This is a genomic window from Pseudomonas kitaguniensis, assembly GCF_049199985.1.
GTDB classification, from domain to species: Bacteria; Pseudomonadota; Gammaproteobacteria; order Pseudomonadales; family Pseudomonadaceae; genus Aquipseudomonas; species Aquipseudomonas kitaguniensis.
This window is the reverse complement of sequence record NZ_JBLZPT010000013.1, coordinates 80,353-137,644: the sequence shown is the minus strand read 5'-3', so window position 1 is coordinate 137,644 and position 57,292 is coordinate 80,353. Positions and strand designations below refer to the sequence as shown.

At 60.4% G+C, this 57,292-nt stretch carries 49 protein-coding genes and 2 pseudogenes (2 of these 51 running past the window's edge); 23 read left to right on the top strand and 28 right to left on the bottom strand.

Going from position 1 to position 57,292, the window contains the following annotated elements:
• The 7 genes from dtd to ACOZK9_RS17335 form a co-directional block, all read left to right on the top strand.
• Positions 1 to 62: the 3' portion of a D-aminoacyl-tRNA deacylase gene (dtd, locus tag ACOZK9_RS17365; protein ID WP_152745935.1), read on the top strand. It extends 376 nt beyond the left edge of the window; 62 of the gene's 438 nt are visible here — the last part of the coding sequence; the start codon falls outside the window, past its left edge; it ends in the stop codon at positions 60 to 62.
• A gap of 266 nt (positions 63 to 328) precedes the next feature.
• Positions 329 to 2,104 (top strand): glucan biosynthesis protein G, encoded by a 1,776-nt coding sequence (locus tag ACOZK9_RS17360; protein ID WP_058411861.1) that lies wholly within the window; start codon positions 329 to 331, stop codon positions 2,102 to 2,104.
• Positions 2,097 to 4,667, top strand: coding sequence for a glucans biosynthesis glucosyltransferase MdoH (gene mdoH, locus ACOZK9_RS17355; RefSeq protein ID WP_421556256.1), 2,571 nt, complete (start codon positions 2,097 to 2,099; stop codon positions 4,665 to 4,667). The genes ACOZK9_RS17360 and mdoH overlap by 8 nt, the downstream gene beginning before the upstream one ends.
• A gap of 188 nt (positions 4,668 to 4,855) precedes the next feature.
• Complete coding sequence (locus ACOZK9_RS17350; protein WP_152748921.1) at positions 4,856 to 5,665, top strand: transporter substrate-binding domain-containing protein; 810 nt, start codon at positions 4,856 to 4,858, stop codon at positions 5,663 to 5,665.
• A gap of 211 nt (positions 5,666 to 5,876) precedes the next feature.
• Positions 5,877 to 6,674, top strand: coding sequence for a transporter substrate-binding domain-containing protein (locus ACOZK9_RS17345; protein ID WP_058411860.1), 798 nt, complete (start codon positions 5,877 to 5,879; stop codon positions 6,672 to 6,674).
• 47 nt (positions 6,675 to 6,721) lie between these two features.
• Complete coding sequence (locus ACOZK9_RS17340; protein ID WP_152748922.1) at positions 6,722 to 7,681, top strand: amino acid ABC transporter permease; 960 nt, start codon at positions 6,722 to 6,724, stop codon at positions 7,679 to 7,681.
• On the top strand, positions 7,674 to 8,408 hold the full coding sequence (locus tag ACOZK9_RS17335) for an amino acid ABC transporter ATP-binding protein (protein ID WP_122252028.1): 735 nt from the start codon (positions 7,674 to 7,676) through the stop codon (positions 8,406 to 8,408). Before ACOZK9_RS17340 ends, ACOZK9_RS17335 begins: the two co-directional genes overlap by 8 nt.
• 45 nt (positions 8,409 to 8,453) lie before the next feature.
• Here the strand turns inward: ACOZK9_RS17335 and ACOZK9_RS17330 are convergent, their stop codons facing one another.
• From ACOZK9_RS17330 to ubiE, 12 genes and pseudogenes are all read right to left on the bottom strand, one after another.
• Positions 8,454 to 10,358, bottom strand: coding sequence for a methyl-accepting chemotaxis protein (locus tag ACOZK9_RS17330; RefSeq protein ID WP_421556255.1), 1,905 nt, complete (start codon positions 10,356 to 10,358; stop codon positions 8,454 to 8,456).
• A gap of 136 nt (positions 10,359 to 10,494) precedes the next feature.
• On the bottom strand, positions 10,495 to 11,208 hold the full coding sequence (locus ACOZK9_RS17325; protein WP_371918684.1) for a methyl-accepting chemotaxis protein: 714 nt from the start codon (positions 11,206 to 11,208) through the stop codon (positions 10,495 to 10,497).
• A gap of 144 nt (positions 11,209 to 11,352) precedes the next feature.
• Positions 11,353 to 12,321 (bottom strand): annotated as a pseudogene (locus ACOZK9_RS17320) (methyl-accepting chemotaxis protein); the annotation flags it as partial.
• Positions 12,322 to 13,094: 773 nt separating this feature from the next.
• Positions 13,095 to 13,802, bottom strand: a complete 708-nt coding sequence (locus tag ACOZK9_RS17315) for a 16S rRNA (uracil(1498)-N(3))-methyltransferase (protein ID WP_058411842.1) — start codon at positions 13,800 to 13,802, stop codon at positions 13,095 to 13,097.
• The gene (gene tatC, locus ACOZK9_RS17310; RefSeq protein ID WP_058411841.1) at positions 13,799 to 14,605 is read right to left on the bottom strand and encodes a twin-arginine translocase subunit TatC; all 807 of its coding nucleotides are present in this window, start codon (positions 14,603 to 14,605) and stop codon (positions 13,799 to 13,801) included. Before tatC ends, ACOZK9_RS17315 begins: the two co-directional genes overlap by 4 nt.
• Positions 14,602 to 15,033, bottom strand: a complete 432-nt coding sequence (gene tatB, locus ACOZK9_RS17305) for a Sec-independent protein translocase protein TatB (protein ID WP_058411840.1) — start codon at positions 15,031 to 15,033, stop codon at positions 14,602 to 14,604. Before tatB ends, tatC begins: the two co-directional genes overlap by 4 nt.
• A 10-nt stretch (positions 15,034 to 15,043) precedes the next feature.
• Positions 15,044 to 15,334, bottom strand: a complete 291-nt coding sequence (locus ACOZK9_RS17300) for a twin-arginine translocase TatA/TatE family subunit (RefSeq protein WP_058411839.1) — start codon at positions 15,332 to 15,334, stop codon at positions 15,044 to 15,046.
• A gap of 25 nt (positions 15,335 to 15,359) precedes the next feature.
• A complete protein-coding gene (locus tag ACOZK9_RS17295; protein WP_003209299.1) occupies positions 15,360 to 15,692 on the bottom strand; it encodes a phosphoribosyl-ATP diphosphatase in 333 nt (110 codons plus the stop codon).
• 2 nt (positions 15,693 to 15,694) lie between these two features.
• Positions 15,695 to 16,087, bottom strand: coding sequence for a phosphoribosyl-AMP cyclohydrolase (hisI, locus tag ACOZK9_RS17290; protein WP_012721796.1), 393 nt, complete (start codon positions 16,085 to 16,087; stop codon positions 15,695 to 15,697).
• Between the two features lie 41 nt (positions 16,088 to 16,128).
• The gene (ubiB, locus tag ACOZK9_RS17285) at positions 16,129 to 17,733 is read right to left on the bottom strand and encodes a ubiquinone biosynthesis regulatory protein kinase UbiB (RefSeq protein WP_058411838.1); all 1,605 of its coding nucleotides are present in this window, start codon (positions 17,731 to 17,733) and stop codon (positions 16,129 to 16,131) included.
• Positions 17,730 to 18,353 carry a ubiquinone biosynthesis accessory factor UbiJ gene (locus ACOZK9_RS17280; protein WP_058411837.1) on the bottom strand — a complete coding sequence of 208 codons (624 nt, stop codon included), beginning with the start codon at positions 18,351 to 18,353 and terminating at the stop codon, positions 17,730 to 17,732. Before ACOZK9_RS17280 ends, ubiB begins: the two co-directional genes overlap by 4 nt.
• Positions 18,353 to 19,123, bottom strand: a complete 771-nt coding sequence (gene ubiE, locus ACOZK9_RS17275; RefSeq protein WP_058411836.1) for a bifunctional demethylmenaquinone methyltransferase/2-methoxy-6-polyprenyl-1,4-benzoquinol methylase UbiE — start codon at positions 19,121 to 19,123, stop codon at positions 18,353 to 18,355. Before ubiE ends, ACOZK9_RS17280 begins: the two co-directional genes overlap by 1 nt.
• 144 nt (positions 19,124 to 19,267) lie before the next feature.
• Here ubiE and ACOZK9_RS17270 point away from each other — a divergent pair, with 144 nt between their 5' ends.
• From ACOZK9_RS17270 to ACOZK9_RS17260, 3 genes are all read left to right on the top strand, one after another.
• Entirely contained in the window at positions 19,268 to 19,543 is a 276-nt protein-coding gene (locus ACOZK9_RS17270; protein WP_058411835.1) for a polyhydroxyalkanoic acid system family protein, read from the top strand.
• 105 nt (positions 19,544 to 19,648) lie between these two features.
• Positions 19,649 to 20,071 (top strand): phasin family protein, encoded by a 423-nt coding sequence (locus ACOZK9_RS17265; protein ID WP_421556263.1) that lies wholly within the window; start codon positions 19,649 to 19,651, stop codon positions 20,069 to 20,071.
• 12 nt (positions 20,072 to 20,083) lie between these two features.
• The gene (locus ACOZK9_RS17260; protein WP_421556254.1) at positions 20,084 to 20,968 is read left to right on the top strand and encodes a phasin family protein; all 885 of its coding nucleotides are present in this window, start codon (positions 20,084 to 20,086) and stop codon (positions 20,966 to 20,968) included.
• Between the two features lie 189 nt (positions 20,969 to 21,157).
• On the opposite strand, the gene ACOZK9_RS17255 is transcribed toward ACOZK9_RS17260, so the two are convergent.
• The 6 genes from ACOZK9_RS17255 to ACOZK9_RS17230 form a co-directional block, all read right to left on the bottom strand.
• Positions 21,158 to 21,535 carry a gamma-butyrobetaine hydroxylase family protein gene (locus ACOZK9_RS17255; RefSeq protein WP_152748928.1) on the bottom strand — a complete coding sequence of 126 codons (378 nt, stop codon included), beginning with the start codon at positions 21,533 to 21,535 and terminating at the stop codon, positions 21,158 to 21,160.
• Between the two features lie 148 nt (positions 21,536 to 21,683).
• On the bottom strand, positions 21,684 to 23,021 hold the full coding sequence (gene hslU / locus ACOZK9_RS17250) for an ATP-dependent protease ATPase subunit HslU (protein WP_058411832.1): 1,338 nt from the start codon (positions 23,019 to 23,021) through the stop codon (positions 21,684 to 21,686).
• Between the two features lie 38 nt (positions 23,022 to 23,059).
• Positions 23,060 to 23,590, bottom strand: a complete 531-nt coding sequence (gene hslV / locus ACOZK9_RS17245) for an ATP-dependent protease subunit HslV (RefSeq protein WP_017738857.1) — start codon at positions 23,588 to 23,590, stop codon at positions 23,060 to 23,062.
• A gap of 246 nt (positions 23,591 to 23,836) precedes the next feature.
• On the bottom strand, positions 23,837 to 24,538 hold the full coding sequence (locus tag ACOZK9_RS17240; RefSeq protein ID WP_058411831.1) for an SPOR domain-containing protein: 702 nt from the start codon (positions 24,536 to 24,538) through the stop codon (positions 23,837 to 23,839).
• Position 24,539: 1 nt separating this feature from the next.
• Positions 24,540 to 26,276, bottom strand: a complete 1,737-nt coding sequence (gene argS / locus ACOZK9_RS17235; RefSeq protein ID WP_421556253.1) for an arginine--tRNA ligase — start codon at positions 26,274 to 26,276, stop codon at positions 24,540 to 24,542.
• A 110-nt stretch (positions 26,277 to 26,386) separates the two neighbouring features.
• Complete coding sequence (locus ACOZK9_RS17230) at positions 26,387 to 28,606, bottom strand: primosomal protein N' (RefSeq protein WP_058411829.1); 2,220 nt, start codon at positions 28,604 to 28,606, stop codon at positions 26,387 to 26,389.
• Positions 28,607 to 29,000: 394 nt separating this feature from the next.
• Between ACOZK9_RS17230 and rpmE the strand changes: the two genes are divergently transcribed.
• Together rpmE and ACOZK9_RS17220 are read left to right on the top strand one after the other, a co-directional pair.
• Positions 29,001 to 29,237 carry a 50S ribosomal protein L31 gene (gene rpmE, locus ACOZK9_RS17225; protein WP_003237330.1) on the top strand — a complete coding sequence of 79 codons (237 nt, stop codon included), beginning with the start codon at positions 29,001 to 29,003 and terminating at the stop codon, positions 29,235 to 29,237.
• Positions 29,238 to 29,540: 303 nt separating this feature from the next.
• The gene (locus ACOZK9_RS17220; RefSeq protein ID WP_099240886.1) at positions 29,541 to 30,809 is read left to right on the top strand and encodes a malic enzyme-like NAD(P)-binding protein; all 1,269 of its coding nucleotides are present in this window, start codon (positions 29,541 to 29,543) and stop codon (positions 30,807 to 30,809) included.
• A 179-nt stretch (positions 30,810 to 30,988) separates the two neighbouring features.
• On the opposite strand, the gene ACOZK9_RS17215 is transcribed toward ACOZK9_RS17220, so the two are convergent.
• Positions 30,989 to 33,451, bottom strand: coding sequence for a penicillin-binding protein 1A (locus ACOZK9_RS17215; protein ID WP_421556262.1), 2,463 nt, complete (start codon positions 33,449 to 33,451; stop codon positions 30,989 to 30,991).
• A 220-nt stretch (positions 33,452 to 33,671) separates the two neighbouring features.
• On the opposite strand from ACOZK9_RS17215, the gene pilM reads away from it, so the two are divergent.
• From pilM to hemE, 10 genes and pseudogenes are all read left to right on the top strand, one after another.
• Entirely contained in the window at positions 33,672 to 34,328 is a 657-nt protein-coding gene (pilM, locus tag ACOZK9_RS17210) for a type IV pilus biogenesis protein PilM (RefSeq protein ID WP_172979671.1), read from the top strand.
• A complete protein-coding gene (locus tag ACOZK9_RS17205) occupies positions 34,325 to 34,876 on the top strand; it encodes a PilN domain-containing protein (protein ID WP_058411826.1) in 552 nt (183 codons plus the stop codon). Before pilM ends, ACOZK9_RS17205 begins: the two co-directional genes overlap by 4 nt.
• Complete coding sequence (locus tag ACOZK9_RS17200) at positions 34,873 to 35,844, top strand: pilus assembly protein PilP (protein ID WP_122251957.1); 972 nt, start codon at positions 34,873 to 34,875, stop codon at positions 35,842 to 35,844. The genes ACOZK9_RS17205 and ACOZK9_RS17200 overlap by 4 nt, the downstream gene beginning before the upstream one ends.
• Positions 35,845 to 35,991: 147 nt before the next feature.
• A pseudogene (locus ACOZK9_RS17195) lies at positions 35,992 to 37,239 on the top strand (type IV pilus secretin PilQ); the annotation flags it as partial.
• 4 nt (positions 37,240 to 37,243) lie between these two features.
• The gene (gene aroK / locus ACOZK9_RS17190) at positions 37,244 to 37,762 is read left to right on the top strand and encodes a shikimate kinase AroK (protein WP_058411823.1); all 519 of its coding nucleotides are present in this window, start codon (positions 37,244 to 37,246) and stop codon (positions 37,760 to 37,762) included.
• Between the two features lie 122 nt (positions 37,763 to 37,884).
• Positions 37,885 to 38,985, top strand: a complete 1,101-nt coding sequence (gene aroB / locus ACOZK9_RS17185) for a 3-dehydroquinate synthase (protein WP_421556252.1) — start codon at positions 37,885 to 37,887, stop codon at positions 38,983 to 38,985.
• Positions 38,986 to 38,995: 10 nt separating this feature from the next.
• Positions 38,996 to 40,570 carry an SPOR domain-containing protein gene (locus ACOZK9_RS17180; RefSeq protein WP_058411821.1) on the top strand — a complete coding sequence of 525 codons (1,575 nt, stop codon included), beginning with the start codon at positions 38,996 to 38,998 and terminating at the stop codon, positions 40,568 to 40,570.
• A 351-nt stretch (positions 40,571 to 40,921) separates the two neighbouring features.
• Positions 40,922 to 45,367, top strand: a complete 4,446-nt coding sequence (gene gltB / locus ACOZK9_RS17175) for a glutamate synthase large subunit (protein WP_058411820.1) — start codon at positions 40,922 to 40,924, stop codon at positions 45,365 to 45,367.
• 123 nt (positions 45,368 to 45,490) lie between these two features.
• Positions 45,491 to 46,909, top strand: a complete 1,419-nt coding sequence (locus ACOZK9_RS17170; protein WP_058411819.1) for an FAD-dependent oxidoreductase — start codon at positions 45,491 to 45,493, stop codon at positions 46,907 to 46,909.
• A gap of 187 nt (positions 46,910 to 47,096) precedes the next feature.
• Positions 47,097 to 48,164 carry a uroporphyrinogen decarboxylase gene (hemE, locus tag ACOZK9_RS17165; RefSeq protein ID WP_421556251.1) on the top strand — a complete coding sequence of 356 codons (1,068 nt, stop codon included), beginning with the start codon at positions 47,097 to 47,099 and terminating at the stop codon, positions 48,162 to 48,164.
• A 56-nt stretch (positions 48,165 to 48,220) separates the two neighbouring features.
• Here the strand turns inward: hemE and ACOZK9_RS17160 are convergent, their stop codons facing one another.
• From ACOZK9_RS17160 to ACOZK9_RS17150, 3 genes are all read right to left on the bottom strand, one after another.
• Positions 48,221 to 48,859 carry a retron system putative HNH endonuclease gene (locus tag ACOZK9_RS17160; protein ID WP_122251955.1) on the bottom strand — a complete coding sequence of 213 codons (639 nt, stop codon included), beginning with the start codon at positions 48,857 to 48,859 and terminating at the stop codon, positions 48,221 to 48,223.
• Complete coding sequence (locus ACOZK9_RS17155; protein WP_421556250.1) at positions 48,856 to 50,127, bottom strand: AAA family ATPase; 1,272 nt, start codon at positions 50,125 to 50,127, stop codon at positions 48,856 to 48,858. Before ACOZK9_RS17155 ends, ACOZK9_RS17160 begins: the two co-directional genes overlap by 4 nt.
• 76 nt (positions 50,128 to 50,203) lie before the next feature.
• Positions 50,204 to 51,433 (bottom strand): MFS transporter, encoded by a 1,230-nt coding sequence (locus ACOZK9_RS17150; RefSeq protein WP_152749156.1) that lies wholly within the window; start codon positions 51,431 to 51,433, stop codon positions 50,204 to 50,206.
• Positions 51,434 to 51,604: 171 nt separating this feature from the next.
• Here ACOZK9_RS17150 and ACOZK9_RS17145 point away from each other — a divergent pair, with 171 nt between their 5' ends.
• Positions 51,605 to 52,498 (top strand): LysR family transcriptional regulator, encoded by an 894-nt coding sequence (locus tag ACOZK9_RS17145; RefSeq protein WP_421556249.1) that lies wholly within the window; start codon positions 51,605 to 51,607, stop codon positions 52,496 to 52,498.
• A 242-nt stretch (positions 52,499 to 52,740) separates the two neighbouring features.
• On the opposite strand, the gene ACOZK9_RS17140 is transcribed toward ACOZK9_RS17145, so the two are convergent.
• The 6 genes in view from ACOZK9_RS17140 to ACOZK9_RS17115 are tightly spaced (each overlapping or abutting the next) and all read right to left on the bottom strand, a layout consistent with a single transcriptional unit that may run on beyond the window.
• Positions 52,741 to 53,967, bottom strand: coding sequence for a beta-ketoacyl-ACP synthase (locus ACOZK9_RS17140; protein ID WP_058411813.1), 1,227 nt, complete (start codon positions 53,965 to 53,967; stop codon positions 52,741 to 52,743).
• Entirely contained in the window at positions 53,967 to 54,695 is a 729-nt protein-coding gene (gene fabG, locus ACOZK9_RS17135; protein WP_058411812.1) for a 3-oxoacyl-ACP reductase FabG, read from the bottom strand. Before fabG ends, ACOZK9_RS17140 begins: the two co-directional genes overlap by 1 nt.
• A complete protein-coding gene (locus ACOZK9_RS17130; protein WP_421556248.1) occupies positions 54,692 to 55,153 on the bottom strand; it encodes a hotdog family protein in 462 nt (153 codons plus the stop codon). Before ACOZK9_RS17130 ends, fabG begins: the two co-directional genes overlap by 4 nt.
• Positions 55,150 to 56,316, bottom strand: coding sequence for a beta-ketoacyl-[acyl-carrier-protein] synthase family protein (locus tag ACOZK9_RS17125; protein WP_122251951.1), 1,167 nt, complete (start codon positions 56,314 to 56,316; stop codon positions 55,150 to 55,152). Before ACOZK9_RS17125 ends, ACOZK9_RS17130 begins: the two co-directional genes overlap by 4 nt.
• On the bottom strand, positions 56,313 to 56,795 hold the full coding sequence (locus ACOZK9_RS17120) for a hypothetical protein (protein WP_421556247.1): 483 nt from the start codon (positions 56,793 to 56,795) through the stop codon (positions 56,313 to 56,315). The genes ACOZK9_RS17125 and ACOZK9_RS17120 overlap by 4 nt, the downstream gene beginning before the upstream one ends.
• Positions 56,792 to 57,292 carry the 3' portion of a class I SAM-dependent methyltransferase gene (locus tag ACOZK9_RS17115; protein ID WP_058411808.1) on the bottom strand. Its footprint extends 234 nt past the window's final position, so 501 of the gene's 735 nt are visible here — the last part of the coding sequence; its start codon lies beyond the right edge, outside the window; the stop codon is at positions 56,792 to 56,794. The genes ACOZK9_RS17120 and ACOZK9_RS17115 overlap by 4 nt, the downstream gene beginning before the upstream one ends.

Below are 57,292 nucleotides of genomic sequence, written 5' to 3'. Positions count from 1 at the left end.
GCGCGGATATGCAGGTGCATTTGGTCAATGATGGCCCTGTGACATTCCTCATACAGACATGAATGGTTTAAAAACGACTTTAATGCCTAAAAACGTACGGTTTCGCTACAAATACTTCGTTGTCCCTGATGCGTTGTACCGCGGGCTACTAGATAATCGCGCGCTACGGGGATCAGCGTTGTTTGGTCCATTTTTGACTTAGGTAGAGACTTGTCCGACGTTCATTGGGGAATCATTTTCACCCAAGGGAGTCGGAACAATGCTCGCCAACCTGGCATATAGATAGCTGGCCGTTGGTTTTTTGATTCGTTTTCGGCGAGGGTTGCTCGTGATTGTTAGTCCCTGTAATGCACCAAAATTGTCTGCCAAACGGTTACGAAACGCACTGGTAACGGGCTCTGCCCTGTTTTGCCTGTTCGGCGCGGGTCAACTGTGGGCATTCAGTCTGGATGATGTGTCGGCCAAAGCTAAAGAGCTGGCCGGGCAAAAATACGAAGCACCGCGCAGCAATCTGCCGAACGAATTTCGCGAAATGAAATTCGCCGATTATCAGAAAATTCGCTTCCGTAACGAAAAAGCCGAGTGGGCCGATCAGAACACGCCGTTCAAGCTGTCCTTCTATCACCAGGGTATGCACTTTGATACGCCGGTGAAAATCAACGAAGTGACTGCCGACAGCGTGCATGAGATCAAGTACGACCCGACGCGTTTCGATTTCGGCGACGTGAAGTTTGATCCAAAAGCCACCGAACAACTGGGTTATGCCGGTTTCCGTGTGCTGTACCCGATCAACAAAGACGACAAACAAGACGAAATCATGACCATGCTCGGCGCCAGCTACTTCCGCGTCGTTGGTAAAGGCCAGGCTTATGGCCTGTCCGCGCGTGGCATGGCGATCGACACTGCGTTGCCGTCCGGTGAAGAATTCCCGCGTTTCACCGAGTTCTGGATCGAACGTCCAAAACCGGGTGAAAAGCAGCTGGTGATTTTTGCCCTGCTGGACTCGCCACGCGCTACCGGCGCGTATCGCCTGACGCTGCGCCCTGGCACCGACACCATTGTCGACGTCAAGTCGCAGATGTTCCTGCGCGACAAGGTCACCAAACTCGGCGTTGCCCCGTTGACCAGCATGTTCCTGTTCGGCGCGAACCAGCCGTCGAAAGTGCTCAACTACCGTCGTGAGCTGCACGATTCCAGCGGCCTGTCGATTCATGCCGGTAACGGCGAGTGGATCTGGCGCCCGCTGAACAATCCAAAACACTTGTCGGTCAGCAACTTCAGCGTCGAGAACCCGCGCGGGTTCGGCCTGCTGCAACGTGGCCGTGACTTCAGCCACTACGAAGACCTCGACGACAACTACGACAAGCGCCCAAGCGCCTGGATCGAGCCTGAGGGTGACTGGGGCAAGGGTTCCGTCGACCTGGTAGAGATTCCGACCGCCGATGAAACCAACGACAACATCGTTGCGTTCTGGAGCCCGGCCGAATTGCCAAAAGTCGGCGAGCCGCTGGACATCAGCTACCGCCTGCACTGGACCATGGACGAAAAAGCCCTGCACCCGGCTGACAGCGCGTGGGTCAAGCAGACCCTGCGTTCCACCGGTGATGTGAAGCAATCCAACCTGATCCGTCAGCCGGACGGCAGCGTGGCGTACCTGGTGGACTTTGAAGGCCCGTCCCTCAAGAACCTGCCGGCAGACGCCCCGGTGCGCGCCCAAGTAAGTGTTGGCGACAACGCCGAAGTGGTTGAAAACAGCGTGCGTTACAACGAGCACACCAAAGGCTGGCGCTTGACCCTGCGCATGAAAATCAAGGACGCAGGCAAGCCGACCGAAATGCGCGCGGCGCTGGTCGAGGACATCCCGGAGCCAGAACCTGAGGCTGTTTCGACCCAAGTGCTCAAGGCCGACAAGGTCTTGGCCAAGCAGCACGAGAAGCAGGCCAAGAAAGACGCGAAGGACGCAAAAGACGCGAAAGACAAGGAAGATAAGGACGCCAAGCAGCCAGAAGCTGCCCCGGCCACGCCACTCTCTAACCCGGAGCCGGCCAAGACAGAACACGTCCTGACCGAAACCTGGAGCTATCAGTTGCCTGCCGATGAGTAATTCTCAAGCCACGCCAGAGACTCTGTCCGAGTACCTGGCGCACCTCCCGATGACTGCAGAGCAGCGCGCCGAACTGGCGGGCTGCAACTCTTTCAGTGAGCTGCACGAACGTTTGTCGTCAAAAACCTTCGACGCCCCGACCGACGCTGCCCAAGCGTCGGTCGGCCGTCGGCTGACCCTCAACACCGCCGAAGAGCTGCAAGAAGCCGAAATGCTCGGGCTCGATGCCAGTGGCCGGGTTTGCCTGAAGGCTACGCCGCCGATCCGTCGGACTAAAGTGGTGCCAGAGCCTTGGCGCACCAACATTCTGGTGCGCGGTTGGCGCCGGATGACCGGTCGCACCAACCCGCCGGCTCCGCCGAAGGATGAACGTGTATTGCCGGCCGCGCGCTGGCGTACCGTGGGGTCGATTCGTCGTTACATCCTGTTGGTGCTGATGCTCGGCCAAACCATCGTCGCCGGCTGGTACATGAAAGGCATCATGCCGTACCAGGGCTGGTCGCTGGTCGACTTCGACGAGATCCGCAACCAGACGCTGCTGCAAACCGCCACTCAAGTGCTGCCGTACGCGTTGCAAACCAGCATCCTGATCATGTTCGGGATCTTGTTCTGCTGGGTGTCGGCCGGTTTCTGGACTGCGCTGATGGGCTTCCTGGAGCTGCTCACAGGGCACGATAAATACCGTATTTCCGGTAAAAGTGCCGGTGATGAGCCGATCCCGAAAGAAGCGCGCACTGCACTGGTAATGCCGATCTGCAACGAAGACGTACCGCGGGTATTTGCCGGTTTGCGCGCCACGTTCGAGTCGGTGGCCGCCACAGGCGACCTCGACCGTTTCGATTTCTTCGTACTCAGCGACAGCAACGACGCCGATATCTGCATCGCCGAACAGCAAGCCTGGCTCGACGTGTGCCGCGAAGCCGGTGGTTTCGGCAAGATTTTCTATCGTCGCCGTCGTCGTCGCGTCAAACGTAAAAGCGGCAACCTCGACGACTTCTGCCGTCGTTGGGGCGGTGAATACAAGTACATGGTCGTGCTCGACGCCGACAGCGTAATGAGCGGCGAATGCTTGACCAGCCTGGTGCGCTTGATGGAAGCCACCCCGGATGCGGGGATTATCCAGACCGCGCCACGGGCGTCGGGCATGGACACCTTGTATGCGCGCATGCAGCAGTTTGCCACCCGCGTTTACGGCCCGCTGTTCACCGCTGGCCTGCACTTCTGGCAGTTGGGTGAATCCCACTACTGGGGCCACAACGCGATCATCCGCATGAAGCCGTTTATCGAGCACTGCGCCCTGGCGCCGTTGCCGGGCAAGGGCGCGTTTGCCGGTTCGATTCTGTCCCACGACTTCGTTGAAGCCGCGCTGATGCGCCGTGCCGGCTGGGGCGTGTGGATTGCCTACGACCTGCCGGGCAGCTACGAAGAACTGCCGCCGAACCTGTTGGACGAACTCAAGCGTGACCGTCGCTGGTGCCACGGCAACCTGATGAACTTCCGCCTGTTCCTGGTCAAGGGCATGCACCCGGTGCACCGTGCGGTGTTCCTGACCGGCGTGATGTCCTACCTGTCGGCGCCGTTGTGGTTCCTGTTCCTGGTGTTGTCCACGGCCTTGCTGGCGGTGAACACGTTGATGGAACCGCAGTACTTCATGGCCCCACGCCAGTTGTACCCGCTGTGGCCACAATGGCACCCGGACAAGGCGGTGGCGTTGTTCTCCACTACCATCGTGCTGCTGTTCCTGCCCAAATTGCTGAGCATCATCCTGATCTGGGCCAAGGGCGCGAAAGAGTTCGGTGGCAAGTTCAAGGTAACGCTGTCGATGCTGCTGGAGATGCTCTTCTCCATGCTGCTGGCACCGGTGCGGATGATCTTCCACACGCGTTTCGTACTGGCCGCGTTCCTCGGCTGGGCCGCGACCTGGAACTCGCCGCAGCGTGACGACGACTCCACGCCATGGGGCGAAGCGATCAAGCGCCACGGCACGCAGACCTTGCTCGGCTTCTTCTGGGCGCTGCTGGTGGTGTGGTTGAACCCGAGCTTCCTGTGGTGGCTGGTGCCGATCGTCGGTTCGTTGATGCTGTCGATCCCGGTGTCGGTAATTTCCAGCCGGGTTAACCTCGGTCTCAAGTCCCGCGACGAGAGCCTGTTCCTGATTCCTGAGGAATACAATCCGCCGCAAGCCTTGCTCTCGACAGAGAAATACACCCACGAGAACCGCTGGCATGCCTTGCATGACGGGTTTGTGCGTTCGGTGGTCGACCCGCAGCAGAACGCGTTGGCTTGCGCCCTGGCGACCTCGCGTCACCGGGAAGCGGAGCCCATCGAGTTCCTGCGCATCGAGCGTGTTCGTCATGCGTTGAAAGTCGGCCCAGCCGGCCTCAACAACGGCGAGCGCGTGGCGTTGCTCAGCGACCCGGTGGCACTCGCCCGTCTGCACGAACAGGTGTGGAGCGAGGGTCATGCTGAGTGGCTCGACGCTTGGCGCGCATCGGTCAAGGCCGATCCGCACGCGCCTTTGCTGCCGCTGCAACCGCTGTCATCGCAGGCCCAACCGGCCTGATTCAGACGCCCCCGAGGGTTCACCTCGGGGGTGTTTCAAGCGCTGGTCCTACAGCGTTTTGCGCCTCTTCCCTTGATTACCAAGTCCTTGTTATTTCGACACAAAAGACCTTTGTTCGAAGCGTATTGCCGTGCCTGCGACTGGGTTAGCATCGCCCCCCGAAAACTGATTTGCCACGGGGGTTATTCATGATCAAAAGGTATTGTTCGGTATGGCTTATCGGCCTTGTAGCATTGGGTTATGCAGGTTGGCTGAGTGCTGGCGCGCTGGATGACGCCGTTCGACGAGGTGTGCTGAAAGTCGGCACCACGCCCACCTATGTGCCCTTTGAGATGACCGACAAGCAGGGGCGCATCGTCGGCTTCGAGATCGATTTGCTGCAGGCGATGAGCCGTGCATTGGGGGTCAAGCTTGAACTGGTCGCGGTGCCCTACAGCGAATTGCTGCCGGGGTTGATGGAGAAAAAATTCGACCTGATCGGCAGCGGCATGACGGTCACGCAGGCGCGCAATCTGCAACTGAACTTCAGCGATTCCTTTATCGTGGTCGGCCAAACCGTGCTGCTGCATCCCAGCCTTGCCGGCAAAATTTCCAGTATCGAAGACCTCGACGATGCGAGCTACCGGATCGCGGCCGCCGAAGGCACCACCGGGGAAGCCGCAGCCAAACGTTTTCTCGGGGCGGCTCAGTTGAGCAGTTTCGCCACCGCAGATGAGGCCGTGCGGCAGGTGGCGGAAGGCAAGGCGGATGCATTTGTTAACGATGCGCCGTACAACCTGATCGCCATGACCCGGCCGGAAAACCGCGCGCTGTTGTCACTTGAGCAGCCGTTTACCTTTGAGCCGCTGGCGTTCGGCCTGAAAAAAGGCGATTACGACAGCCTTAACTGGATCAATCATTTCCTCAACCAGGTGGCACAGGACGGGACCTACGATCGCCTGCACGACAAATGGTTTAACGACACCGCCTGGATGGCGGAGATCGACTGGTCGTCATAACTACTTACACATCAATCAATTACCGATTCCTTGCGCTGATGCGTCTGCCGCCTGCGCTGTTCTGCACCCTTGTGGGGCTTTTCCGACACGCGCCGTTAACATTTACCCGTGAAACCTTTGTGACGGGCATCGAGTGGGTTAGCATCGCACCCCGAATTGGTGCAGCCCTTTTGCGCGCCGACCTTACAAGAATCGTTCAGGGGACTTGATGATGAAAAAGTATCTTTCGACGCTGATGCTCGGCCTTGCCGCGCTGGTTGCCGCGACGGCGGCCCACGCTGGCGCCATCGATGACGCGGTCAAGCGTGGCACCTTGAAAGTCGGCATGGACCCCACCTACATGCCGTTCGAAATGACCGACAAGCGCGGTGAAATCATCGGGTTCGAAGTCGACATCCTCAAGGCCATGGCCAAGTCGATGGGCGTCAAGCTGGAGCTGGTGTCCACCGGTTATGACGGCATCATCCCGGCCTTCCTGACCGGCAAGTTCGACATGATCGGCAGTGGCATGACCCTGACCCAGGAACGCAACCTGCGCCTGAACTTCAGCGAACCGTTCATCGTGGTTGGCCAGACCCTGCTGATTCGCAAAGACCTTGAAGGCACCATCAAGTCCTACAAAGACCTCAATGACGAGAAATATCGCCTGACCTCCAAGCTCGGCACCACCGGTGAAATGGTCGCCAAAAAGCTGATCTCCAAAGCCAAGTACCACGGCTATGACAACGAGCAGGAAGGCGTGCTCGACGTGGTCAACGGCAAGGCCGATGCCTTTGTGTACGACGCGCCGTACAACGTGGTTGCCGAGAAAAAAGTCGGCCTTGGCAAGCTGGTGTTTCTGGACGAACCCTTCACGTTTGAGCCGTTGGCGTTCGGCTTGAAGAAAGGCGATTACGACAGCCTCAACTACATCAACAACTTCCTGCACCAGATTCGCAACGACGGCACCTACGATCGCATCCATGACAAGTGGTTCAAGAGCGCCGAGTGGCTCAAGGACATGGAATAAGCTCAAGCTACTGCGAGTGAGCGCCCGCCCTTTTTGGATGTTGAGTAATGAAACAGAAAAAAGCCCAGTGGCCCTGGCACCTGCTGACCGTGGTTGTGTTGGTTGGCCTGGCGGGTGCGTTGTACTACGCCACCTCGCTGATGTCCTACGAATGGCGCTGGAACCGCGTGCCGCAATACTTCGCCTACCAGGCTGAAGAGTCCCAGCGCGCCGCCGACATTTCCACCGTGATTGAGTTGGTGCGCAAAGGCGACGTCGCCGAAGTCACCCTGCGCAACGACGCCGGCACAGAGCAAACGCTGAGCGTTGCCAGCAATAGCCTGCAAGTGGCGCGTGGCGATGACGTGGCCGAAGGCGATGTGGTGGGGGTTACCCGGCATTGGGCGCTGGGCCCGCTGATGTGGGGTTTGTGGACCACGTTATGGCTGTCGGTGGTCTCCGGCGTGCTGGGCTTGGCGATTGGCTTGGCGACGGGGTTGTGCCGTTTGTCGAGCAACCCGACCTTGCGCGATCTGTCGACGATCTACGTCGAGCTGGTGCGCGGTACGCCGCTATTGGTGCAGATATTCATTTTTTACTTCTTCATCGGCACGGTCCTTAACCTGTCGCGGGAGTTCGCCGGGATCGCCGCCTTGTCGCTGTTCACCGGTGCCTACGTGGCGGAAATCGTGCGCGCGGGTGTGCAGTCCATCACCCGTGGCCAGAACGAGGCCGCACGCTCGCTGGGCCTGAGTGCCGGCCAGTCGATGCGTCACGTGGTGTTGCCACAAGCGTTCAAACGCGTGCTGCCGCCGCTGGCCGGGCAATTTATCAGCCTGGTCAAAGACACGTCCCTCGTGTCGGTCATCGCGATTACCGAACTGCTCAAAAGTGGCCGCGAAGTGATCACCACCTCGTTTTCGCCGTTTGAAATCCTGTTTTGTGTGGCAGGCCTTTACCTGCTGATCAACCTGCCGCTGTCAAAAATGGCCAGCCGGCTTGAGCGGAGGCTTGCGCAAAGTGATTGAAGTTCGCGACCTGGTAAAAGTCTTCGACACGCGTGGCCACGTGGTGCGCGCGGTAGACCACGTCAGCACACACGTGGCCAAGGGTGAAGTGCTGGTGGTGATCGGCCCATCGGGGTCGGGTAAATCCACCTTTCTGCGCTGCCTTAACGGTTTGGAAGAATTCGACGCAGGCTCGGTCAGCATCGACGGCCTGCAGTTGGCCGACCCGAAAACCGACGTGAACGCCTACCGCCGTGAAGTCGGCATGGTGTTCCAGCACTTCAACTTGTTCCCGCACATGACCGTGCTGGAAAACCTCTGCCTGGCGCAAAAAGTCGTGCGCAAGCGCGGCAAAAAAGAGCGGGAAGCCAAGGCGCTGGCGTTGTTGGAAAAGGTCGGTATTGCACAAAAGGCCAACGAGTTTCCCTCGCGGCTGTCCGGTGGTCAGCAACAACGCGTGGCGATCGCCCGCGCGTTGGCCATGGAACCCAAGGTGATGCTGTTTGACGAGCCCACCTCGGCCCTCGACCCGGAAATGGTCGGCGAAGTACTCGACGTGATGAAGACCCTGGCCCTGGAAGGCATGACCATGGTCTGCGTCACCCACGAAATGGGTTTCGCCCGCGAAGTGGCGGACCGCGTGCTGTTCTTTGATCATGGCAAGTTGCTCGAAGACGCCTCCCCGGCGGAGTTTTTCGACGCCCCCAAAGACCCGAGAGCCCAAGCCTTCCTGCGCCAGGTGCTGTAAACCCTGTGGCGAGCAAGCCCGCTCGCCACAGAAGTTTGCTCGCCGCTAGAGCCTGAACTTGCCAACCAGTGCCTGCAAGTCACCGCTCAGGCGCGTCAATTGCACGCTGGCCGCCGCCGTTTCCTCACTGGCGGCAGCGGTTTGCTCCGACACATCCCGTACCTTCAACACGCTGCGATTGATCTCTTCGGCCACCGCGCTTTGCTGCTCGGCGGCGGCGGCAATCTGCGGGTTCATTTCCTGGATGATCGACACGGTACGGGTAATCGCTGCCAATGCATCACCTGCATTGCGGCTCAAGTCGACACTGCCGTCGGTCAAGGTGCGGCTACCGTCCATGATGTCAGCCACTTGCTGGGTGCCGGCGTGCAAACCGACGATCAGCCCTTCGATTTCTTCGGCCGCTTCCTGCGTGCGCCGCGCGAGGTTGCGTACTTCATCGGCGACCACCGCAAAACCTTCACCTGCCGCGCCAGCCCGCGCCGCCTCGATGGCCGCGTTCAGGGCTAGCAGGTTGGTCTGCTGGGACACGGATTTGATGACGTCCAGCACGCCGCTGATCTTTTGGCTCTGATGCTGCAGCGCGATCATCGCTTGGCTGGAACGCGTCATTTCATGGGCCAGGTGGCCTATCTGCTCAATGGCTTGCGCGACCACCTTGTCGCCGACGCTCGCTTGTTGATCCGCCTCATTCGCCGCGACCGATGCCTGTTCGGCGTGCCGGGCGACTTCCTGGGCGGTGGCGAGCATTTGATTCATGGCCGTAGCAACCTGGTCGGTTTCGTCTTTCTGGTTATTGATGCCAGCGCGGGTCTGCTCGGTGACCGCCGACAATTGCCCGGCCGCGCTGCTGATCTGCCGAGCGCTGTCGCCGATACCACTGATCAAACTGCGCAGGTTGCGGGTCATTTGCCCGATGCTGTGTTGCAACTGGCCGAGTTCATCACGGCGATCCACCTGAGTGTCATGGCTCAAGTCGCCGTCGGCGATACGGTGGGCGACGGTCAGCACTTCTCGCAGCGGCAGGGCAATTTGCCGTGCGATCCACCACGCGGCCAGCACGCCCAGCAACAAGGCGGCCGCTGTCACGCTGATCAACAATGTGCGGGTGTTTTCAGCCTCGCTGTCACGTTTGGCGTTCTGCCCCTGGCTGAGCAAGTGGCTTTGCTCGCGCAATCCATTGAGCTGTTGTTCAAAGCGGTTTTGCACGGTTTCGGTATTGAGCTGGGCCTCCTTGAGCTTGATCAATTGCTCGCGATAATTAGCCAGGTCGGTTTTCAGCTTTGTCGCGTCCACCGGTAGAGTGGCGACCGTGTTTTGAGCCACCTGCATAACGTTGAGCGCTTTGTCGACGGCCTCGACATAAACCGGCAGCGATTCTGCGGCCCATGCCGGGCTCTGGGCGCGATCCTCGGCCAGTTCCATGGCTTGGCGCAGGTTCTCGATTGCGTCCAGTGCCGCCTCGTCTTGTTGGTCGGGTAAGTCGCTGGCGAACTCTGCAAGGGTATCGCTGGCTTGCAGCGCGGCGCGCTTGAGCGTGGGGCGAATGCTCTCGCGTTGCTCGACCAGTGGCGGCAGCAGTACCAGCGCCGCCTTGAAACCCTCCACCAGAAGCGTCGATTCTTGAAGTTTCTGCAGGTCGGACGGGTCTTTCAATCGGTCTGAAAGCTCAGCCAAATGCTCGTCAATCTTTTTGATTTGCGCAGACATAGTGCTCAGGCTGTCGGCGCCCGTGAGGGTACGGTACACGAGGCGCTCGGCGCGCATGGCCTCGGCGTCGACGGCCAGTTGCGCCAGAGTCGTCAGGCTGCTGGAGCGATACAGCGCGGCGTTTAACGCGTGCCAGCCTGTCACTGCGATCATGAAGCTCAAGATCAGCACTTGGGCGAAACCCACGGCGAGTTTGAGGTGGACGCTGGCGTTGGCCAGAAAACCGGTCAGCCGAAACATGGTGAACCTCCAAATCAGAGAGAGCGCTGCTGATGAAACGCTAATTCGATTTGGGGCAATGGCGGGCTGATAACTGCGTAGGAAATTTCACAAGTTGCGCGGTGCGGCGGCCTGGATTGGCCGCCGCAAGGGCTAATCAGATACGAAAGCGGCCTACAAGCGTTTGCAAGTAAATGCCCAGGCGCGCCAATTCTGCGCTGGACGCGGCGGTTTCTTCACTGGCCGAAGAGGTCTGTTCAGACACATCACGCACGTTCAACACGCTGCGGTTGATCTCCTCGGCCACGGCGGTTTGTTCCTCGGCGGCGGTGGCGATCTGCGAGTTCATCGCCTGGATGGCCGATACCGTGCGGGTGATGTTAGTCAGCGCCTGACCCGCGCGACGGGTTAATTCGACGCTGCTTTCAGTGAGGCCACGGCTGTTGTCCATGATCGTCGCCACCTTGTGGGTGCCGCTTTGCAGGCCGACGATCAACTCTTCGATCTCTTCGGTGGACTTCTGGGTGCGCTGGGCGAGGCTGCGCACCTCGTCAGCCACCACCGCAAAACCACGTCCGGCTTCACCGGCACGCGCCGCTTCAATCGCTGCGTTAAGCGCCAGCAAGTTGGTTTGCTGGGCGACCGACTTGATCACGTCGAGCACGCTGCCGATCTTGTCGCTTTCGCGCTGCAAGTGGCCCATGGCTTCGGTCGAGTTGCCGACTTCGGTGGCCAGGCGTTCGATCTGGGCGATGGCTTCACCCACCACCTTGTCGCCTTCGCGGGCTTGCTGGTCTGCGGCCACGGCGGCTTCGGACGCTTCCTCGGCGTTGCGCGCCACCTCCTGCACGGTCGCGGTCATTTCATTCATCGCGGTAGCGACCTGGTCGGTCTCGATCTTCTGGCTGTTGACCCCGGCGCTGGTCTGTTCGGTTACCGCTGACAGCTGTTCGGCGGCGCTGGCGATTTGGGTAACGCCATCGCTGATGCCGCCGATCAACTCGCGCAGGCCCACCGTCATGCTTTGCATGGCGCGTTGCAACTGGCCCAGTTCATCCTGGCGTGTGGAGGTCAGGTTGTGGCTCAAATCGCCGGAGGCCACACGTTCGGCCACCAGCAGGGTTTGGTTCAGCGGCAGGGTGATCTGACGGGTGATGGCCATGGCGGCCACCAAGCCGAAGATCAGCGCCAGTGCGCTTGCCAATAGCAGCAGTTGCTTGGCGTGCGCGACATCGACATCGCGTACGAGCGTTTGCGAAAGGGTAAGTTTTTTGCTGCGATCAATCAGGATGTCGCCTTGCTCAGCCATCTTTTTCGTCGCCGCGAGGCTGGCGACCTGGGAGTCGCCGAATTGGCTGACGGCCGCACGGTAGGCTTGTAGAGAAACGCTGGCCTGTTGCAAGTTGGTCGCGTATTGCTCGGGCACTTGACCGTCAAGCGCGATGATTTTTTTCAGGGCATTATCGATGGCATCCAGCGCCGGCTGTTGCGCTTCAGGCTTGCCGCTGTAGGTGTAACCGCGCACTTGAAACCGCGCTTGCTGGATCAGCTTGCTCAGGTCGACCACGTTGTTGAACTGGGTGACGCTGTCACCTTGCAGCAAGGCCTTTTCGACTTCGCCGACCTTGAGCACTGCATTGTCGGCGGTATCGCCCAGCTTGCTGCGGGCGTTTTCACGGTTGGCGCCAGCCTGGACCATCTCGCTGAACGCGGCTTTGTATTGTTCAATCGCGACCAGTTGTTGGTCGACCAGCAAGTTGTCGACTGGTTGATCGATCAGGTCGTCGGCGGTTTTGAGGCTGCTTTCAAGCTTGCTCACCAATTCGTTGACGGCCGCGGGGCCTTGTTCGCCGCGGCGCATTTCGTAGTCCAGGCGAGCCAGGCGCAGGTCTTTGGTCAGTTCAGTCAGGCTTGAGATATAGCCCAGTTTGTCACCGCGACTTGTCACATTGCCTAACCCGGCCCAGCCGGTGAAAGTGATCATTAGCGTGAGGATCAGAACCAGGCCAAAGCCTACGCCCAGCTTGGTTTTGACGCTGACATTCCCCAGCTTTTCGGCTAACCGACGATACATGCTGCAACCTCCCTGAAACAACGCTTGGACTTATTTCAGGGTTATCGGCCTGGATACACAATTCTGTAGCTGTGCTGTATCCCCGCCATCGGGAGCAAGCCCCCTCCCACAATGGGTTTGTGTGTTAATCAGGCCCTCTGTTTCCAGCCCCAAACCCATCACCGGCATTTTGGAGAGTGGGCTGGCTGGACCTGGTCAAAACTGTGGGAGGCAGCTGTGTGTTAATCAGGCCATCTGTTTCCAGCCCCTAAACCCATCACCGGCATTTTGGAGAGTGGGCTGGCTGGACCTGGTCAAAACTGTGGGAGGCAGCTGTGTGTTAATCAGGCCATCTGTTTCCAGCCCCAAACCCACCACCGGCATTTTGGAGAGTGGGCTGGCTGAACCTGATCAAAACTGTGGGAGGCAGCTGTGTGTTAATCAGGCCATCTGTTTCCAGCCCCCAAACCCATCACCGGCATTTTGGAGAGTGGGCTGGCTGAACCTGGTCAGAACTGTGGGAGGCAGCTGTGTGTTAATCAGGCCATCTGTTTCCAGCCCCAAACCCATCACCGGCATTTTGGAGAGTGGGCTGGCTGAACTCGGTCAAAACTGTGGGAGGGGGCTTGCTCCCGATGGCGGCGGGTCAGTCAGCACATCTGGCACCGGCAGACCGCAATCGGGAGCAAGCCCCTTCCCACAGGTTAGAACAGGCGGGCGAGCAGGGCGGTTACGGCGGTTTCGACGCGCAGGATGCGCGCGCCCAATTGCACGGGCTGCATGCCGGCCTTTGCCAGCAACTCTACTTCGTAGGGAATCCAGCCACCTTCCGGGCCGATGGCCAGGGTGACCGGTTCATTCAGCCCACGCGGGCAAGCCGGGTAATCACCGGGGTGGCCGATCAGGCCGAGGGTGCCTTCGGTCATTGCCGGCAGGCGATCTTCAACAAACGGCTTGAAGCGTTTTTCGATGACGATTTCCGGCAGCAGCGTGTCTCGCGACTGCTCCAAACCCAAAATCAGTTGCTCGCGGATCGCCTCGGGCTCCAGAAACGGCGTTTGCCAAAAGCTCTTTTCCACGCGGTAGCTGTTGACCAGCACCACCTTCGGTACGCCCATCGCCGCCACGGTTTGCAGCACGCGGCGCAGCATCTTCGGGCGCGGCAGGGCCAGCAGCAGGGTCAGCGGGAGCTTGGCCGGCGGCGGCTGGTCGAGGCGCACTTGCAGCTCGGCCTCAGATGCTTCCAGGCGCAGCAGTTGCGCAGTGCCCATTAACCCGCCAATGCGGCCGACGCGCAGGCTGTCGCCGACCGCCGCACGGTGGACGTCCTGCATATGCACCAGTCGCCGATCACGCAGGATCACCCGGTCGGCCGCGATAAAGTCGGCCTCCTCAAGCAGCAGCAGGTTCACGGCTGGGTCGCTGGCGGCTGGTCGTCCGGGCCTGGGTCGGCATCGGCGGGTTGGTCATCGGGGTGATCGCCACGCTTGCTGATCAAACCGCTGAACAGAATGCCGATCTCGAACAGCATCCACATCGGCACGGCCAGCAGGGTCTGCGAGAAGATGTCCGGCGGCGTAAGGATCATGCCGACCACGAAGCAGCCGATGATCACGTAAGGGCGGATTTTTCTCAGGTACTTGACGTCGACCACGCCGATCCACACTAACAGCACCACGGCAACCGGGATTTCGAAGGCCACGCCAAAGGCGAAGAACAACGTCATCACGAAGTCGAGGTAGCTGGTGATGTCGGTCATCATTTCTACGCCGGCCGGGGTGGCGGCGGCGAAAAATTTGAAGATCAGCGGGAACACCAGGAAGTACGCGAAGGCCATGCCGGTGTAGAACAGCAAGATGCTCGACACCAGCAACGGCACGGCGATGCGTTTTTCATGCTTGTACAAACCCGGTGCGATAAAACCCCAGATCTGGTGCAGGATCACCGGGATCGCCAGGAACAGCGAGACCATCATCGTCAACTTCAGCGGCGTCAGGAACGGCGACGACACGTCGGTGGCAATCATCGTCGCACCGGCCGGCAGGTACTGGCGCAGCGGCGTGGAGACGAAGGTGTAGATCTGCTGGGTAAAGGCAAACAACCCGGCAAATATGATGAAGATCGCTGCGATACAGCGCAGCAGGCGAGTGCGCAGCTCGGTGAGGTGCGAGACCAGTGGCATGTGCTGGTCGTTTTCCGGTTTATCAGCGCTCATGGGGCTCGCGGCGGCAGTGTAGGGTCATGGGGAGCGGGCGGCGCGATAGGCGCCGGCGCTGGCTCTGTCGGGGCGGGTGCGGGCGGTGCCGGCGGCTGTTCCGCCACCGGTAAAACCTCGGCCACGGGAGGCGGCGCGATGCTGTGCTCGGCGACTGGCGCGGCGGATTTGCCCGGCTCATTCACCGGAGACAGCATTTTGCGCGCTTCCTGCTCCAACGAAAGGATATGTTCGTTGTGCAACTGGCGGCGAATATCGTCGGCGCCGATTTCCCGTTCAACTTCATCTTTGATGGCGTTGAAACTGCGTTTCAGGCGCCCGATCCACAAGCCGGCGGTGCGCGCGGCACCGGGCAGGCGTTCCGGCCCCAGCACCAGCAGGGCGACGAGGCCGACAAGCAGCAGTTCAGAGAAGCTGATACCAAACATTAGTCAGTGCTCACGAGTCTTTGCGGGTCGGCTCTTGGACTTTTTCAGCCTGTACGTCAAAGGTGCGACGCTCGGGGATCGGCTGGGTGGCCTGCGGGTGCACGGGCTGCACCGGCGGCGCTGGGTTAACCACGGGGTTAACCACCGGGTCGGCGGGTTTTTCGTCATCGTTCATGGCTTTACGAAAGCCCTTGATCGACTCGCCCACGTCGGTGCCCAGGTTCTTGAGTTTTTTGGTGCCGAACACCAGAACAACCACCACCAGAATGACGATCCAGTGTTTCCAGTCAAAAATGCCCATGCTGCAATTCCTCTGTGAAAGTTATTCAGGCGGACGGGCGCGAGGCCTTTTCGGCATGCCCGGACAAGCCGAAGCGACGGTCCAGTTCATCCAGCACTGCCTGCGGATGCTGCCCCAGTTGGGCGAGCATGACCAGACTGTGGAACCATAAATCGGCGGTTTCGTAGATGACATCGCTGCAGTCGCCGCTGATCTGAGCGTCTTTGGCGGCGATGATTGTCTCGACAGATTCTTCGCCGAGTTTTTCCAGAATTTTGTTCAGGCCCTTGTGGTACAGGCTGGCAACATAAGAGCTGTCGGCGTCCGCACCTTTGCGGTCTTCCAGCACCTGGGCCACACGGTTCAGGGTATCGCTCATGTTCAGTGTCCTGCCGAATAAATGGCGTGCGGGTCTTTGAGCACCGGCTCGACTACTTTCCACTCGCCGTTCTCGAACACGCGGTAGAAGCAGCTGTGACGCCCTGTGTGACAGGCGATGTCGCCGATTTGTTCGACCTTGAGAATCACCACATCGGCGTCGCAGTCGATGCGCATCTCGTGCAGGGTTTGCACGTGCCCGGACTCTTCGCCCTTGCGCCACAGTTTGCCACGCGAGCGTGACCAGTAAATGGCGCGCTGCTCAGTGGCGGTGAGGCTCAGGGCCTCGCGGTTCATCCAGGCCATCATCAGCACGCGCCCGGTCTTGTAGTCCTGGGCAATGGCCGGCACCAGGCCGTCACTGTCCCACTTGATCTCGTCCAGCCAGTCTTTCATGTTCGGCTCCGGCAATTTGCGACAGTGTATAACCGGATCGGCTATCGACGCACGATCAGATAAACACCCACGGCGACCATGATCCCGGCCGGCCAGTGGCCCAATTGATTCAGCGGCCCGCCGATGGCCAGCATCACGCCGCCGACCAGGTGCGCGGCGCCGAGCAGGCGCAGGAACCAATCGTCCTTGCGCTTTTGCCAGGGCGGCGCGGGGTCTTTGGCGTGCGGCTGGGACATGCGCTCCAGCAGGTCGCGGGTCATGTTGGCCAGGTGCGGCAGTTGTTCGACCTGGCTTTGCAGGTTGCCCAGCAGGGTTTTCGGGCTGACGCGTTCGCGCATCCAGCGTTCGAGGAACGGCTGGGCGGTCTTCCACAGGTCGAGGTCCGGGTACAACTGGCGGCCCAGGCCTTCGATGTTGAGCAGGGTTTTTTGCAACAGTACCAACTGCGGTTGCACTTCCATATTGAAGCGCCGCGCGGTCTGGAACAGGCGCATCAGCACCTGACCGAAGGAAATATCTTTTAACGGTTTTTCAAAGATCGGCTCGCACACCGTGCGGATCGCCGCTTCGAACTCGTTGAGTTTGGTTTCAGCCGGCACCCAACCCGAATCAATGTGCAGTTGCGCGACGCGGCGGTAGTCGCGCTTGAAGAAGGCAAACAGGTTGCGCGCCAGGTAGTCCTGGTCTTCCGGGGTCAGGCTGCCGACGATGCCGCAGTCGATCGCGATGTACTGCGGGCTCCACGGGTTAACGGTGCTGACAAAAATGTTGCCGGGGTGCATGTCGGCGTGGAAGAAGCTGTCGCGGAACACTTGGGTGAAGAAAATCTCGACGCCGCGTTCGGCAAGCATTTTCATGTCGGTGCGCTGGTCGGCCAGGGTCGCGAGGTCGGTAACCTGAACGCCGTAGATACGCTCCATCACCAGCACTTTGGGGCGGCACCAGTCCCAATACACTTGCGGCACGTACAGCAACTGCGAGCCTTCGAAATTGCGCTTGAGCTGGCTGGCGTTGGCTGCTTCGCGCAGCAGGTCGAGTTCGTCGTAGATGGTTTTTTCGTAGTCGGCGACCACGTCCACCGGGTGCAGCAAGCGTGCGTCAGCGGAGAAGCGCTCGGCGGCGCGGGCAAGAATAAACAGCCACGCCAGGTCCTGGCCGATAATCGGCTTGAGGCCGGGGCGAATCACCTTCACCACCACTTCTTCGCCAGTCTTGAGCTGCGCTGCATGCACTTGCGCCACCGAGGCCGAGGCCAGCGGGGCAACATCGAAACGGCTGAACACTTCGCTGATTTTTTTGCCCAACTGCTCTTCGATCAGCTTCATCGACTGTTGAGAATCAAACGGCGGCACGCGGTCCTGCAACAGCATCAGCTCGTCGGCGATGTCTTCGGGCAGCAAGTCGCGGCGGGTCGAGAGGATCTGCCCGAACTTGATAAAAATCGGCCCAAGGTCCTGCAAGGCCAGGCGCACGCGTGCACCACGGCTCAACGTCAGCGCTTTGCGCGGCAACCAGCGCCACGGCAGCACATAGCGCACCGCCAGCAGGAACCACGGCAAGGGCAGGGCGAACAGCAGGTCATCAAGGCGGTAGCGGATTACGACGCGCTGGATACGAAACAAACGGCGGACGGCGAGCAGCTTCATGCGTTATCGCTTGGATCAAGGGAACGGCTCAAGCGCTCGAAGCGGGCCTCGAGGCGTTCCAGGTCGATTTTGGCCTTGTCGAGTTCACGAAAGCGCGCTTGCGCTTCGCGTTCTCCGACCAGGGTGCGCGATTCTTCGCTCAGGTATTCGGCGAGGTTCTGGTTGAGGCTGGCGAACCCTTGCTGGTACCAGCGCGCGCGGCTGCGCAGGTGGCCGCTGATCAACTGGGTGGCCACCGGGCCGAGCCAGCGCGACAGCTCGTATTCCCAATCCAGTTCCAGGTCTTGCAGCACGGCGGCCAATTCCATCAGCACCGCGCTGTCGCCTTCCAGCGCCACTTCGGGGCTGTGCAGGATGGCGGTTTTGTTGCGGCTCAGCGCCAGGTGCAACAGGCTTGAAGCCGGCGCGCGCAGGGTGCAGTCGGCCTCGGCGGCCCACTGGGTTGCGAGCAGCAGGCCTTCATCGCTGGGCAGAATAAACAGCTGCAAGGCGGGGCTTGTGCAGTCGACGGCAATGATCTTGCCATTCAAGTGCGCCAGCCGCGCCAGGGCGGTGCTGTCCAGGCGCAGCACACGGTTGAGGCCGTGTTCTACGCTGGCGAGGAGGCCTGCGAACAGCATCAGGGTTTGATGCCGCGGTGCAGGGCGACAATGCCCGAAGTCATGTTGTGGTAGGTCACGCGGTCAAAACCGGCCTCCACCATCATCGACTTCAAGGTTTCCTGGTTGGGGTGCATGCGGATCGATTCAGCGAGGTAGCGGTAGCTCTCGGCGTCATTGGTGATCAGCTTGCCCATCAACGGCATGAAGGCGAACGAGTAAGTGTCGTAGACCTTGGACATCAGCGCGTTGGTCGGCTTGGAAAACTCCAGCACCAACAGGCGGCCACCCGGCTTGAGCACGCGCAGCATCGAGCGAATAGCGTCCTCTTTGTGGGTGACGTTGCGCAGGCCAAAGGCGATGGTCACGCAGTCGAAGTGGTTGTCCGGGAACGGCAGCTTTTCAGCGTCGGCCTGGACGAATTCGATGTTGCCGGCCACGCCTTTATCCAGCAGGCGGTCGCGGCCGACCTTGAGCATCGAGCCGTTGATGTCGGCCAGCACGACCTGGCCGGTTGGGCCGACGAGTTTGGAAAACTTGGCGGCCAGATCGCCCGTACCGCCAGCAATATCCAGCACGCGGTTGCCGGTGCGTACGCCCGACAGTTCGATGGTAAAACGCTTCCACAGGCGGTGCATGCCGCCCGACAGCACGTCGTTCATCAGGTCGTACTTGGCGGCTACAGAATGAAACACCTCAGCGACTTTTTCCGCTTTCTGGCTTTCCGGAACGTTCTTGAAGCCGAAGTGAGTGGTGGGTTCGGCATCGCTGCCTTTGCGCTGATCAGTCATATCGCTGTCACCAAAAGAGAATGCGCCACATGATAATCCCCAAGGCCTGCTTTGTCTTGGCAAGGCTGAAGGTAAGATAGACGGCCACCGAGGTTTTTTGCCGCATGGCAGGTGTTCCAGTCGCTATAAAGAGGAGTCATTGTAATGGCGCGTATTACCGTTGAACGTGCGCATACCTTGGGTAAAGCAGGCGCACGCGCAAAGGCCGAGAAGTTGGCGAGCAAACTCAAGGAACGCTATGGCCTTGAGCCGTCGTGGTCGGGCGATACCTTGAACCTTAAGCGCTCGGGGGTTAAGGGCACGGTATTAGTCGCCGAAGATTCACTGCGCATTGAGGTTGAATTGGGCCTGTTGATGTCGGCCATGAGTGGCACCCTCAAGTCCGAAATCGAGAAAGCCCTGGATAAGACACTGGCCTGACCGGGGTGTGCTTAGGGTGCCGATTCTAATTGTTCAGCATGGGTTGTGCCCAAACTCTCAAGTTCGGCGGCCCGTTGCTCCAGCCCATTTTGAGTGAAGTGCACCCTGGCCAAGGTTATTCTGAAGAAAAAATCGACGTTCAATCCACCCCCCCTGAGTGACGTTAAAAACTATGCCCGCAAGATCTGGCTGGCCGGGTTTGGCGCCTGTGCCAAGGTCGGCAGCGAAGGCGGCGAGTACTTCAAAGAGCGCGTTAGTGCGGGTCAACATGTTGAAAGTAAAGACAAAAAAGTTGCGGTTGAACAACTTGATGCCGCCAACAGTCAGATTGATCAAGTAAAGAGTAATGTCTCAAGCATCAACGGCGTGGTTGAAGTTCAACTGGATAAAGTTGAGTGCGCCTTTGACACGCGTGTTGCCAGTGCCTTGAATCGGCTTGGCATTGCGTCTAAACATGATGTTGGGACACTCTCTGCTAAGCTCGAAGAGCTGACGGCATTGCTGAAACGTGTCGCGCGTAAACACTAAGGAGACATCCGGATGGCTGTTAAAAAGACTACTCAGAAAGAAAGCAGCTCGTGGGTCGGGGAAGTTGAAAAATATTCCCGCAAGATCTGGCTTGCTGGTTTAGGCGTGTACTCGAAGGTTAGCAGTGACGGCGGTAAATACTTCGAGACGTTGGTCAAGGACGGCGAGAAGGCCGAGAAGTTGACCAAGAGTACAGTGGGTAAAAAAGTTGACGCGGCCAAGGCAACTGCCGGTTCCGCCAAGTCCAGCCTTTCTGACACGTGGGGCAAGTTGGAAGAAACGTTCGACAAGCGCTTCAATAGTGCCATTTCGCGACTCGGCGTACCGAGCAAGGCTGAACTGAAGACGCTGCACAGCAAGGTCGATACCCTGACCAAGCAAATCGAAAAACTCACTGGCGCCAAAGCGGCCCCGGTTAAAACTGCTGCGGCTAAACCTGCTGCCAAGCCGGCGGCTAAAACCGCAGCGGCAAAACCCGCTGCGAAAACGTCGGCCAAGCCTTTGGTTAAAGCGGCTGCAAAACCTTCCGTCAAAGCTGCGGCAAAACCTGCGGCAACACCGGCCGCCAAAACTGCAGCGGCAAAACCTGCCGCCAAGCCAGTGGCCGCTAAAGCGGCTGCCAAGCCAGCGGCTAAACCTGCGGCCAAGGCGGCTGCGAAACCCGCCGCTAAAACCGCAGCGGCCAAGCCTGCTGCAGCAAAACCTGCAGCATCCAAGCCAGCGGCAAAACCTGCCGCCGCGAAGAAGCCGGCAGCGGCCAAAAAGCCTGCTGCAGCGGCCAAGCCTGCAACCCCTGCTCCGGCTGCTTCAACAGCCAACTCGGCGTCCGCGCCGACACACGCTGGTGCTACCCCGACTGCATCGCCGGTAACCCCGACGCCATCCAGTCAGTCCTGATTTTTTTCAGGCTACAAAAAATGCCCGGCCTGCAAAGGTCGGGCATTTTTTTGCATTCAGAATGCGTTCAAATGTGGGAGCGGGCTTGCTCGCGAAATTTTTTCGCAAGTGGGCCAATCATTGACCACGCGATAGGGCATTCAAGCAGACGAGATTAGAAAATGCCCTTTAAACAGGAACACGCCTGCGCTAAAGCATCAGCCGCACGACCGACTGACTCGGGTCGCGGGTTTTGCCGGCCGCTTTGAGTTCAGCCAGGTAATCGGCCCACAGCGCTTCCTGGCGCACAGCCAGTTGGTAAAGGTAGTCCCAAGTGAACAAGCCGCTGTCATGCCCGTCGTCAAAGGTCAATTTCAGTGCGTACTGACCAGCCGGTTCTATCTTGATCAACCGTACGTTGAGCTTGCCGAATTGCAGGATGGGCTTGCCGTGGCCCTGCACCTCGGCGGACGGCGAATGCACGCGCAGCAGCTCGGCGGGTAATTGGTAGGCCTCATCGGGGCTGTAGGTGAGCCCGAGGGTGTTGGAGGTTTTGTGCAGGTTTACAGCAGTGGGAAATTTCGACATTGCAGATGATCCTGAAGGAACCGGCTCAAAACTGTGGGAGCGGGCTTGCTCGCGAATACGGTGTGTCAGTCAGCACCTCTGATACTGATACAGCGCATTCGCGAGCAAGCCCGCTCCCACAGTAAAGCAAAGCGGTCCTGAGTGAGGCTTACAGGATATAACGCGACAGGTCTTCGTTCTGCGCCAATTCGCCCAAGTGGCTGTTGACGTAGTCGGCGTCGATCTTGATCGCTTCGCCATTCTGCGAACCGGCCATGTCGCCGGCGCTGAACGACACTTCCTCAAGCAGGCGCTCAAGCAAGGTGTGCAGGCGGCGCGCACCGATGTTCTCGGTTTTCTCGTTAACCTGCCAGGCGATCTCGGCCAGACGCTTGATGCCTTCCGGCAGGAACTCGATGGCCAGGCCTTCGGTTTTCAGCAGCTCACGATACTGCTCGGTGAGCGAGGCGTGCGGTTCGCTGAGGATGCGCTCGAAGTCGCCCGGGGTCAGTGCCTTGAGTTCCACGCGAATCGGCAGGCGGCCTTGCAGCTCCGGCACCAAATCGCTTGGCTTGCTCAGGTGGAACGCGCCAGAGGCGATAAACAGGATGTGGTCGGTCTTGACCATGCCCAGCTTGGTGTTCACCGTGCAGCCTTCGATCAGCGGCAGCAGGTCGCGCTGTACGCCCTCGCGCGACACGTCGACACCGCCGGAATTACCGCGCTTGGCCACCTTGTCGATCTCATCGATAAACACGATGCCGTGTTGCTCGACCGCTTCCAGCGCCTTGGCTTTGAGCTCTTCGTCATTGACCAGGCGCCCGGCTTCTTCGTCACGCACCAGTTTCAGCGCGTCCTTGACCTTGAGCTTGCGGCTTTTTTTCTTGCCCTTGCCCATGTTGGCGAACAGGTTCTGCAACTGGCTGGTCATTTCTTCCATGCCGGGCGGCGCGGAGATGTCGACGCCGGACACTTCGGCGACTTCGATCTCGATTTCCTTGTCGTCCAGCTGGCCTTCGCGCAGGCGCTTGCGGAACAGCTGACGCGTGTTGGAATCGGAGGCCGGTGCGGCGTCTTCGTTAAACCCCATGCGCGCCGGTGGCAGCAGGGCGTCAAGAATGCGCTCTTCGGCGGCGTCTTCGGCGCGGTGGCTGACCTTGGTCATTTCCTGTTCGCGCAGCAGCTTCAGCGCGGCGTCGGCCAGGTCGCGAATGATCGACTCGACGTCGCGGCCCACATAGCCCACTTCGGTGAACTTGGTGGCTTCAACCTTGATGAACGGGGCGTTGGCCAGCTTGGCCAGGCGCCGCGCAATCTCGGTTTTACCGACGCCGGTAGGGCCGATCATCAGGATGTTTTTCGGGGTTACTTCAACGCGCAGTTCTTCCGGCAGTTGCATCCGGCGCCAGCGGTTACGCAGCGCAATGGCAACGGCGCGCTTGGCATCGTCCTGGCCGATGATATGGCGATTAAGTTCATGGACGATTTCGCGGGGAGTCATGGACATAGTGTTTGGCGGCCCTCAAGCGCAAATAAGCCTACGGCTTACTCGGCGAGGTCCTGCTCCTCAATGGTCAGATTGTGGTTGGTGAACACGCAAATGTCGCCAGCAATGCCCAAGGCAGTCTCGACGATTTCGCGGGCCGACAGGTCGGTTTTCTTCAACAGTGCGCTGGCCGCAGCTTGCGCGTAACCACCGCCGGAGCCCATGGCGATCAGGCCGTTTTCCGGCTCAACCACGTCACCGTTGCCGGTGATGATCAAGGACGCGTCTTTGTTGGCGACCGCGAGCATGGCTTCGAGGCGGCTGAGTGAGCGGTCGGTGCGCCATTCTTTGGCGAGTTCGACGGCAGCGCGAACCAGGTGGCCCTGGTGTTTTTCCAGCTGACCTTCGAAGCGCTCGAACAGGGTGAATGCGTCGGCAGTGGCGCCGGCAAAGCCCGCAAGCACCTGGCCGTGGTACAGGCGACGCACTTTTTTGGCGTTGCCTTTCATCACGGTGTTGCCAAGGGAAACCTGGCCGTCGCCGCCCATGACGACTTTGCCGTGGCGACGTACTGAAACGATGGTGGTCAAGGGGAGAGTCTCCACGCAGCGGGGCGAAAATGCCCTGATGGAAACTGATATGGGGGTACTGAGGGGGATTTCAACCGTAGGACGGGAGCGGGTTTACACAGCTGCCACACTTTTCAGAACAGCCCAAAACCAACTGTGGGAGGGGGCTTGCTCCCGATGGCGGTGTGTCAGTTACTGAAAATAGTGACTGATTTACGGCTATCGGGAGCAAGCCCCCTCCCACATGTTTACCTGTTTTAGCCTGAATCAGCGGCTCTGGCGTTGTTGTAACAACAGGTTACTAAACCCTGCGCCCGCCAGTTGTTTCTGCGCCACCGTCAACTGCTCACGGTTGCTGAACGGTCCTACCAACACGCGATACCAGGTCGCTTCCTTGACCGTGCCGGACTCCACCGTCACCGCCTGGCCCAACAGAATGATCTGCGCCCGCACGCGATCCGCATCCGCCTGTTTCGGGAACGAACCCGCCTGCAGGAAGAACTTGGTCACCGGCGCCGCCTTGGTGGCCGCAACCGGCGGCGCTGGCGGCGGGGTGATCCCGGCCAACGCAGCTTGCGCCCGCGCAGTGTCGATTTTCGCCGCTTCGGCTGGCGTTACCGGGGTGGTCGGCACTTGCGGCGTCGGCAGGGTTTTCTCCGGCACCGCGTCCGGCGGCACGATCACTTCCGATTCCGGCAGCAGCGTGTAGAAGTCGTATTTCGGCTTCACCGGAGCGGTCGGGCTAGGCGCCGTCTTGTTGGCTTCGGCCATTTTGCTGGCCTTCTGCTGCTCTTGCTTGACGCGTTTGACGTCATCGCCCTTGCCCGGCTCCAGCTTCATCAGAATGACTACAAACGCACCGACCGCCAGGCCGATGGCCATCCACAGCCAGCCTGGAATAGGCTTCTTTGCCGGTGCCTGGTAGCGGCTCGCGCCGCGCTTGGGTGCAGGTTTTTTCTTGGCAGCCAACTTACATACGCTCCAGAGTTTCCAGGCCTAACAGTTCCAGGCCTTGCTTGAGGGTCCGTCCAGCCAGTGCGGCGAGGCGCAGGCGACTGTGCTTCTGAGCTTCGTCGTCGGCGGTGAGGATCGGGCAGTTCTCGTAGAAGCTCGAGAACAAACCCGCTACTTCGTACAAATAGGTGCAGAGAATATGCGGCGTGCCTTTGTCGCTGACGCTGTTCAGCACTTCGCCGAACTGCGCGAGTTTGGCCGCCAGTTCCTGTTCATGTGGCGCTTCAAGGTTGATTTGACCCTGGACTTCGCTGAAGTCCTTGCCCAGCTTGCGGAACACACCGGCCACGCGGGTGTAAGCGTAAAGCAGGTACGGCGCGGTGTTGCCTTCAAAATTGAGCATCAATTCGAAGTTGAAGCTGTAGTCGCTGGTGCGGTGCTTGGACAGGTCGGCGTATTTCACCGCGCCAATCCCCACTGCGCGGGCGATGTTGCGCAGGTCGGCTTCGGCCAGTTCCGGGTTCTTTTCCTTGACCAGGTTGTAGGCACGCTCCTGGGCTTCGTTCAGCAGGTCTATCAGCTTTACGGTGCCGCCGTCGCGGGTTTTGAACGGGCGGCCGTCGGCGCCGTTCATGGTGCCGAAACCCATGTGTTCCATGTGCATCGGGTGGGTGACGAAACCCGCGCGACGTGCCACTTCGAACACTTGCTGGAAGTGCAGGGCCTGGCGCTGGTCGACAAAATACAGCGCGCGATCCGCCTTGAGCACGCCACTGCGGTAGCGCACGGCCGCCAGGTCGGTGGTGGCGTAGAGGTAACCGCCATCGGCCTTGACGATGATCACCGGCAGCGGCTCGCCGTCGGCATTCTTGAATTCTTCGAGGAACACGCACTGCGCGCCGTTGCTCTCGACCAACAGGCCTTTGGCCTTGAGGTCGTTGACCACGTTGATCAGGTCGTCGTTGTAGGCGCTTTCGCCCATCACGTCGGCCATGCTCAATTTAACGTTGAGCAGTTGGTAGATTTCCTGGCAGTGCGACAGCGAGATCTCGCGGAAGCGGCCCCACAGCGCCAGGCATTCGGCGTCACCGGCTTGCAGCTTGACCACCAGGCCACGGGCGCGTTCGGCGAACTCTGCGGAGTCGTCGAAGCGCTTCTTCGCGGCGCGGTAGAAGTTTTCGAGGTCGGCCAGCTCGTTGCTGGTGATCGGGTTTTCCTGCAGGTAAGCCATCAACATGCCGAACTGGGTGCCCCAGTCGCCCACATGGTTTTGACGGATCACGGTATCGCCAAGGAACTCCAGCACCCGCGCCACGCCGTCGCCAATAATGGTCGAGCGCAGGTGGCCCACGTGCATCTCTTTGGCCAGGTTGGGTGCCGACAGGTCAACGACCACGCGCTGCAACGGGCCGGCCTTGCGCACGCCGATGTTGGCGTCGGCCAGGGCCGCGTCCAGGCGCGACGCCAGGGCTTGGGTGTTCTGGAAGAAGTTGATGAAGCCAGGGCCGGCGATGTCGGCCTTGGTGACGCTCTCGTCAGCAGGCAGCGCGGCGATGATTTTCTCGGCCAGGTCGCGTGGCTTCAGGCCTGCCGGCTTGGCCAACATCATCGCGATGTTGCTGGCAAAGTCGCCGTGGGTCTTGTCGCGGGTGTTTTCCACCTGGATCGCCGGCGTCAGGCCTTCAGGCAACACACCTTCATTGACGAGTTGGGTGATGGCTTGTTGGATCAGCTGGCGAATGGTGTCTTTCATGGTGTTCTCTTTCGGCCGCAAGCGGCGGCGCGCAATGCGCAGGTGGAAAAGCTCGGCATTATCCGTGGCGAGGGCGGGCTTGCCAACCTTCGCGGGACCTGTGGCCGGGCTTAATACAAATCTACCGGGTCTACATCCAGTGACCATCGCACTTGCCGGCCGCTGGGCATTTGCTCCAGGGCAAGCAACCAGCTACTCAACAGCCGATGCAGCGGTGCGCGCGAGGTGGCCTGCAGCAGTAGCTGAGCGCGATAACGCCCGGCACGGCGCTCCATGGGCGCGGGCACCGGGCCGAGCAGCTCGATGCCGGTCAGACCCAATTCGCCGAGCAAACGTTCGGCCGCGCTGCACGCCTCATCCAAAAAACTTTCGGCCTGCCCCGGTTTGTGGGCTTCGGCGCGCAGCAAGGCCAAATGCGCAAATGGCGGCAGCCCGGCCGAGCGGCGCTCGCTCAATGCCTGTTCGGCAAAGGCGAAGTAGCCTTGTTCGGTCAACTGAATCAGCAGCGGATGGTCGGCCAGGTGGGTCTGGATAATCACCTTGCCCGGCTCTTCGGCACGCCCGGCGCGGCCTGCGACTTGCACGATCAGCTGAGCCATGCGCTCGCTGGCGCGAAAATCCCCGGAGAACAAGCCACCGTCCGCGTCGAGGATCGACACCAGCGTTACCCGGGGGAAGTGATGCCCTTTGGCAAGCATCTGCGTGCCCACCAGGATGCACGGTTGGCCCTTCTGAATGGTCGCGAACAGCTGGTTCATTGCGTCTTTACGCGAGGTGCTGTCGCGGTCGACCCGCAGCACGGGGTAGTCCGGGAACAGAATGCCCAGGCGTTCCTCGGCGCGCTCGGTGCCGGCACCCACCGGGCGCAGGTCGACTTTGCCGCATTGCGGGCAGTGGCGCGGCACCCGCTCCACGTGGCCGCAGTGGTGGCAGCGCAACTCGCCATGACGCTGGTGCACGGTCATCCGCGCATCGCAGCGTTCACACTCAGACATCCAGCCGCAGTCATGGCACAGCAGCGTCGGCGCAAACCCGCGGCGGTTGAGAAACACCAATACTTGTTGGCCGGCGGCGAGGGTCTGGCCGATGGCTTGCTGCATCGGCCCGGAAATCCCGCTGTCCAGCGGGCGGCTTTTTACGTCCAGGCGCAGGAAGCGGGGTTGCTTGGCGCCCCCCGCGCGCTCATTCAGGCGCAGCAGCCCATAACGCCCGGTGTAGGCGTTGTGCAGGCTTTCGAGGGACGGCGTGGCCGAGCCCAGCACAATCGGAATGTCTTCCTGGCGCGCACGCACCAGCGCCAAATCGCGGGCGTGGTAGCGCAGGCCTTCTTGCTGTTTATAGGAGCCGTCATGCTCCTCGTCGATGATGATCAGCCCGGGGTTCTTCATCGGCGTAAACAGCGCCGAACGGGTGCCGATAATAATGTCGGCGTCGCCGTCTCGCGCCGCCAGCCATGACTCCAGGCGTTCCCGGTCGTTGACCGCCGAGTGCACCAGCGCGATACGCGCGTTGAAGCGCTGCTCGAAACGCGCCAGGGTTTGCGGGCCGAGGTTGATCTCGGGGATCAGCACCAAGGCCTGTTTGCCGGCCTGCAGGGTTTCGCGGATAAGCTGCAAATACACTTCGGTCTTGCCGCTGCCGGTCACACCCGCCAGCAGGAACGCGTGGAAGCTGTCGAAACCCGCGCGGATCGCCTCATAGGCAGCGCGTTGCTCGGGGTTAAGCGGCAACTCCGGCTGAGCCAGCCAGTGTTCGTGGCGCGGGCTGGGTGCATGCTTGCGGATTTCGACCTGAACCAGGCCCTTGGCAAGCAACAGGTCGAGGCTGTCTTTGCTCAGCATCAGCTTGCTGAGTAGCTGATGGGCGACGCCATGCGGGTGCTGCGCCAGCGTCGCCAACGCTTCACGCTGGCGCGGCGCGCGGGCAATGCGCGGGTCATCCAGGCGGGCGCCGGGCACCATCGACCAGAAGCGTTCCTGGCGTGCTTCGGCCAGCTCGCCCTGGCGCAACAACACCGGCAGCGCCCAGCTCAAGGTGTCACCCAGGCTGTGCTGGTAATACTGGGCGGTCCACAGGCACAACTTGAACAGCGCGGGCGGCAGTGGCGGTGTGGCGTCGAGGATGGCCAGCGCGGGTTTGAGCTTTTCTGCCGGGACTTCGCTGTGGTCGGCGACTTCTACCAGAATGCCGATCATTTCCCGGCGCCCAAACGGCACGCGCACGCGCATGCCCGGTTGCAACTGCGCCCGCAGCACGCCGGCCGGGGCCCGATAGTCGAACAGGCGGCGCAGGGGCGAGGGCAGGGCAAGGCGCAAAATGGCGTCGGGCACGCGAGGGGTCTCATATAAAGGCAGGCGGTGGCGCAGGGGCGGGAGACTAGCAGACCGGCAGTGGAGGTGTCGTGTCTCTGGTGTGCGCATCGTGGTTAATGCGGGAAGCGCTTTTGTGGGAGCGGGCTTGCTCGCGATGCAGGCACCTCGGAGCATCAGGCATACCGAGTTGATGCTATCGCGAGCAAGCCCGCACACAGTTGACTGCATTCTGCTTGGGAGCCCGCCCCGGCATCTGCGCGGCCGGTTTTCTGATGAAAGGTGCTTTTACACGGCTGGTCAGCCGTAACCTGCGCTTGCACGTTTTAAAAGGTCTGGTAGAATCCGCGGCCTAATTACGTGCGGTATTCGACAATAGTGTCGAGTGGCGGCACGCTAGCCCGAGGAAGTCACCATGAAAGCCGATATCCATCCAGCGTACGAAACCATCGAAGTAACCTGCAGCTGCGGCAACAAGTTCGAAACACGTTCGAACCTGTGCAAGCCACTGGGTACTGACGTATGCAACGAGTGCCACCCGTTCTACACCGGTAAGCAGAAAACTCTGGACACCGGCGGCCGTGTACAGCGCTTCGCAGATCGCTTTGGTGCTTTCGGCAAGAAGCCTGCTGCAGCTACTCCAGCAGAGTAAGGCTCAAAAGCCCTGCGGGCTTTTGCAAGCTGTTAAAAAAGGCGCCCATCGCGGGCGCCTTTTTTGTGCCTGAAATGTGGCCGACTTCATCCGGTAGTGCATCGCTCACATCAATGCTGAAAGAAAAAATTGTAGACATTTTTTAATCGGATTGTGAACAGTTAAGCCCTTGTGCCGCGTGGCTCTTGGCCGAAAGTCTTAGCGCAGCGGCCTTGACACCTGTGACTGACCAGTCTTGTGGGGACTTTACGACACGCGTATCCTCGGCGGTCCGTCGACCAACAGTAAAAGCGGAATGCCGATATGTCTGATTTGAAAACTGCCGCTCTCGAATATCATGCTCATCCTCGTCCAGGAAAGCTGAGTGTAGAGCTCACCAAAGCCACTGCCACCGCCCGCGACCTGTCGCTGGCCTACAGCCCTGGCGTTGCCGAGCCCGTACGTGAAATCGCCCGCGATCCTGAACTGGCGTACAAGTACACCGGCAAAGGCAACCTGGTTGCAGTGATTTCCGATGGCACCGCGATTCTCGGCCTGGGTAACCTCGGCCCATTGGCTTCCAAGCCGGTCATGGAAGGTAAAGGCGTGCTGTTCAAGCGCTTTGCCGGTATCGATGTTTTCGACATCGAAGTCGACTCCGAAAGCCCGCAGGCTTTCATCGACACCGTCAAACGTATTTCCATCACCTTTGGTGGCATCAACCTGGAAGACATCAAGGCGCCTGAGTGCTTTGAAATCGAAAAGGCCCTGATCGAGCAGTGCGACATCCCGGTATTCCACGATGACCAGCACGGCACCGCAATCGTGACTGCGGCCGGCATGATCAACGCCCTGGAAATCGCCGGAAAAACCCTGGCTGACGCGAAGATCGTCTGCCTGGGCGCCGGCGCTGCGGCCATCTCCTGCATGAAGCTGATCGTGAGCATGGGCGCCAAGCTGGAAAACATCTACATGGTCGACAGCAAGGGCGTTATCCAGTCCGAGCGTACCGACCTGAACCAGTACAAGGCGATGTTTGCCCACCCGTCGTCCAAGCGCACCCTGGCGGATGCCCTCAACGGTGCAGACGTGTTCGTCGGCCTGTCCGGCCCGAACCTGCTGAGCGCTGATGGCCTGAAGTCCATGGCGGCCAACCCGATCGTGTTCGCCTGCTCCAACCCAGACCCGGAAATCTCGCCGGAGCTGGCTCACGCCACCCGTAACGACGTGATCATGGCGACTGGCCGTTCGGACTACCCGAACCAGGTCAACAACGTACTGGGCTTCCCGTTCATCTTCCGTGGTGCACTGGACGTTCGCGCCAAGCGCATCAACGAAGAAATGAAAGTAGCTGCCGCCAACGCCCTGCGTGAACTGGCCAAACTGCCGGTTCCTCAAGACGTGTGCGACGCCTACGGTGGCGCCAAGCTGGAATTCGGTCGTGAGTACATCATCCCGAAACCAATGGACAAGCGCCTGATCACCCTGATCTCGGATGCCGTGGCCAAAGCCGCCATCGAGACCGGTGTGGCCACCCTGCCGTATCCGAAGCACTACCCGCTGCAAAGCGTGGATGATGTGTTCAACGGCTAAGCCCTTGCCCCACAAAAAACCCGGCTCAGAAGGCCGGGTTTTTTGTGGGGCGGGGAAAGCTGCAAGCTACAAGCTGAGAGCTACAAGCTACAAGCTACAAGCTTCAAGCTTCAAGCTGAGAGCTGAGAGCGGTGCTGCATGGCTCTTCCTTGCAGCTTGTAGCTTGAAGCTTGTAGCTGCTAAAAGAGGTCGATTGGCGCGCCTTCATCCGCCGGCAGTGGGCTGCCGGGTGCAACACCATTGCCCAGCTCGTTGACGGATGGCGGTGTGTCTTCGCTCTTGAACAGCTCGAAGTACGCGTTCGGGGTGCTTGGCGATGCTGCGCGGCCACTGACCGGATCAATCCGCAGGCTGAGGATGCCTTCCGGCTCGGGCTGAGTGTGCAGCGGCTTGTCTTTCAAGGCCGCGCCCATGTAGCTCATCCAGATCGGCAGCGCGACGGTGCCACCAAACTCGCGACGGCCGAGGCTTTCCGGCTGATCGTAGCCCGTCCACACAGTCGTCACGTAGTCGGCGTTGTAGCCGGAGAACCAAGCGTCTTTGGACTCGTTGGTGGTACCGGTTTTGCCCGCGATGTCTGCTCGGCCAAGGGCCAGTGCGCGTCGGCCGGTGCCCTTCTTGATCACGTCTTCAAGGATGCTGTTGAGGATGTAGGTCGTGCGGCCGTCGACGATGCGCTCAGCTATGGCCGGTGCTTGTGGCTCGGCCGGGGCAGTGGCGTTGGTGGCGGGCGCTGCGCCTGGCGTCGGCTCGATAGTGATACCGCCGTTGCTCGGCGCCGCGAGGCCGTCGGTGGCTGCCACGCCGTTGACCACGTCACCCGGCACGCGTGGGGGGTTGGCGGTGAACAGGGTGTCGCCATTGCGGCTCTCGATCTTGTCGATCAGGTACGGCGTGATCTTGTAGCCGCCATTGGCAAACGTGCTCCAGCCCGTGGCGATTTCCATCGGCGTGAGGGTTGCGGTGCCGAGGGCCAGCGACAGATTCGGTGGCAGGTCCGACTTGGCGAAGCCAAAGCGCGTGATGTAGTCGATGGTTTTGCCGACGCCCATCGCCTGCAGCAGGCGGATCGACACCAGGTTACGCGACTTGTACAGCGCCTCGCGCACGCGGATCGGGCCGAGGAAGGTGTTGGTGTCGTTCTTCGGGCGCCAGACTTTGTCCAGGTACTCGTCGACGAACACGATAGGCGCATCGTTGACCAGGCTGGCAGCGGTGTAGCCATTGTCCAGCGCGGCGCTGTAGATAAATGGCTTGAAGCTCGAACCCGGCTGACGCTTGGCCTGGGTCGCGCGGTTGTAATTGCTTTGCTCAAAGGCGAAGCCGCCGACCAGCGCGCGGATGGCCCCGTTCTGTGGGTCCAGCGACACGAGCGCGCCCTGTGCCACGGGCACTTGGCTGAATTTCAGGCTGTCGTCTTTCTGGCGCTGCACGCGGATCAAATCACCCACCTGCGCCACGTCCGACGGCTGCTTGGGCATCGGGCCCATGCTGTTGGTGTTCAAGAAGGGGCGCGCCCACTTCATGCTGTCCCACGCCACATGCGCTTCGCCGGTGCGCGTCAGCACCTGCACGCCATCTTTCATCACTTGGGTGACGATGGCGGGTTCCAGGCCGCTGATCGGGCGCTGTTTGCTCAGTTCGGTGGTCCAGGCGCTCAGGGTTTTGCCCGGCAGGCGTGACTCAGGGCCGCGATAGCCATGGCGCTGGTCATAGGTGACCAAGCCTGAATGCACCGAGGTATTGGCGATTTCCTGCAGGTCGCTCGGCACGGTCGTGGTCACGCGAAAGCCTTCGGTGTAGGCCTCGCTGCCATAGCGGCCGACCATTTCGGCCCGCGCCATTTCAGCGATGTACGGTGCGTTCACTTCCGGCGTCGGTACGTGGTAGCTGGCGTTCAACGGCTCGGCCACAGCGCTTTCGTAAGCGGCCTGATCGATTTTGCCGAGCTTGTACATGCGGCCCAGGATCCAGTCGCGACGCTCTTTGCTGCGTGCCGGGTTGGCCAGCGGGTTAAAACGCGACGGTGCCTTGGGCAGGCCGGCAATCATCGCCATCTGCGCCAGGCTGGCGTCACGAATCGACTTGCCATAGTAAACCTGCGACGCTGCCTCGATCCCGTAGGCACGATTGCCCAGGTAGATTTTGTTGACGTACAGCTCAAGGATTTCGTCCTTGGTCAACTGACGTTCAATTTGCAGCGCCAGCAGAATCTCGGTGGCTTTTCGCGAAAAACTGCGCTCGCTGGTGAGGAAGAAGTTTTTCGCCACCTGCATGGTGATGGTGCTGCCGCCGGACTGAATGTGTCCGCTTTTTACCAACTGAGTGGCCGCACGCACCAGGCTGCTAGGGTCGACACCATAATGATTGGCAAAATTATCGTCTTCAGCCGACAGCAAGGCGCTGATGAAGTTGGGCGGAATGTCGGCGAAACGGATCGGTGTGCGGCGCATCTCGCCGAACTCCGCGATCAGTTTTTCATCGCTGCTGTAGACCCGCAAAGGAATCTGCAACTGGATACTTCTGAGTGCCTCTACGGAGGGCAAACCCGGACTAAGGTAGAGGTATGCACCGCTGAGTACGAGCAGTAGCCCGCAGACGACCGCGACAATGGAGTACCCGAAAAACTTCAGCAGACGAATCAAGGCTTTTGGATTTCCAGAGAAAAGAAAGAGTTACGCGTCGGGGCATGCATGGCAAACGATGGATCGACCCGAGCAGCAGATAAAAAGCGGGGAAAAACGCTGGGCATTAAAGCATTTTCGGCTTGGGGCGTCATTCGTGCTACTCAAACAAGTCGACCGAATGCACCACGCCAATGCGCAATCAGGCGGTATGACAGGCAAAATTTTAGGGAGTTTTATGCGAAAAGGATTTTTCAGGCGAAAAGTCGACGCCGTATTGGGCATCGACATCAATGACGCAGGCATCAAGCTGGTTGAGCTGGGCCGGTCAGCCGACGGCTACACCATTCAGGGTTACGCCGCCCAGGCATTGCCAGCCCACGCGGTAGTCGACGGCACCTTGTTGGACCTTGCAGCCATAGGGCAGGCGCTGCGCCAGGCGTTATCGCGGCTACGCACCTCAACGCGCCGGGCGGCGGTTGCGGTGGCGGGGCCATCGGTCATCACCAGGGTGATCGAAATGCAAGCCGGGCTCAGCGACGAGGAAATGGTCTGGAACATCCAGATGGAGGCCGATCAATACATTCCTTACCCATTGGATGATGTCGCCATCGACTTTCAGGTTCGCGGCCCGTGCGCCCAAGACCCTCTGAGGGTCGAAGTTGTGTTGGCCGCCTGCCTGCGGGAGCAAGTCGAGGCCCGCGAGGCGGTTTTAGCCCTGGCCGGGCTGGTGGCGCGCGTGGTGGATGTTGAAGGGTTTGCATTGGAGCGCGCTTGCAGTCAGGATTTCGCCAGCTTCACGCCGTGCCATCGTGTCGATGGCGCACAATGGGCGGTGGATGCCCACGGGATGGGAATTGCTTGTGGGTTGGCCCTGAGGAGTTTCGCAGGATGACACGGATCAATCTTTTGCCTTGGCGTCAGGCGCTGGCCGAGCGGCGGCGCAAATACTTCCTGGTATTTTTGCTGGTGTTCGCAGGTGTCGCGCTGGCGGCGGTGTGGCTGGCAGATCAAGTTATCGATCAGGCTATCGACCGGCAGGTAACGCGTAACAATCACCTGAGCAAAGCAGTCACCGTTCAGGATTCGCTTATCAAGACCATCGACGACTTGCAGGAGCAGAGCCTGCAAATGACCGAGCGCATGAAGGTCGTGCAGGATGTGCACGAAGCCCGCTCCGCCAGCGCCGAGCTTTTGGACAAACTGGCCCGTGCGGTGCCCGACGGGGTGCACCTGCATGAGGTGGTCGCCAAGGGCGATACCGTCAGCATCAGCGGCAGTGCCGAGTCCAGCCAGGACATCGCGCAATTGATGCGCCGCCTGGAGGCTTCTGAAGGTGCTCACGCCACTCGGTTGCGGCATGTGCGAGCGGAAGGCGAGCGCGGCGCTAACCAATTTCAACTGGTGGTGCGCCAAGGCGATTCCACCGAGGCGCTGCCATGAGCCTGCCCAGGCTCGACTTTTTCACGCTTTCTCACAACGCTGCGAAATGGCCCTTGCCGGGCAAGCTTCTGTTCGGCTGCGCGCTGGCAGGGCTCGTGTTTTTAGTGGGCAACGGCGTGTACCTGAGCCCTGCGCGTGATCGGCTTAATACGTCCGAGGCGCAGGCTGTTGAACTGCGACAGGCGCTTGCGCAAAAGGCTGGCTTGGCGGCCAGCGTTGAGGGCCGCACGCGTCACGCCCACGTGATGCAGGAGGCGGTTGCCGGGCTTTTACGGCAAATGCCCGGCGAGTCAGACACCCCAGGCTTGCTCGAAGACATTGCCCGGCTGGCGGTTGCCAACGGTTTGGCGGTGGAGGGCGTCACCGTGCTGGACGAGCAACCTCAGCCGTTGTTTATCGAGGAGCCTGTGCAGGTTGGTGTTGTGGGCGCCTACCACGACTTGGCGACGTTCGTGAGTGCTCTGGGCGGGTTGTCGCGCATCGTCAGCGTGCACGATGTTGTGCTTCGTTCTGATGGCGCGCGGGTGCACCTGGCGCTGCTGGCCAAGACCTATCGGAGCGCATCGCCGCGCAGCCCCTCGGGTGTGACGGTTGAGCCGCTGCCGCGATTTGCCTACAGCGCCGCTTCGCTGCGTGATCCGTTCCAGCCGCGCACCTTGCAGGTCGATCATGCGCCTGGCCGCCCGGCGCCTGCGCCAGACCTCGCTCGGGCGCGTGGAGCGCTTGAAGGTCTGGCCGTCGACCAGTTCAAAATGGTCGGCACCTTGTCCCGGGGTGTGCACACCTTCGTCTTGCTGCGCGCCGCGTCCAGCGTGCATCGGCTTGCGGTCGGCGACTACTTGGGGCCGAACCACGGCCAGGTCACGGCCATTCATGCCGGCCACATCGAACTGGCCGAGCTGTTCCCGGATGAACAGGGCGCCTGGCTGCAGCGTTCGCGAACCCTCGTTTTAAACGTCAACTCATAACGGAATCAAACAATGAAAAGGACTTTGCCGTCCTTCGGTGTGGCGCTATGGATAGCGTTCACGGCACCGATGGCTTTTGCTGTGCCTCATCGCGTGGACCTGATCCAACTGCCGCCCCCCGGCAGCGCAGGTTTGGGCGCTCCCCGCGGTGAAACGCTGAACCTTAACTTCCAGAACATCGAGTTGCGTGCGGTATTGCAGCAGATCGCCGATGTCGCCGGGCTCAACCTGGTGGCCAGCGATGAGGTGCAAGGCTCAATTACCCTGCGGCTCAAGGACGTGCCTTGGGACCAGGCGCTGGACCTGGTGTTGCAAACCAAAGGCTTGGACAAGCGCGTGACGGCGGGTGTTTTGCTGGTGGCGCCCGCCGAAGAGTTGGCCGCCCGCGAACTGCTGGTGCTTGAGTCGCGCAAGCAACTGGCTGAGTTGGCGCCACTGCGCCGGGAGCTGTTGCAAGTCAATTACGCCAAGGCAGCGGACCTGGCCAAGTTATTCCAGTCGGTGACCAGCATCGAAGGCGTGCCCGACGAGCGCGGCTCGGTGGTGGTGGATGAGCGCACCAATAACATCATCGCCTACCAGACCGGCGAGCGGCTTGAAGAGCTGCGGCGCATCGTGGCGCAGCTGGATATTCCGGTACGCCAGGTGATGATCGAGGCACGCATCGTCGAGGCCAATGTCGACTACGACAAAAGCCTCGGCGTGCGCTGGGGTGGCCGGCTCAACCGTGGTAACTGGGGCGCTGGCGGGCTTGGCAAGCCTTCGGCCGAGGGCGCTGAAGCACTGGCGAGCCCGCCCGGTTCGTCGTTTGTTGACTTGGGTTCACTCACGGGTACCGCAGGCATGGGCATCGGTTTTATCACCGACAACCTGTTGCTCGACCTGGAACTCACCGCCATGGAGAAAACCGGCAACGGTGAAATCGTCTCACAGCCCAAGGTGGTCACTTCCGACAAGGAGACCGCACGGATCCTCAAGGGCACCGAGATTCCCTATCAGGAATCCACCTCCAGGGGTGCCACTTCGGTGTCATTCAAGGAGGCCTCGCTGTCACTTGAGGTAACCCCGCAAATCACCCCTGACGGCTGGGTGTTCATGGAGGTCAAAGTCACCAAGGACGAGCCGGACTATTTGAACAAGCTCAACGACGTTCCGCCCATCAAGAAAAACGAAGTCAACGCCAAGGTGCTGGTCAAGGATGGCGAGACCATCGTCATCGGCGGGGTTTTTTCAGATACCCAAAGCAAAGTGGTAGATAAAGTGCCATTTTTGGGCGATGTGCCGTATCTTGGCCGCCTTTTCCGGCGCGATGTGCTGGCACAAAGAAAATCCGAGCTGCTGGTATTCCTGACTCCGCGTATTATGAATAACCAGGCGATTGCTGTGAGTCGTTGATTCTGTGCGAAATTTGATTCTTGTAGGACCGATGGGGGCTGGAAAAAGCACCATCGGCCGTTTGCTGGCCAAAGAGCTGCGCCTGCCATTCAAAGATTCCGACAAGGAAATTGAATTGCGCACGGGCGCCAATATCCCATGGATTTTCGATAAGGAAGGCGAGCTGGGCTTTCGCGACCGCGAGCAGGCGATGATTGCCGAGCTGTGCGGCTTCGACGGCGTGGTGTTGGCCACCGGCGGCGGCGCTGTCATGCGCGATGAAAACCGCCGGGCGCTGCATGCCGGTGGGCGCGTGGTTTACCTGCATGCGTCGGTTGAACAGCAAGTGGGCCGTACTGCCCGCGATCGCAATCGCCCGTTGCTGCGCACCGCCGACCCGGCCAAAACCCTCAAGGATCTGCTGACGCTGCGCGATCCGCTGTATCGGGAAATCGCCGATCTGGTGGTTGAAACCGATGAGCGGCCGCCACGAATGGTGGTTCTCGACATTCTCGAGCGCTTGCAGCAGTTACCACCCCGTTAAAGCCAAGCCCGAAATGCGCTATTCTCGGCGGCGCGTTATCACGGTTCGAGGTGTGGCGCAGAGCCATCAGGCGGCGTCAACTGAGCGTTGCCGATCGTACATATATCTTCACGCGGGGACACATGCAGACACTTAAGGTCGATCTAGGCGAGCGCAGCTACCCAATCCATATTGGCGAAGGTCTGTTGGACCTGCCCGAGTTGCTTGCGCCGCATATTGCCGGTCGGCAAGTGGCGATCATCTCCAACGAAACGGTCGCGCCGCTGTACCTTGAGCGTCTGAGCCGCAGCCTGGCGGCGTACTCGGTGATTTCGGTGATCTTGCCTGACGGCGAAGCCCACAAGAACTGGGAAACCCTGCAACTGATATTTGATGGCCTGCTGACTGCGCGCCATGACCGTCGTACCACCGTGGTCGCCTTGGGCGGCGGTGTGATCGGCGACATGGCCGGTTTTGCCGCCGCCTGTTACCAGCGTGGCGTGGACTTTATCCAGGTGCCGACCACCTTGTTGTCTCAGGTCGATTCGTCGGTGGGCGGCAAAACCGGCATCAACCACCCGTTGGGCAAGAACATGGTTGGCGCGTTTTACCAGCCGCAAGCCGTACTGATCGATACCGCTACCCTCAAGACCCTGCCGCCGCGCGAGCTGTCGGCGGGTCTGGCCGAGGTGATCAAGTACGGGCTGATCTGCGACGAGCCGTTTTTGACCTGGCTCGAAGCGGATGTGGACGCGCTGCGCGCCCTCGACCAAGTGGCGCTGACCGAAGCGATTTCGCGCTCCTGCGCCGCCAAGGCGCTGGTAGTGAATGCCGATGAACGTGAATCCGGCGTACGCGCCACGCTCAACTTGGGCCACACCTTCGGCCATGCGATCGAAACGCACATGGGCTATGGTGTGTGGCTGCATGGCGAGGCCGTCGCGGCTGGCACGGTGATGGCATTGGAGATGTCGCAACGCTTGGGCTGGATCAGCGCGCAAGAGCGGGATCGCGGTATCCGTCTGTTCCAGCGCGCCGGTTTGCCGGTTATTCCGCCCTCGGCAATGACTGAGGCGGATTTTCTCGAACATATGGCAATAGACAAGAAAGTGATCGACGGTCGACTGCGACTGGTGCTGCTGCGCCACATTGGCGAAGCTGTGGTGACCGACGATTATCCGAAAGAGATTTTACAGGCTACGCTGGGAGCGGATTACCGCGCCCTGGCCCAGCTGAAAGGTTAATAAGATCCCGATGACTAGTTTGCATGCCGACGAGGCGTTCCTCGGCCATTACCAGTTAAGCCACGACCCATTCGCTCCACGGGTGCCTGGTTTCAAATTTTTCCCTGCCCAGCGCAAGCCGGTGCTTGGCCAATTGCACCATCTGGCGCGTTACAGCCAGCTGTTGCTGGTGGTCACCGGCCCATTGGGCAGCGGCAAGACCTTGCTGCGCCAGGCGCTGGTTGCCAGCACCAATAAGCAATCGGTACAGAGCGTGGTGGTGTCGGCACGCGGTGCCGGTGATGCGGCAGGCGTGTTGCGCCAAGTGGCGCAGGCGCTGAACGTCGCCACCGCCGAGCCGAACGCTATCCTCAAGCAAGTGGTGCAGTTGGGCCTGACCGGTCAGGAAGTCTACCTGCTGGTGGACGACGCCGAGCAGCTCGACGAATCCGCCCTGGAAGCGTTGCTGGCGTTGGCGGCGGGTACGCCGGAAGGTCGCCCGCACGTGTTCCTGTTTGGTGAGTCGTCGTTAATCGCCGATCTGGAGCAGATCAGCGGTGATCAGGAGCTGTTTCACGTCATCGAACTGCAGCCGTACGAAGAGGAAGAAACCCGCGAATACCTGGCTCAACGCCTCGAAGGCGCAGGCGCTGGCATCGAACTTTTCTCCGCTTCGCAGATCTCTGATATTCACGAAAGCTCCGACGGTTGGCCTGGCACCATCAACCAGGTCGCTCGCGATGCCTTGATCGAAGCCATGATTGCCAGCCGTTCTGCGGTTAAGCGTCCAAAGATGGGGTTTACTATGCCTAAGAAGCACGTATTGGCTATTTCCGCCGTTGTTGTGGTCGCTGTCGCCGCCGCCTGGTTGATTCCAGGTCGCAGCAAAGCGCCCACCACGGCCGGCGCGCCAACCGAACAGGCGCAGTTGCCACTGGGCAAGCCCACGCCAAATGTCGAATTCGCCAACTCCGGCCAACCGACCAACCTGCCGATGGTCGGCCAACCCGTGATGCGCGGCCCGCTCGCCGAAGAAGCCGGTGGCATTGCCGAAGGCGATGACGGCGTGCCGGTTGAAGGCTCCAGCGCCACCCCGCCGACGGTTACCACCACCGCGCCACCTGCCGGCGTACCGGCTGGCCCGGCGGCGACTGCCGCTGCCAAACCCGCGCCGACGCCGACACCGGCGCCCACTGTCGCCACCGCCAAGCCTGCGCCTGTGACCAAACCGGTCGCACCTGCGCCAGCCGCCAAACCCGCCCCGGCGGCCAAGCCTGCTGAAAAACCGGCCGCCACCGTTGCCAAGGCTGGCGCTGCCGGCAGCAGCTGGTACGCCAGCCAACCGACCGGCAACTTCGTGGTGCAGATCCTCGGCACCAGCTCCGAAGCCAACGCTCAGGCGTTCGTGAAAGAGCAGGGCGGCGAGTACCGTTATTTCAAGAAAGTGCTCAACGGCAAGCCTCTCTACGTGATCACCTACGGCAATTTCTCCAGCCGTGCAGCAGCCGATTCCGCCATCAAGGCCTTGCCAGCGAAGGTTCAGGCTGGTAAACCTTGGCCTCGCACTGTCGCCAGCGTCCAACAGGAACTGGCAACAACTCGCTGAAGATTCGGCGGCCTTACCCAGGCCGCCTCTCCCGGCACCTCAAGAAAACCGCAAGTGCGTGCTGCCCTCAAGGCCGCGCGCTTTGTAGTGTCTGCGTCACAGTAGCTATTGAGTCGTAGCAGTCAAAATTAAAAAGGTTTTGACTAGCACAGCATATCGCTTTAAACCTTTCATAAATGCGACATACATTTGCGACATTTCGTCGCTAAATTTGTGAGCCTAAGTGTCGGTGTGTACAATGACCTCCCTTTTGCCCCCGCCAAGCCGGCAGACGTTCGGCGCGGAAGGTAACCGGTTGAATTGAAAAGAAATTTGTCTCGAAATAAGAGGCAGCCTGGTGAGAAAGTGTCTATGAAAGCAGGTCTGTACCAACCCGATGAATTCAAGGATAACTGCGGTTTCGGCCTGATTGCCCACATGCAGGGCGAGCCCAGTCATACCCTTTTACAAACGGCCGTCGAGGCCCTGACCTGCATGACCCACCGCGGTGGGATCAACGCCGATGGCAAGACCGGTGACGGTTGCGGCTTGCTGATTCAAAAGCCCGACCAGTTCCTGCGCGCTGTTGCTAAAGAGCAATTTGCTGTCGACCTGCCCAAGCAGTACGCCGTGGGCATGGTGTTCTTCAACCAGGACCCGGTTAAAGCGCAAGCCGCTCGCGAGAACATGAACCGCGAGATCCTGGCTGCCGGCCTGCAACTGGTGGGCTGGCGCAAAGTGCCGATCGACACCAGCGTGCTTGGCCGCCTGGCCCTGGAGCGCCTGCCGCAGATCGAACAAGTGTTTATTGCAGGTGACGGCCTGAGCGACCAGGACATGGCGATCAAGCTGTTTACCTCGCGTCGTCGCTCGTCGGTGTCCAACGCAGCCGACGCCGACCACTACATCTGCAGCTTTTCGCACAAGACCATCATTTATAAAGGCCTGATGATGCCGGCGGATTTGACCGCCTTCTATCCAGACCTGAGCGATGAGCGCCTGCAAACCGCCATTTGCGTGTTCCACCAGCGCTTCTCCACCAATACCCTGCCGAAATGGCCGCTGGCTCAGCCATTCCGTTTCCTCGCCCACAACGGCGAGATCAACACCATCACCGGCAACCGCAACTGGGCCGTGGCCCGACGCACCAAGTTCGCCAACGATTTGATGGACCTCGAAGAACTCGGCCCGCTGGTTAACCGCGTGGGTTCCGACTCCTCAAGCATGGACAACATGCTTGAGCTGATGGTCACTGGCGGCATCGACCTGTTCCGTGGCGTGCGCATGATCATTCCGCCTGCGTGGCAGAACGTCGAGACCATGGACCCGGACCTGCGGGCGTTCTATGAATACAACTCGATGCACATGGAACCGTGGGACGGCCCGGCCGGCGTGGTAATGACCGACGGCCGCTACGCGGTGTGCCTGCTCGACCGTAACGGTCTGCGCCCGGCGCGTTGGGTCACCACCACCAACGGTTTCATCACCCTGGCGTCGGAAATCGGCGTTTGGGACTACAAGCCTGAAGACGTTATCGCCAAAGGCCGTGTAGGGCCTGGCCAGATCCTGGCCGTGGACACCGAAACCGGGCAGATCCTCGACACGGACGCCATCGACAACCGCTTGAAGTCGCGTCACCCGTACAAGCAATGGCTGCGCAAGAACGCTTTGCGCATCCAGGCGACCATGGAAGACAACGACCACGGTTCGGCTTTTTATGACGTGGACCAGCTCAAGCAGTACATGAAGATGTACCAGGTCACGTTCGAGGAGCGCGACCAAGTGCTGCGCCCGCTCGGCGAGCAAGGCTACGAGGCTGTCGGCTCGATGGGCGATGACACGCCAATGGCCGTGCTGTCCCAGCGCGTGCGCACGCCGTACGACTACTTCCGCCAGCAATTTGCGCAGGTCACCAACCCGCCGATTGACCCGCTGCGTGAAGCCATCGTGATGTCGCTGGAAGTGTGCCTCGGTGCCGAGCGCAACATCTTCCAGGAATCGCCGGAGCACGCGTCCCGCGTGATCCTCAGTTCGCCGGTTATTTCGCCAGCCAAGTGGCGTTCGTTGATGACCCTGGAACGCCCGGGCTTCGACCGCCAGATCATCGACCTGAACTACGACGAAAGCCTCGGCCTTGAAGCCGCTGTGCGCAACGTCGCCGATCAGGCCGAAGAAGCGGTGCGCGCCGGTCGTACTCAAATCGTACTGACCGACCGCCACATTGCCCCAGGCAAACTGCCGATCCACGCCTCTTTGGCCACCGGCGCGGTGCACCACCGCCTGACCGAAAAAGGCCTGCGCTGCGACTCCAACATCCTTGTGGAAACCGCCACCGCCCGCGACCCGCACCACTTTGCGGTGCTGATCGGCTTCGGCGCCTCGGCGGTTTACCCGTTCCTGGCGTACGAAGTGCTGGGTGACCTGATCCGTACCGGCGAAGTGCTCGGCGACCTTTATGAGGTGTTCAAGAACTACCGCAAGGGCATCACCAAGGGCCTGTTGAAGATCCTCTCGAAGATGGGCATCTCCACCGTTACCTCGTACCGTGGCGCGCAGTTGTTCGAGGCTATCGGCCTGTCCGAAGAAGTCTGCGAGCTGAGCTTCCGTGGCGTGCCGAGCCGCATCAAGGGCGCGCGTTTCGTCGACCTCGAAGCCGAACAAAAAGCCCTGGCGGCCGAAGCCTGGAGCGCGCGCAAGCCGATCCAGCAAGGCGGCCTGCTCAAGTTCGTGCACGGTGGCGAATACCACGCGTACAACCCCGACGTGGTCAGCACCCTGCAAGCCGCTGTGCAGCAGGGCGACTACGCCAAGTTCAAGGAATACACCGCGCTGGTGGATAACCGCCCGGTGTCGATGATCCGCGATATGTTCAAGGTCAAAACCCTCGACACGCCGCTGGCGATCAGCGAAATCGAACCGCTGGAATCAATCCTCAAGCGTTTCGACTCCGCGGGTATTTCCCTGGGCGCGTTGTCGCCCGAGGCTCACGAAGCCCTGGCCGAAGCCATGAACCGCCTGGGTGCGCGTTCCAACTCCGGCGAAGGCGGTGAAGACCCGGCGCGCTACGGCACCATCAAAAGCTCGAAAATCAAGCAGGTCGCGACCGGCCGTTTCGGTGTAACCCCCGAATACCTGGTCAACGCCGAAGTGCTGCAGATCAAAGTCGCGCAGGGCGCCAAGCCCGGCGAAGGCGGGCAACTGCCTGGCGGCAAGGTCAACGGTTTGATCGCCAAACTGCGTTATGCAGTCCCCGGCGTGACCCTGATTTCGCCACCGCCGCACCACGACATCTACTCGATTGAAGACCTGTCGCAGCTGATTTTCGACTTGAAACAAGTCAACCCGCAGGCGCTGGTCTCGGTGAAACTGGTCGCAGAAGCCGGCGTGGGCACCATCGCCGCCGGTGTGGCCAAGGCCTATGCCGACCTGATCACCATTTCGGGCTACGACGGCGGCACTGGCGCTTCGCCGCTGACCTCGATCAAATACGCGGGCGCACCGTGGGAACTCGGCCTGGCTGAAACTCACCAGACCCTGCGCGGCAACGACCTGCGCGGCAAGGTGCGGGTGCAAACCGACGGCGGCCTGAAAACCGGCCTCGACGTGATCAAGGCCGCGATCCTCGGCGCCGAAAGCTTCGGCTTCGGCACTGCGCCAATGATCGCGCTGGGCTGCAAATACCTGCGCATCTGCCACCTGAACAACTGCGCCACCGGCGTCGCGACGCAGAACGAAAAGCTGCGCAAGGATCACTACATCGGCACCGTCGACATGGTGGTGAACTTCTTCACCTACGTCGCCGAAGAAACCCGTGAGTGGCTGGCCAAGCTGGGCGTGCGTTCGCTGGAAGAACTGATCGGCCGCACCGACCTGCTCGACATCCTTCAAGGCCAGACCGCCAAGCAACAGCACTTGGACCTGACGCCGCTGTTGGGCAGCGATCACATCCCGGCCGACAAGCCACAATTCTGCCAGGTGGAGCGCAACCCACCGTTCGACAAAGGCCTGTTGGCCGAGAAGATGGTCGACATGGCCAGCTCCTCGATCAATGACGCCAGCGGCGGCGAATTCGCGCTGGATATTTGCAACTGCGACCGCTCCATCGGCGCACGTATCTCCGGCGAAATCGCGCGCAAGCACGGCAACCAGGGCATGGCCAAGGCGCCGATCACGTTCCGCTTCAAGGGCACTGCGGGCCAGAGTTTTGGCGTGTGGAACGCCGGCGGCCTGCACATGTACCTGGAAGGTGACGCCAACGACTACGTGGGCAAGGGCATGACCGGCGGCAAGCTGGTGATCGTTCCGCCAGCGGGCAGCGTTTACAAGTCACAAGACAGCGCGATTATCGGCAACACCTGCTTGTACGGCGCCACCGGTGGCAAGCTGTTTGCCGCGGGTACGGCCGGTGAGCGTTTCGCCGTGCGTAACTCCGGTGCCCACACCGTGGTGGAAGGCACTGGCGATCACTGCTGCGAGTACATGACCGGCGGTTTTGTCGCGGTACTCGGCAAGACCGGTTACAACTTCGGTTCGGGCATGACCGGCGGTTTCGCCTACGTGCTCGACCAGGACAACACCTTCGTCGACAAGGTCAACCACGAGTTGGTCGAGATCCAGCGGATCAGCGGCGAAGCCATGGAATCCTACCGGAACCACTTGCAGCACGTGCTGGACGAGTACGTCGAGGAAACCGGCAGCGAATGGGGGCGTAACCTCGCCGAAAACCTGGACGACTACCTGCGTCGTTTCTGGCTGGTCAAGCCCAAGGCTGCCAACCTGAAATCGTTGCTTTCCAGCATCCGTGCCAACCCGCAATAAGGGCAGTTGCAAGCGGCGAGCTTCAAGCCGCAAGTTAGATGCAGTGCGCGGTGTGCCGGTTAATGTGATTTTCTTGCAGCTTCAAGCTTGCCGCTTGGAGCTGTCGTGTAAGAGGTTTTGAAGATGGGCGAACGTCTCAATAACGACTTCCAATTCATCGATGTCGGGCGCAAAGATCCGAAGAAGAAACTGTTGCGTCAACGCAAAAAAGAGTTCGTGGAAATCTACGAACCCTTCAAACCCCAGCACTCGGCCGACCAGGCCCACCGCTGCCTGGGGTGCGGTAACCCGTATTGCGAATGGAAGTGCCCGGTGCACAACTTCATTCCCAATTGGCTGAAACTGGTGGCCGAGGGCAACATCCTCGCGGCCGCCGAGCTGTCGCACCAGACCAACACCTTGCCGGAAGTGTGCGGCCGCGTTTGCCCGCAGGACCGTCTGTGTGAGGGCGCTTGCACGCTCAATGACGGTTTTGGCGCAGTGACTATCGGCTCGGTGGAGAAGTACATCACCGACACCGCGTTCGCCATGGGCTGGCGCCCGGACATGTCCAAGGTCAAGCCGACCGGCAAACGCGTCGCGATCATTGGCGCAGGCCCGGCGGGTTTGGGCTGTGCCGACGTGCTGGTGCGCGGCGGCGTGACCCCGGTGGTGTTCGACAAGAACCCGGAAATCGGCGGCTTGCTGACCTTCGGCATCCCCGAGTTCAAGCTGGAAAAAACCGTACTGAGCAACCGTCGTGAAGTGTTCACCGGCATGGGCATCGAGTTCCGCCTGAACACCGAGATCGGCAAAGACGTGACCATGGAGCAACTGCTCGCCGAATACGATGCCGTGTTCATGGGCATGGGCACCTACACCTACATGAAGGGCGGCTTTGCCGGTGAGGATTTGCCGGGCGTGTATGACGCGCTCGACTACTTGATCGCCAACGTCAACCGCAACCTGGGCTTTGAAAAGGCGCCGGAAGATTTCGTCGACATGAAAGGCAAAAAGGTCGTGGTGCTGGGCGGTGGTGACACCGCGATGGACTGCAACCGCACCTCGATTCGCCAGGGCGCCAAGTCGGTGATCTGTGCGTACCGTCGTGACGAAGCCAACATGCCGGGCTCGCGCAAAGAGGTAAAGAACGCCAAGGAAGAAGGCGTGCGATTCCTCTACAACCGCCAGCCGATCGCTATCGTCGGTGAAGACCGCGTCGAAGGCGTGAAGGTGGTCGAGACGCGTCTCGGCGAGCCGGACGCGCGTGGCCGCCGCAGCCCTGAGCCGATTCCGGGCTCCGAAGAGATCATCCCGGCAGACGCCGTGGTCATCGCTTTCGGTTTCCGCCCAAGCCCGGCGCCGTGGTTCGGGCAGTTCGAGATCCAGACCGACAGCCAGGGCCGCGTCGTCGCCCCGGAACAAGGCCAGTACAAGCACCAGACCAGCAACCCGAAAATCTTCGCCGGTGGCGATATGGTTCGTGGTTCTGACCTGGTGGTGACGGCGATCTTCGAAGGCCGCAATGCCGCCGAAGGCATCCTCGATTACCTGGGCGTCTGACGACGCCAGCGGTAAGCTTCAAGCAATTAGCTGCAAGCTAGAAGCCTCGATGCTTGGGGCTTGCAGCTTGAAACTTGGCGCTGCTTTTATGCGACAAATCGACCCGATAGACAAAAGGCACGGCGCATACCGTGCCTTTTGCTTCGCGCTCTGAGAAAATGCCCGCACTTTTTTTGCGGATGCCGACATGACTGCCCTCAAGAACGACCGTTTCCTTCGTGCCCTGCTCAAGCAACCCGTAGACGTCACGCCCGTGTGGATGATGCGTCAAGCCGGTCGCTACCTGCCGGAATACCGCGCCAGTCGCGCCCATGCCGGCGACTTCATGAGCCTGTGCATGAACCCTGCGTTCGCCTGCGAAGTCACGATGCAGCCGCTGGACCGCTATCCACAACTGGACGCGGCCATTCTGTTCTCCGATATTCTCACCATCCCTGACGCCATGGGCCAAGGCCTGTACTTTGAGACCGGCGAAGGCCCGCGTTTCAGGAAGGTCGTCAGCACCCTGGCCGATATCGAAGCCCTGCCGATCCCCGACCCGCACAAAGACCTCGGCTACGTGATGGACGCCGTCAGCACCATCCGCCGCGAACTCAACGGCCGCGTGCCGCTGATCGGCTTCTCCGGCAGCCCATGGACCCTGGCCACCTACATGGTCGAAGGCGGCTCGTCGAAAGACTTCCGCAAGACCAAGGCCATGCTCTACGACAACCCGCAAGCCATGCACCTGCTGCTGGACAAGCTGGCGCAGTCGGTCACCAGCTACCTCAACGGCCAGATCATGGCCGGCGCGCAAGCGGTGCAGATTTTCGACACGTGGGGCGGCAACCTGTCGGCGGCGGCGTACCAGGAGTTCTCCCTGGCTTACATGCGCAAAATCGTCAGCGGCCTGATCCGCGAACACGAAGGCCGCAAAGTGCCGGTGATCCTGTTCACCAAAGGCGGCGGCCTGTGGCTGGAAAGCATCGCCGGCGCCGGTGCTGACGCGCTCGGCCTGGACTGGACCTGCGACATCGGCGAAGCCCGCCGCCGCGTCGGCAACCAGGTTGCGTTGCAAGGCAACATGGACCCGACCGTGCTCTACGCCAAGCCGGAAGCGATCCGCAGCGAAGTCGGGCGTATTCTCGAAAGCTACGGCAAAGGCAGTGGCCACGTGTTCAACCTCGGCCACGGCATCACGCCAGAAGTGAACCCGGAGCATGCCGGCGCGTTCCTGCGCGCGGTGCATGAGCTGTCGGCGCAGTATCACGAGTGATTGCAGCCCTATCAAAAACGCCCGGCTAATGCCGGGCGTTTTTGTTTGGGTTGGTTTTAGTGTCCGAGGAGTTGTTCTGCATAGCGAGCAACGACGTGGTCGAACGCTTCGTATTGACCACTGAGGGGCTGACGCGAACGCTGAATGATGGTCTCCAACTCTTCCATCGTGAAATCAGCCAGAAAGGCGTTGTCGAAAATACCTTCCAGTTTCTCCTTGCGGCGGCTGTTAAGGAACTCAATATCCAGTGCAAGCAGATTGATCATGCTCTCGGCAGGTGAGTCGTCATTGCCTTTAATCTCACCTAACAAGGTGAATTTGAATCGATTCTCGCAGTCATCCTCTAGCGGAGATATGTGGGTGTCCTCGCAGAAGTCGCTTTTTTTGCTGTGACCGCAGTGGGCGGGCTTGGGCGTTTCTGTCTCACCTTGGCAAGATGCGTGAAGGTTTATATATTCCAGACCCAGGTGCCTAAAGTGTTTCTGGGGTCGGAAGTGCTCTATGTGGCTGGAGTCCAGTGTGATTTTGTCGCCGCAATAACAGCACGCATAACCTTGTTCGTTGAGCAGGCTGGTGTGCAGTTGCTTTTTCTGTGGGTGCTTAAGATCGCGATAAGTGGGCGTCCACTGCTCATTTTCTAATGCTTTCCACTCGGTAAATGATACGGGTTCAGTTCCTTTGATAACGCGTTTCATCGACCAATCATCTCCTTGCGCTTGAGGAGCGCTTCAGCTCTGAGGAACTCCGGAAGACCGGGCGCTTTTGTTCTGAGCGTCTGAAGTTGAGTCTTGGCTTTTTGAAGGTCGTTGTCTTCGATTGTGCTGAACAGTTCGCTAAGGAGCATTTCTATTTCCGGCTCTCGTTCGGATACACCCATGACTTCTTCGAGTACCCGGCTGGAGTCGAGTCCGTACGTAACTCGTGGGTGTGAGCTATCACCGCGGTCTAAAAGCATGACCTCCTCAGGCCTCAGACTACCGATGATTTGCGGTGAGTGGCTGGCGGCGATGAATTGCACATTGGGAAATGCGGCCTTCAGGGCTTGAACGATACTGCGCTGCCAAGCGGGATGCAGGTGAATATCCAATTCATCAATAACCACAATGCCCGAGGTATCTTTCAGCACGTTCTTACCGAGGTGTGGGTTAAGAATGCACATGCGGCGGGCAATGTCGGCGAAGAGCGCAATCATTCCACGTTGACCATCACTGAGTTCGTAGAATGGAAGGGTGTTGTTGCCTGAAAGATTGATCAGGAGGCTTTGAAGCCTTATGTCATAACGCAAGCCTTGCGCGTCTGGAACCGCGAATTGTATGGCTTGGTTAACCCACGCAAGTTCGTCATCAAATTCCACAGGCGCGGTTTTCGTGTCCAAAAGGTCTTGCATGCGTTCGAGGGTTCGCCCAATCAACCAACCTTCAAAGTCTTTCAAGTCGGTAACGGCATCGAACCAATTGTTGTAGCCGTCGAATCGGGATACGCGTTGTTGCGCAGCAAACTCGGCAGACACGTTGGCACTCTTCCAGTGGCGATTAGCACGATAAAACGCCAGTACCGGCAGGTCCACATTCACAGCAAGATTGATGCTGGTTCTTACGAGCTGAATTTGAGCATCGACGTTAGAGTCGACAAGATAAGGGCCTGTTTCTCCAGCGTGCGCCAGCTTCCACTCAGTCGCTTTGAAAATATTGCCTTTTGCTGCTATTCGAACAGGGTCAATGCGTTCGAGTCGTGTACGGCCATTTACACTGTCGATCACGAACCGAATATCTTTTGTTTGCAGGCAGGGTTGTTCTGCACGTACAAGTTTGCCAAATTCGAAAAATGAAACCGCCACCGCCTGCAACAACGAAGTCTTGCCGCTCCCATTAACCCCCACCACCAGGTTAAACCCCGGCTGAAAGTTAAAAGTGGCATCTTCGTAGCAACGAAAATTCTGAATATGAAGCTGGTCCAGGCGCATTCTGGCTTTCCTTTACCAAGACTGACGAATGCCGTCAGTGTACCTTGGCCCGTCAGAACCGCCAGAGGCGCAGGTGTTACTGGCTTTTGGCGTGCCCCAATGGCGCCAATTTCGCCAGCTTCAACGCCACCAGCAGCGCACCGATCAACAGCGCCACGATAAACCCGCCAATTCCGTTCCAGCCGGCAAAATGCCAGAAGAACCCGCCCGCTGTACCGGCAATGCTTGACCCCGCGTAGTAGCAGAACAGGTACAACGACGAGGCCTGGCCCTTGGCTTTCAGCGCGCGGCGGCCGATCCAACTGCTGGCAACCGAGTGGGCGGCGAAGAAGCCAAAGGTGAAGATCAGCATGCCGGGCACCACCAGCCATAGCGGCCTGAACAGCGTCAGGGCGATGCCTGCGAGCATCAACACGATGGTGGCCCAGAGTACGCGGCGGCGGCCGAGGCGGTCGGCCAGCGAGCCGATTTTTGCCGAGCTGTAGATGCCCGACAGGTACACCAGCGAGAGCAGGCCGACCACCGCTTGGCTCAATTCATAAGGCGAGGCCAGCAGGCGATAGCCGATGTAGTTGAACAGCGTGACGAACGCGCCCATCAACAGAAACGCTTCGAGGAACAACCACGGCAGGCCTGCGTCCTTGAAGTGCATCACGAAGCCTTCCACCAGGCTGCGTGGTTTGAGGCTGCTGGCGCGGAAGTTGCGCGACTCGGGGAGGATTTTCCAGAACACCGTGGCCGCGATCAGTGCCAGGGCGCCGATGATCAGCGTCGCGGTGTGCCAACTGACAAAGTCGATCAGCACGCCCATGATCAAGCGCCCGCTCATGCCGCCAATCGCGTTGCCGCCGATGTACAGGCCCATGGCCAGGCCAATATGTTGCGGATGAATCTCTTCGCTCAGGTAAGTCATCGCCACCGCGGCCAAGCCGCTTAAAGACAGGCCGACCAGCGCGCGCATCAGCAGAATCCCTTCCCACGTCGGCATCAAACCGCTGGCGATGGTCGCCAGCGCCGCGCAGAACAGCGCCGCAACCATCACCGGTTTGCGCCCGAGTGTGTCGGAAACCGGCCCGGTGATCAGCAAACCCAGCGCGAGCATCGCTGTAGCCACCGACAGGATCAGGCTGCTTTGCGCCGCATTGATGGAAAACTCATGGGACAGCGCCGGCATCATCGGCTGCACGCAATACAGCAGGGCAAAGGTAGCGAACCCACCGGAGAACAGCGCCAGCACTGTGCGCATGAACATCGGTGTGCCTTTTTCGATGTACTCCTCGTTGAGCTGGGCCACCACCTCATCCAGGGCGGTAGGCGGGACTTCTTGAGCAAAGGGCGCGACAGCAGATTTCACAAGGACCTCGGGGAGGGAAAGCCTGCCAGGACTGGCAATGGAAAAAGAATATAGCTGCCTAATGATTCTTTCCAATATATTGTTCGACCTGTTTGAGAGCTTTTACGACCTAATGGAGTTTGCATGGAATTACGTCACCTGCGGTACTTCATTGCCGTCGCCGAAGAACTGCATTTCGGTCGCGCCGCGCAGGTGCTGGGCATCTCGCAACCGCCGTTGAGCCAGCAGATTCAAGCGCTGGAACGGGAAGTGGGTGCGCGGTTATTTGAGCGCACCAATCGTCGGGTTGAACTGAGCGAAGCCGGGCGACTGTTCCTGCAAGAGGCACGGCTGGTGCTGGCTCAAGTCGATAAAGCGGCGGACGTGGCGCGTCGCGCGCAGTTGGGCGAACTGGGCGAATTGAAGATCGGCTTCACCTCGTCGGCGCCGTTCAACGCGAGCATTCCGCAGGCGATCTTCGCGTTTCGCCAGGCGTTCCCGGCGGTGCACCTGAACCTGCAGGAGATGAGCAGCACGGAAGTCGCCGAGTCGCTGGTGGATGAGTCGATTCAAGTCGGCTTGATGCGCCCGCTGCCATTGCCGGATTCGCTGAGCGTGGTTGAGCTGATGCGCGAACCTTTGGTCGCGGTACTCAGCGCCGGTCACCCCTTGGTGGCGGGCGGTGAGCGCGGCTTGCACCTGGCGCAACTGGCTGAGGAGCCGTTTGTATTTTTCCCGCGCAGCTACGGCAGCGGCCTGTACGCGCAGCTGATCAACCTGGCACGCGACGCTGGCTTCAGCCCGCACTTCGCCCAGGAAGCCGGCGAGGCCATGACGATTATCGGGCTGGTGGCAGCGGGTTTGGGCGTGTCGGTGTTGCCGGCGTCTTATCAGCGCATACGCATTGATGGCGTGGTGTATCGCACTTTGCTCGACCAGGAGGCGGTAACGTCGGTATGGCTGGTGCAGCGCAAAGGCGCGCAAACGCCGATGGCCAACGCGTTTGTGGACCTGTTGACGCGCAAAGCCACTCAGTAAAGCCCGGCGATCAGGCGTGCTTCTGTGGCGAGCTAGCAAGCCCGCTCGCCACAGTTTATTGTGTATGTAGAAAAAATAAGCGGCGCTTTGCCACCGATTGCAGGCGGTCTGTTTTCCGACTCACTGCGATCCTCAGTTTTGCTTCGCGGTGCCTGTTCGCTCAACCCACTCATTCGTGCCATTGCTGCGCAGTGCGGTCAGGCTGTCGCGGTAGCTGATGGCGTAGCCCGTCGGTTAATACCTCAGCGCCAGCGCCGGAAGATCAGCGAGGTGTTGACGCCGCCAAAGGCAAAGTTGTTGTTCATCACGTAGTCGTGGTGCATCTCGCGAAACCCGCCTTGCAGGTAATCCAGCTCGCCGCAATGCGGGTCGACGGAGTCGAGGTTGAAGGTGTGCACGTACTGGTCGCGGTTCATCATTTCGATGCTGAACCACGACTCCAGCGCGCCACAGGCGCCCAGGGTGTGGCCGAGGAAACTTTTTTGCGAGCTGATCGGCATGCGGCTGCCGAACAGGCTGTGGGTGGCCAGCGTCTCGGCGATGTCACCTTGATCGGTGGCGGTGCCATGGCCGTTGACGTAGCCGATGGCGCCGGGTTCAAGCCCGGCGTCTTCCAGCGCTAGCTCCATCGCGCGGCGCATGGTTTTCTGTTCCGGGCGCGTGGTGTGCTGGCCGTCCGCGTTGCTGCCGAAACCCACCAGTTCGGCGTGGATGTGCGCACCGCGGGCCAACGCGTGTTCGAGTTCTTCGAGCACCAGCATGCCGCCGCCTTCGCCGATCACCAAGCCGTCACGGCCGCTGTCGTAAGGGCGCGGGCTGGTTTGCGGCGCATCGTTTTTCAGGCTGGTGGCGTACAGCGCATCGAACACCATGGCTTCGGTGGGGCACAGCTCTTCGGCGCCGCCTGCGAGCATCAACGGTAAACGGCCAAATTTGATCGCCTCGTAGGCATAACCAATGCCCTGGCTGCCGCTGGTGCAGGCGCTGGACGTGGGAATCAGCCGCCCGGTGAGGCCGAAAAAGATGCTGATATTCGCCGCCGTGGTATGCGGCATCATGCGCACGTAGGAATTGGCATTCAGCCCCTCGGCCACCGAGTTCAGCAGCATATTGCCGAACGCCTTGATCTCGTCGGTGCTGCCGGTGGACGAGCCGCAGGCCACGCCCATGCGCCCGTCCTTGATCGATTCATCGCCGAGCAACCCGGCATCCTGCAACGCTTGCTCCGCCGCCCACACCGCCAGGCGTGAAACGCGGCCCATGCTGCGCAGTTGCTTGCGGGTCCAGTGCGCGGGCACCACAAAGTCGTCGATTGGCCCGGCCAGGCGTGTGTTCAATTCGATGAAGCGGTCCCACTCGTCCATGCGCCGAATGCCGCTGCGGTTGGCGCGAAAGTTGGCGGCGATGGTCTCCCAATCGCTGCCCAACGAGGTCATGCCGGCCATGCCGGTGACTACAACGCGCTTCATCAGCACAGGCCTCCATTCACGGCCAACACCTGGCGCGTGATGTAGCTGGCTTCGGCCGACATCAGAAAATTCACCGCGCCCGCGACTTCTTCCGGGGTGCCCATGCGTTGCGCGGGGATCATCTTCATCAGTTCTTCCACCGGCACGTTTTCATCCAGCATTGCGGTGTCGATCAAGCCGGGAGCGACGCAGTTGACGGTGATCTTGCGCTTGCCCAGCTCGATGGCCAGCGCCTTGGCCGCGCCGATCAGGCCGGCTTTCGAGGCGCTGTAATTGACCTGGCCACGGTTGCCGATCAACCCGGACACCGAGGTAATGCAGACGATACGGCCAGCGGCGCGCCGACGAATCATCGGCATCATCACCGGGTGCAGCACGTTGTAGAAACCGTCGAGGTTGGTGCGCATCACCACGTCCCAATCGTCTTCCGACAAGGCCGGGAACGCGCCGTCGCGGGTCAGGCCAGCGTTCAGGACCACGCCGTAATAGGCGCCATGCTGTTCCACGTCTGCTTCCAGGATGGCTTTGCAACTGGCGCGGTCTGCCACATCAAATTGCAGCACGCGCGCCTTGCGGCCCAAGGCCTCGACCTCGGCCTGCACCGTGTCGGCTTCAACCCGGCCACTGCGGCAATGCAGCACGATGTCATGCCCGGCCTGGGCCAGGCGCAGGGCAATGGCGCGGCCGATACCACGGCTGGAGCCGGTGACCAGTACGGATTCAGTCATGGCGTTTGGTCCTTCAATTCAGCTAAATAATTGGCCGCCTGCGGCGGTCGAAATACGTTCAAGCGCGCGCTGGCCTGGATACCCACGCCGGTGAGGTGGCATTCGAACACACCCATGCCGTTGTCGTCCTCCAGCGAGCGCAGGCCGTGGATACGCAGCTCGGCGCCTGCGGGGAAGTGCGCAACGTTGCACACAAAATTGCGTGTGCCCAGCAGAAAACCGAGTTCCACCGCTTGGCCTTTTTGGCGCGCGTGGCATCCGGCATACGCGGCGACGCTCTGCGCCATCAGCTCGATACCGACCCAGGCGGGCAGGCTGCCGTCGGGCCGGTTGAACAGGCCACCGGGCGTGACGGTGGCGCGGGTGTGAACCTGCTCTTCATCGAACGACAGCACCTGGTCGATCAGGATCATGTCGCCCGCGTGGGGCAGCAGTTCGGCGAGTGGCCAATTGATCATGGGGCCTCCGCAATAATCAGGCTGACGTTGTTGCCGCCGAAGGCAAACGAGTTGCTCATCAGGCAGCGTTTTTTCAAAGTGTCGCCGGCGTGCGCCCACTGCAACCCCGGCAGCGCCGGGTCGGCCTGGCCGTCCCACACGTGCGGCGGGATAACGCCGTGGGTCAGGCTCAGCCAGCAGAACGCGGCTTCCAATGCGCCCGCTGCGCCGAGGGTGTGGCCGCTCATGGGCTTGGTCGATGAGCACGCCACGCCGTTGGCGAACACGCTGGCCACGGCCAGGCTTTCCATCGCGTCGTTGTGGTGGGTCGCGGTGCCGTGCAGGTTCAGGTAACCGATTTGCTCGGGCAGCCGTTTGGCGCTGGCCAAGGCCTTGCGCATCGCCAGCAACGCACCTTTGCCGGTGGGTTCGGGCGCCGAAATATGGTGCGCGTCGCAGCTCGCGCCGCTGCCCAGCAATGCGATAGGTGCGGTTTGCCGGCTCATCACGAACAGCACGGCCGCTTCGCCGATGTTGATGCCATTGCGGTTCACCGAGAACGGGTTGCAGCGTTGATTCGACACCGCTTCCAGCGCGGCAAAACCGTTGAGCGTCAGTTTGCACAGGCTGTCGACACCGCCGCAGATCACCGCGTCGCACACGCCAAGGTCGAGCAGGCGCTGGGCACTCATCAACGCGCGGGCGCTGGAGGTGCAGGCGGTGGAAATAACGTAAGCCGGGCCGCTCAATTGCAGCCACTCGGCGAGAAAATTCGCCGGAGCGCTGAGTTCCTGTTGCTGGTAGTCATAGTCGCCGGGGAACTGCTGGTCGCGCAGGTAACGCGCGATGCCACGGCTGGCTTCGTCGATGCCCGAGGTGCTGGTGCCCAACACAACGGCAACGCGGGAGGCGCCATAGGTGTGGATCGCCTGGCGGATCTCATCGTCGATCTGCAGCGCCGCTTCCAGCAGCAACTGGTTGTTGCGGCTGCTGTGCTGGTTCAGTTGCACCGGCAGGCTCGCCAGTGCGCCGTGCACGCCGGCCACCGGCACCACGCGCTCAGGCACCCAGCCGCTCTCGGCGCGCATGCCCGAACAGTCACCGGCGAACAGGCTGCGGCTGACCTCGGCCTGGCCACGGCCGAGGGCGCAGATCACGCCGAGCGCATTCAGGTAGGCCGTCATCGCTCAGCCCCCAGCGGCGTGACGCGGTAGCTCAACGGCTGACCGCTGATGTTCACGCTGAACACCTCCGACGACTGATACACAATTTGCCAATGCCCCGGCAACGTGCGCGTGAGGTCCATCGCCTGTGCGCTCGGGTAAAGCGCGCGCAGCTCATCCGCCGAGGTCAAGGCAAACAGCAAGGCGGCAAACAGCTCGCGCGCTTGTGGATTCGGCGGCAGCAAGCCATCGGCCTGCCACTGGCCATTGATCAGCTTTTGCCGGGCCAGAGGAATGCCCAGCGGGTCCATCATCGACCAGCGAAGGGCGGTGCCTTCGCGCTGAATCACCAGCAGCCAATCCTGGCTTTGCACGCCTTCCTTGCGCTGCACATGCAATTGCATCGGCAAGGCCAGCGCCGGGTTTTTCTCGGGCAGCGGTGGCTGGCTGGCGCAGGCGCTCAGCAGCAACAGGCAGCCCATCAAGAACAGGCGGATCATGTAGCGGCGCTCGTTAAAGGTTTACGCGCCACGCAGTTCACCAGGGTTTCTTCACGCTGGCCCACCGGCGGCGGCTTGCGCAGGCCCAATCGTTCGAGCAGGCCGAAGTCACCGGCGCGGCTCCACCACAAATACGGGTACGAGACGTTTTGCGGGCCGAATTCAAAGCCCTGCTCGCGCAGCATGTCCAAGTATTCTTCGGCGCTTTTTTGTACGTGCATCGGGTGGCGGAACAGCCAGCGAATCACCCACGTATCGATATACGCTTCGGTGGACTCGGCAAACAACAAGTAGCCGCCCGGCTTGAGCACCCGGTAAAACTCCTGAAGTGCGCGATGCTGCTCCACCAGATGGTGGAAGGTCTGATGGCAGAACAAAATGTCGACGCTCGCGTCCGGCACCTCCAGGGTCGCACAGTCGCTGCCGACCAGCTCGACGGCCAAGCCTTGGCGCGCGGCTTCGGCCTTGCTCAGTGCCAGGCTGTGAGGGTCGGCATC

Bases quoted from the DNA above. Each gene is read 5' to 3' on its own strand.
- mdoH (WP_421556256.1), top strand. From the start codon at position 2,097: ATGAGTAATTCTCAAGCCACGCCAGAGACTCTGTCCGAGTACCTGGCG.
- ACOZK9_RS17350 (WP_152748921.1), top strand. From the start codon at position 4,856: ATGATCAAAAGGTATTGTTCGGTATGGCTTATCGGCCTTGTAGCATTG.
- ACOZK9_RS17345 (WP_058411860.1), top strand. From the start codon at position 5,877: ATGAAAAAGTATCTTTCGACGCTGATGCTCGGCCTTGCCGCGCTGGTT.
- ACOZK9_RS17340 (WP_152748922.1), top strand. From the start codon at position 6,722: ATGAAACAGAAAAAAGCCCAGTGGCCCTGGCACCTGCTGACCGTGGTT.
- ACOZK9_RS17330 (WP_421556255.1), bottom strand. From the start codon at position 10,358: ATGTTTCGGCTGACCGGTTTTCTGGCCAACGCCAGCGTCCACCTCAAA.
- ACOZK9_RS17325 (WP_371918684.1), bottom strand. From the start codon at position 11,208: ATGAATGAAATGACCGCGACCGTGCAGGAGGTGGCGCGCAACGCCGAG.
- tatC (WP_058411841.1), bottom strand. From the start codon at position 14,605: ATGAGCGCTGATAAACCGGAAAACGACCAGCACATGCCACTGGTCTCG.
- tatB (WP_058411840.1), bottom strand. From the start codon at position 15,033: ATGTTTGGTATCAGCTTCTCTGAACTGCTGCTTGTCGGCCTCGTCGCC.
- ACOZK9_RS17300 (WP_058411839.1), bottom strand. From the start codon at position 15,334: ATGGGCATTTTTGACTGGAAACACTGGATCGTCATTCTGGTGGTGGTT.
- ACOZK9_RS17295 (WP_003209299.1), bottom strand. From the start codon at position 15,692: ATGAGCGATACCCTGAACCGTGTGGCCCAGGTGCTGGAAGACCGCAAA.
- hisI (WP_012721796.1), bottom strand. From the start codon at position 16,087: ATGAAAGACTGGCTGGACGAGATCAAGTGGGACAGTGACGGCCTGGTG.
- ubiB (WP_058411838.1), bottom strand. From the start codon at position 17,733: ATGAAGCTGCTCGCCGTCCGCCGTTTGTTTCGTATCCAGCGCGTCGTA.
- ACOZK9_RS17280 (WP_058411837.1), bottom strand. From the start codon at position 18,353: ATGCTGTTCGCAGGCCTCCTCGCCAGCGTAGAACACGGCCTCAACCGT.
- ubiE (WP_058411836.1), bottom strand. From the start codon at position 19,123: ATGACTGATCAGCGCAAAGGCAGCGATGCCGAACCCACCACTCACTTC.
- ACOZK9_RS17270 (WP_058411835.1), top strand. From the start codon at position 19,268: ATGGCGCGTATTACCGTTGAACGTGCGCATACCTTGGGTAAAGCAGGC.
- ACOZK9_RS17260 (WP_421556254.1), top strand. From the start codon at position 20,084: ATGGCTGTTAAAAAGACTACTCAGAAAGAAAGCAGCTCGTGGGTCGGG.
- ACOZK9_RS17255 (WP_152748928.1), bottom strand. From the start codon at position 21,535: ATGTCGAAATTTCCCACTGCTGTAAACCTGCACAAAACCTCCAACACC.
- hslU (WP_058411832.1), bottom strand. From the start codon at position 23,021: ATGTCCATGACTCCCCGCGAAATCGTCCATGAACTTAATCGCCATATC.
- argS (WP_421556253.1), bottom strand. From the start codon at position 26,276: ATGAAAGACACCATTCGCCAGCTGATCCAACAAGCCATCACCCAACTC.
- rpmE (WP_003237330.1), top strand. From the start codon at position 29,001: ATGAAAGCCGATATCCATCCAGCGTACGAAACCATCGAAGTAACCTGC.
- ACOZK9_RS17220 (WP_099240886.1), top strand. From the start codon at position 29,541: ATGTCTGATTTGAAAACTGCCGCTCTCGAATATCATGCTCATCCTCGT.
- pilM (WP_172979671.1), top strand. From the start codon at position 33,672: ATGCGAAAAGGATTTTTCAGGCGAAAAGTCGACGCCGTATTGGGCATC.
- ACOZK9_RS17205 (WP_058411826.1), top strand. From the start codon at position 34,325: ATGACACGGATCAATCTTTTGCCTTGGCGTCAGGCGCTGGCCGAGCGG.
- ACOZK9_RS17200 (WP_122251957.1), top strand. From the start codon at position 34,873: ATGAGCCTGCCCAGGCTCGACTTTTTCACGCTTTCTCACAACGCTGCG.
- aroB (WP_421556252.1), top strand. From the start codon at position 37,885: ATGCAGACACTTAAGGTCGATCTAGGCGAGCGCAGCTACCCAATCCAT.
- ACOZK9_RS17180 (WP_058411821.1), top strand. From the start codon at position 38,996: ATGACTAGTTTGCATGCCGACGAGGCGTTCCTCGGCCATTACCAGTTA.
- gltB (WP_058411820.1), top strand. From the start codon at position 40,922: ATGAAAGCAGGTCTGTACCAACCCGATGAATTCAAGGATAACTGCGGT.
- ACOZK9_RS17170 (WP_058411819.1), top strand. From the start codon at position 45,491: ATGGGCGAACGTCTCAATAACGACTTCCAATTCATCGATGTCGGGCGC.
- hemE (WP_421556251.1), top strand. From the start codon at position 47,097: ATGACTGCCCTCAAGAACGACCGTTTCCTTCGTGCCCTGCTCAAGCAA.
- ACOZK9_RS17160 (WP_122251955.1), bottom strand. From the start codon at position 48,859: ATGAAACGCGTTATCAAAGGAACTGAACCCGTATCATTTACCGAGTGG.
- ACOZK9_RS17155 (WP_421556250.1), bottom strand. From the start codon at position 50,127: ATGCGCCTGGACCAGCTTCATATTCAGAATTTTCGTTGCTACGAAGAT.
- ACOZK9_RS17145 (WP_421556249.1), top strand. From the start codon at position 51,605: ATGGAATTACGTCACCTGCGGTACTTCATTGCCGTCGCCGAAGAACTG.
- ACOZK9_RS17140 (WP_058411813.1), bottom strand. From the start codon at position 53,967: ATGAAGCGCGTTGTAGTCACCGGCATGGCCGGCATGACCTCGTTGGGC.
- fabG (WP_058411812.1), bottom strand. From the start codon at position 54,695: ATGACTGAATCCGTACTGGTCACCGGCTCCAGCCGTGGTATCGGCCGC.
- ACOZK9_RS17130 (WP_421556248.1), bottom strand. From the start codon at position 55,153: ATGATCAATTGGCCACTCGCCGAACTGCTGCCCCACGCGGGCGACATG.
- ACOZK9_RS17125 (WP_122251951.1), bottom strand. From the start codon at position 56,316: ATGACGGCCTACCTGAATGCGCTCGGCGTGATCTGCGCCCTCGGCCGT.
- ACOZK9_RS17120 (WP_421556247.1), bottom strand. From the start codon at position 56,795: ATGATCCGCCTGTTCTTGATGGGCTGCCTGTTGCTGCTGAGCGCCTGC.